This window comes from Massilia sp. UYP11 (assembly GCF_050434805.1).
Taxonomy (GTDB): Bacteria; Pseudomonadota; Gammaproteobacteria; order Burkholderiales; family Burkholderiaceae_D; genus Telluria.
Genome location: NZ_JBNDJE010000003.1, coordinates 56,752 through 113,726, shown reverse-complemented (window position 1 = coordinate 113,726; position 56,975 = coordinate 56,752). Strand labels below are relative to the sequence as shown.

The window sequence follows — 56,975 nt, the reverse complement described above, 5'->3', positions numbered from 1 at the left end:
AGGCGCCGGCCAGGACCGTGACGTTGCCGTGCAGGATGCCGACGTTCCATGCCGCGTAGCCGAAGCCCATGGCGGCGGATGCGAGCAGCAGGTGGATGACCGATTGCGTGTCGATGCGCATCGCTTCCCCGCCCATCAGCGCATATTTGGTCCACAGCGCCAGCGCGGTGAGCATGAAGAACAAGGTGACGCCATTGCTGCCGTTGGCGATCCTGGCGGTGACGGTGCAGTAGCCGGCCCAGATCAGGGCGCCGCTGAAGGCCAGGCCGTAGCTGAGCGGGTTGTCGCGCACATTGGTCGCGATCGCCCTGGGTTCGAGCCCGCCATCGCCGCCCAGCACCCAGCACACGCCGCCGATCGCCAGCGCCAGGCCGGGGGCGATCAGCCAGGTCGTCCTGTGGCCATTGAAGACGATGGCGAACACCATCGTGAAGGCCGGCCACAGGTAGTTCACCATGCCCACTTCGATGGCCTGGCGGTGGGTAGCGGCGTAGCCGATCGACAGCGCCAGGCACATCTCGTAGGCGACGAACAGCAGGCTCCCCCACGCCAGGTAAGCGCGCGGAAAGGCGCGCACCTTGCTCGGGCCGACCGTGAGCAACAGCAGGATCGAGGCAACCGTATAGATCAACGCCGCGCCGCCGGTCGCCCCGAAGCTGGCGCTGACGCTGCGGATTAGTCCGACGATCGAGCTCCACAACAGGATCGCGAGCAGGCCGATCAGTGTGGCCCGCGTGGTCTTGCTCGTATTGCGCATGCTCAGGTCATAGATGGCGGATCTCGGCCGGTGGCGTGGTCCAATTGTCGTTGCGTCCGTCGAGATGGCGCACCGGCGCCGCCAGCAGGTCGGCTACCGGCAGGTCGTCCAGGCTGGCGACGGTGACGGCCACGAAAGGACCCGAGCGCGGAGCGCTGCCGGTCGAGAACACATTGATGCCGCATTCGCCGCAAAAGTGGTGGCCGTCGCGTCGGGTATGGAAGCGGTATGTGCGCAGCGCCGCTTCGCCCTGCAGCAGGCGAAAGGCGGCTGGCGCGAGCTGCACGGCCCAGAAGCGCATCTTGACGCAGATCGAGCAGTTGCACTTGACGGTGCCGAGGGCCAGGTCGATGTCGGCCTCGTAGCGCACCGCGCCGCAGTGGCAGCTGCCGTGGAAGGTCGTCATGCCTGGCCGCGCGCCTGCCACGCGTCGCGGCCGATCTCGTACGCCAGCGTCTGGCGACCATGCCAGATTTCTTCGCCGCGGTATGCCATGCCGAGTTTTTCCATGATGCGCTGCGAGCGCAGGTTGGCCGGGTCGCAGATCGCGCACAGCAGTGGTGCGCGCAGCTTGTCGAAGGCGAAGCGCGCCATGCGCTCGGCCGCCTCGATCGCGTAGCCGCGCCCCCAGCGGTCGGGGCGCAGGCGCCAGCCGATTTCTTGCGGGTTGGCGGGGTCTTGCGCCAGGTGCTGGATGCAGCCGGCGCCGACCAGTTCACCCGTGTCCTGTTCGATGAAGCTCCACCACGAGTAGCCGATCGTTTCCCAGCGCGCCCGGACCCGCGCGATGACGGCGCGGGTCTCCTCGGGCGTCTCGGCCCGGCCAGTGATGAAGCGCATGACTTGCGGATCGCCGTTCAGCAGGCGCAGTCCCTCGTAGTGTGCGTCGCTCATCGGTTCGAAGCGCAGCCGCGCGCTGTGCAGGACCGTCATGCGATCGCGACCTCGTCGCAGAACTGCTCCAGCAGGCGCAGGCCTTCGGGCCAGTCGCCATGGCCCGAATCGGTATTCAGGTGGCCGGCGTCCCCGATCTCGACCAGGCGGCTGCCCCAGGCGCTGGCGAAGGCGATGGTTCGGTCAGGGCTGGCGAAGGGATCGTTGGCGCTGCCCACCACCACGCTGGGGAAGGGCAAGGGTTGCAGCGGGATCGGCGCCCAGCAATTGAGGTCGGCCGGATAGGACGGCGCTTCGACGTCGCTCGGCGCGACCAGGAAGGCGCCCGCCACCTTGAGCCGGGAGCCGGACAGCGCCCAGTGCGCGACCAGCATGCAGCCCAGGCTGTGCGCCACCAGGATCGGCGCGCCCTGGCAGTCGGCGATGGCGGCGTCGAGCTCGGCCACCCATTCATGGCAATGGGGATTGGTCCAGTCGCGGTGCGCGGCGCGGCGCCAGTGCGGGTTGCGTTCGTGCCAGAGCGATTGCCAGTGGCGCGGGCCGGAATTCCAGAGGCCGGGAAGGATCAGGACATCACACTTCATCTTGCTTCTCCTTGATAGGGGCAGCGGGCGCCGCGCCGGTGAAGGCCGGGCGGGCCGGGCGCCACGGCGCCGCCGCCAGGCGCGCGAGCAGGCGCCGGAACGCGTCCTTGCGCTGCTCGGTCAGCATGCCGAGGACGGCGGTCGCGACGGCGACGGCCAGGCCGAGCGCCAGCAGGTCCGTCATGCTGCCGGGGTCGTGCGGATACAGCGCGGGCCAGGCGATCAGCACCAGCGCGTGCGACAGGTAGAGCGTCAGGGTATACGAGGCCAGGCGCCGGATCGGCGGCGCCACGTGCAGCAGGGCCTTGAGGCGGGCGAAGCGCGCGCAGGCGAAATTCAGGCAGACGATCAGGCCGAACACGTAGTCGGCCAGGAAGCGGTCGGCGTTCCCCAGCGCGAAGGCTTGCCCGAGCCAGGAAGCGCGGCCGGCCGCGCGCAGGGTTTCCTCGACCCCGCCCGTCTCGTAGATCGCCAGCAGGGCCAGGCTGGCGATCCAGCCCAGGCGGGCCAGGGCGCATGGGAGCGCATGGCGCGCCTGCCAGTGGTAGAGCGCGACTCCGGCCAGCCAGACCGGCAGCAGCAGCCACAGTTTGACGCCCATGACGGCCAGCACCAGGCACAGGGCCGGCAGCCGCCACGGCCCGCGCACGTAGCAGGCCACGCCGAACAGCACGTAATACCAGACCTCGTAGTTGAGCGACCACCAGGGGCCGAGCCAGGGCGGCACTTCGGCCAGTGACCACAGGTCGCCCAGGAACAGCAGGTGGAACGGGATGTACAGCCAGGGCCTGGCCAGCTGGTAGTGCCGGTCCATGCCGGTCATCAGGTGGCCGTGCACCAGGCTGGCGCAGGCGAAGGCCAGCAACAGCACCGGCAGCGCCACCGAATAGATGCGGGCGGCGCGCGCCAGCGCGTATTCGCGCGCGCTGGGGCGGCGCTGCGCGGTGGTATGGGCGATCACGAAGCCCGACAGCACGAAGAAGGCCATCACGGCCTCGCGCCCGAACAGGGTCAGGAGGTCGGCGCCGGGGCCTTCCGCCAGGCCGAACTGGCGCACGTGCATCGCCACTACTGCCAGCGCCGCCAGGAAGCGGACCAGGTCGAGATAGACCGAGAACGGCTGGTCGAGTGGGGAGGGGGCGGCGCGCATGGTGTTTATATTAATGCAAAACGGGCCGATGGCGACGCCAGCCGGGCCGCCGCCGGCCGCCTGGAACGTCCTTTCACCAGCCGGGACGGATTTTTCAAAGCTCGGTGCGCAGCGCGAACAGCTCGGGGAACAGCACCACGTCCAGCATCCTGCGCAGGTAGCTCACGCCGGCGGTGCCGCCGGTTCCCGGCTTGAAGCCGATGATGCGTTCGACCGTACTGACGTGGCGGAAGCGCCAGAAGCGGAACGCCGTCTCCAGGTCGACCAGCTTCTCGGCCAGCTCGTACAGCGCCCAGTGGCGGGAGGTGTCGCCGTACACCTGCAGCCAGGCGGCCTTGACCGAGTCGTCGGCGCGGGTCGGGCCGGTCCAGTCGGCGGCGAGCCGCGCCGGGTCGATGGCAAAGCCGCTGCGCGAGAGCAGCATCACCGCCTCGTCGTAGATCGAGGGCAGGGCCAGTTCGCGCGCCAGCAGCGCGTGGGCCTCGGGCGACTGTTCGTGCACCGCCAGCAGCGCCGCGTTCTTGTTCCCGAGGATGAATTCCAGCTCGCGGTACTGGAATGACTGGAAGCCCGACGAGGCCCCCAGGTAGGGCCGGATCGCCGTGTATTCGGGCGGGGTCATGGTGGCCAGGACGTCCCAGGCGTGCACCAGCTGGTCCATGATGCGCGCCACCCGCGCCAGCATCTTGAAGGCGGGCGGCAGGTCGCCTTCGCGGATGTGGCGCCGCACCGCCTGCAGCTCGTGCAGCATCAGCTTGATCCACAGCTCGCTGGTCTGGTGCTGGACGATGAACAGCAGCTCGTTGTGGTTGGGCGAGCGCGGATGCTGGGCGTTCAGGATCTGGTCCAGGCCCAGGTAGTCGCCGTAGCTCATGGCTTGGCTGAAGTCCATCTTTGCGCCATGCCATTCGGCTGGCCGGTTCTCGTTCTGTTCCTTGTCCATGTCGGTGCCTCGTCAGGTAACGGCGCCGCGCGCGGCGGCCACGTCGTAGTCGTTGCGGTCCAGGATGTCCTTCAGGATCTCGACCGCATCCCAGACGTCCGCGTAACGCGTATACAGCGGCGTGAAGCCGAAGCGCATGATCCCGGGTTCGCGGTAGTCGCCGATCACGCCGCGCGCGATCAGGGCCGCCATCACCGCATAGCCGTGCGGGTGGGTGAAGCTGACATGGCTGCCGCGGCGCGCATGCTCGCGCGGCGTCACCAGGTCCAGCGGATGGCCGGCGCAGCGGCGCTCGACCAGCGCGATGAACAGGTCGGTGAGAAGCAGCGACTTGGCGCGCACCGCAGCCATGTCGGTCGCCTCGAAGATCTCGAGGCCGCACTCGACCAGCGCCAGCGAGACGATGGGTTGCGTGCCGCACAGCGCGCGGCAGATGCCGGCCGCGGGGGCGAAGGCGGGCGCCATCGCGAACGGGCTGGCGTGGCCCCACCAGCCCGACAGCGGGTGATCGAATCCTGCCTGGTGCTTTTGCGGCACCCAGATGAAGGCCGGGGCGCCCGGCCCGCCGTTCAGGTATTTGTAGGTGCAGCCGACGGCGAAGTCGGCGTCGGCGGCGCGCAGGTCGACCGGCACCGCGCCGGCCGAATGGGCCAGGTCCCAGACCGCCAGCGCCCCGGCCTCATGGGCCAGGCGGGTGAGGGCGGCCATGTCGTGCTGGTAGCCGGTGCGGTAGTTGACGTGGGTGAGCATCAGCACCGCGGCATCAAGATCGAGCGCGGCCGGGATCTCGTCCACGGAGTCGACCAGACGCACCCGGTAGCCGCGCTCGAGCCAGCGGGTCAGGCCTTCGGCCATATAGATATCGGTCGGGAAGTTGCTGCGTTCGGTGACGATGGTGCGGCGGTCGCTACCGCGGCGGTCGTTACCGCGGCGGTCGCCACCGCGGCGGCCTGCGGTCGCGCCATCGGACTGGATACGCAGCGCCGCTGCCAGCGCCTTGAACAGATTGAGCGAGGTAGTGTCGGTGACGGCCACTTCGCCGGGGCCGGCGCCGACCAGCGGGGCCAGGCGGTCGCCCAGGCGCTTGGGGCTGTCGAACCAGCCGGCCGTGTTCCAGCTCTTGATCAGGTCGGTTCCCCATTCGCGTGCCACCACGTCCTGGGCGCGGGCCAGGGCGGCGCGGGGGCGGGCGCCGAGCGAGTTGCCGTCCAGGTAGATGACGCCCTCGGGCAGGTCGAAGCGGCTGCGCAGCCCCGCCAGGGGGTCGAGCGCGTCAAGCGCCAGGCAGTCGGCGCGGGTGCTGGTGGGTGCGGTCATGCCGGTTCCATGTATATATAGGTAGTTGACGCAGGTGACGCCTCAAGAATGCGCGCAGGTCGGCAGTGTAGCAAGTTCCACTGGCAGTCGAAAGACGGGTGTTGTCATTAAGACATTTAGTGCGTAGGCAAAAAAAAGTTCAACTATTTTTGCAGCCGCCCTAAAGTTCCTGATGAGCCGTCCGATAACGAGTCAGAGAGACGGCAAGGCGTCGAAAAATATTCAAAAATATTTTCAGAAAACCCTAAAGTCCGCCTGAAGGCTGCCGTTAATGGATGAGTGAGGTGCATAAAAGCAACACTTGCACCCACAGCAAAACAGAAATTCCTGAGTTTCCGAGAGTAAATTCAGCAAAACCTGTAGTGAATTTGCGACAAGCCGGGTCTGACATAGACCCAAATCAAGGTGCTTCCCGGCGCCGCTTCACCCCGGTTTTTCGCGGGGTTTCATAGGGAGTCATGGGCGTTTGTCAGACAAACTCCTACGGCTTCATCTCGTCGTTCCCCTACCCAAAATACAGGTTTTATCCAATACCTGAAAAGTTTCCACACAGTCAGAATCTATCTCATCGGCAACACAAACAAGCGCCGAGACAACTAACGGAGAGAGAAGATGACGATGAACGACATGATGGCCGAGATTCGCGATGCAAACCTGAGCTACCTGATGCTGGCCCAGCAGATGATTCGTGCCGACAAAGTCACCGCCATCTTCCGCCTGGGCGTGTCGGCCGAGATCGCCGAGCTGATCGAAGGCATGAGCAATGCCCAGATCCTGAAGCTCGCCGGCGGCAACATGATGCTGGCCCGCTTCCGCTTCGACGACACCGCGATCCTGGGCATGCTGACCAGCCACACCAAGGAACGCAGCCTGGCGCAATCGCACGCCGCGATCCTGATGGCAGGCCAGCCGGCGGAAGAGATCGTATAATTCCTGCCAGCGGCCTTGCTGGGAGGCCGCATGCAACCAGGGCGGGAACAGTGCATGAGCAACGAATCATGAGCAACGAATGGTGAGTAAAAAGAGCGTCGTATCCGAAGCACAGGAAATCCAGCTCGCGATCGAACTGATCAACCTGGGCGCACGCCTGCAGTTGCTGGAGACCGAGGTCTCGCTGTCGCGCGAACGCTTGCTCAAGCTGTACAAGGAGCTCAAGGGTGTCTCTCCACCCAAGGGCATGCTCCCGTTCTCCACCGACTGGTTCCTGACCTGGCAACCGAACATCCATTCCTCGCTGTTCATGAACATCCACCAGTTCCTGGTGGAGCATGCCGGCGCTTCCGGCATCCATGCCGTCATGAAGGCCTATCAGCTCTACCTCGAACAGATGCCGCCGGCGCCGGGCGAAGAACCGCTGCTGTCGCTCACGCGCGCCTGGACCCTGGTGCGCTTCTTCCAGAGCGGCATGCTGCTGCTGGCCCCGTGCAGCCGCTGCCAGGGCAGGTTCATCGTCAACGCCCTCGACCTGAACGCCGACTACCTGTGCGGCCTGTGCCACATGCCTTCGCGCGCCGGCAAGACCCGCAAGGCCAGGGATGCCCGCGAAGCGGCCGAGCGCGCGGTCGCGGCCGCGGCCGATGACGTGGCGGATGATGCGGCCGAGGACAATTCCCCAGGCCGGGACAGCGCCTGATTTGGCGCGTCGCTCCTGCCTGCGCTTTCTGGGTTTTCCCGCGGTCCGGGCGCTCCTGATCCAGGCCGCCGCCTTTCCCCTCACGCTCGCCGTCGTCTACCTGCTCGCCAGCAATGGCCTGGATTTGTCGCATTGGCACGTCGCCCTGGTGCAGGGCGTGCTCGCCGCGCTGCTGTCCTGGTGGCGCGGCCTGGCCAGCTGGTGGCGCGCGATCCAGTTCGGCTTTGCGCCGGCAGTGCTGGGCGCCAGCGCGCTGGCGATCCCGCCGGCCGTCTTCCTCGCCGTCTTTTTGTTCCTGCTGCTGCTGTACTGGTCGACCTACCGCACCCAGGTGCCGTACTACCCGTCCGGACCCCGGGTGTGGGCGGCGGTCGCAGAGGTGCTGCCGCAAGGCCGGCCGCTGCGCGTGATCGATATCGGCAGCGGCGTCGGCGGGCTGGTGCTGGCGCTGCAGCGGCGCCGGCCGGAGTCGAGCATCGAGGGCATCGAGCTGGCGCCGCTGCCGTGGCTGGCCAGTCACCTGCGCGCGCTCGCCGCCCGTAGCCGCGCGCGCTTCATCTGCGGCGACTACGAGCAACTCCACCTGGGCCACTACGACGCAGTGTTCGCCTATCTGTCGCCTGCCGCGATGAGCGCGCTGTGGCGCAAGGCTGCGCGCGAGATGCGGCCCGGATCGACGCTTTTCAGTTACGAATTCGTCATCGAAGACCGGCCCCCCAGCCGCGTCGTCCATCCGGTCCCGGAAGGGCCGGCACTGTACATGTGGGACTTTTAGGCGACAAATGGTGAGTATGCGGGGTGGTTTTACTTGCCCATAGGCCATTCTCCAGCTAGAGTAGTTCCCTGAATAAACTTTTTCTGAAATTACCGGTTTTGGGTCCTCAAGGCGAGGTCGGAACGGGCTTTTCTGGAGCTAAATCCCTTGCTAGTGATTGTTGGTTACATCATCGTCTGCGCCTGCGTGTTTGGCGGGTTTGCGCTCGCCGGCGGCCACCTGGCGTCGCTATGGCAGCCAATCGAGCTCCTGATGATCGGCGGCGCCGCCTTTGGCGCGTTCTTTGTCGGCAATAACGGCAAGTCGATCAAGGCCACCATGAAGGCCTTCCCCAGTGTCTTCAAGGGTTCCAGGTACACCAAAGACATGTATATGGAGCTGATGGCACTGCAGTTCGACGTGCTGTCGAAGGTGCGCAAGGAGGGCCTGATGTCGATCGAGGGCGACATCGAGGCGCCCGAATCGTCGGCGTTGTTTTCCAGGTATCCGGCGGTGCTGGCCGACCATCACATCATCGAGTTCATGACCGACTACCTGCGCCTGATGGTGTCGGGGAACATGGATGCGATGCAGATCGAAAACCTGATGGACAACGAAATCGAGACCCACCACCACGAGGGCGCCGTGCCGGCCCACGTGATCGCCAAGATCGGCGACGGCCTGCCGGCCTTCGGCATCGTGGCGGCGGTGATGGGCGTGGTCCACACGATGGAATCGGTCGGCCTGCCGCCGGCCGAGCTGGGAATCCTGATCGCTAAGGCGCTGGTCGGCACCTTCCTGGGCATCCTGCTGGCCTATGCCTTCGTCAGCCCGCTGGCGAGCGTGCTGGAGCAGAAGCTGGAAGAATCGAGCAAGATGTTCCAGTGCGTGAAAGTCACGCTGCTGGCGAGCCTGAACGGCTATGCGCCGGCGCTGGCGGTCGAATTCGGCCGCAAGGTGCTGTACTCGACCGAGCGTCCGACGTTCGCCGAGCTCGAAGAGCACATCAAGAAGAAGAAGTAAGCCGCGATGACCGCATTCGACTCTACCCCAGGCTGCATCAAGCGAGGCGCGCATGGCTGACGACAGCGGGCGGCCGATCGTCGTCAAGCGCATCAAGAAGGTGGCCCGCGGCCACCATGGCGGCGCCTGGAAGATCGCCTACGCCGACTTCGTGACGGCGATGATGGCGTTCTTCTTGCTCATGTGGCTGCTGGGCTCGACCGCCAAGGGCGACCTGGTCGGCATTGCCGAGTACTTCAAGACGCCGCTGAAGGTGGCGATGGCGGGCGGTTCCGGCTCGGGCGACTCGTCGTCGGTGATCAAGGGCGGCGGCGAAGACCTGACCCGGACCCAGGGCCAGGTCAAGCGCGGCGACTCGGTCCCCGAGAACAAGACCTATGACCTGCAGGCGGCCAGGGCCGCGCTGGCGCGCGAGGAGAGCTTGCGCCTGCAGACGCTGAAGGCGCGCATCGAGTCGGCGATCGAGGTCAATCCGATGCTCAAGAAGTACCAGAACCAGCTGCTGCTCGACATCACCAGCGAAGGACTGCGCATCCAGATCGTGGACGAGAAGAACCGCCCGATGTTCGCGCTGGCCAAGGCCGAACTGCAGCCGTATACCAGGGAAATCCTGCACATCATCGGCATGGTGCTCAACGAGGTGCCGAACAAGATCGGCATCTCGGGCCATACCGATTCGACGCCGTACTACAGCGATGCCGGCTACAGCAACTGGGAATTGTCGGCCGACCGCGCCAACGCCTCGCGCCGCGAGATGGTGCTGGGCGGCCTGCAGGACGACAAGGTGCTGCGCGTGGTGGGCCTGGCCTCGGCCGCCCACCTCGATGCGAAGGACCCGTTCAATCCGGTCAACCGCCGCATCAGCATCATCGTCATGAACAAGCGCACCGAGGACGCGGTCCGGCGCGACGCGGCGACGCTGGACGTGCCGGCGGCGGATGCGGTGGGCGCGGCCAGCGCCACGCTGGAAGCGGTGAAGAAATAGGCCAGGGCAGGACTGGAGAGAGTGAAATGACAAGAAAAAAAATACTGGGATCGCATGTCAAGCGCCTGCTGTCGGGCGTGTCCATGCACGGGCGGCGCCACCTGACCGAGGTCGAGACCGACCTGCTGCAGACCGAACTGCTGCTGGAAGAGGCGATCGACAAGCTGACCGCCAGCTTCACGGCGGTGCACGCGGCGGTCGGCGCGCGCCAGGAAGCGATCGAGCGGCTGCTGGAGGGCGGTGCGCTATCGCTTGAAGATCGGTCTTTGCTGTCGTCGATGTCGTCCGACGTGGGCGCGCACGTGAACACGGCGATCACCAGCATGCAGTTCCAGGACATGACGGCGCAACTGATTGAACGTACACTGCGGCGCGTGGCGGGCCTGCGCGACTTCCTGGGCACGCTCAGCGAGCATGGCGCCGACATCGCACCCGAGACCGACGGCGACGAGATCGTCGAGCGGCTCGGCAAGGTCAGCATGGCGCTGGCGATCCAGTCGCTCGAACTGCGCAGCATGCTGCGCCGCTCGGTCGAACAGAAGCACCTGGAAAGCGGCGACGTCGAGCTGTTTTGAGCGCTGTTGGCGTATTAACGAATCATTCAACTGGCGTGAAGCCGGATACAAAATAGCAGGAGCAAAAAATGGCAAAAACGATTCTCGCGGTCGACGATTCCAGTTCGCTGCGCCAGATGGTGGCGTTCAGCCTGAAGGCGGCTGGCTACAACGTGGTCGAGGCGGTGGACGGCCAGGATGGCCTGGACAAGGCCAAGCTGCAGAACGTCGACCTGGTGCTGACCGACCAGAACATGCCGAAGATGGACGGCCTGCAACTGATCAAGACCTTGCGCACCCTGCCGGGCTACGCCAAGACCCCGATCCTGATGCTCACCACCGAATCGTCGGACGAGATGAAGAACAAGGGCCGCGCCGCCGGCGCCAATGGCTGGCTGGTCAAGCCCTTCGATCCGCAGCGCCTGATCGAGGTGGTCAAAAAAGTGATCGGCTGACGCCATGCGCGACGCCCTGACCATGCTTTCACCCGAGCGGACGGCAACATGACCATCGACATCAGCCAGTTTTACCAGGTCTTTTTCGACGAGGCAGAAGAACTGCTCGCCGAAATGGAACGCCTGCTGCTGGGGGTCGACGTCGCCGCGCCCGATGCGGAAGACCTGAACGCGATCTTCCGCACCGCCCACTCGGTCAAGGGCGGCGCATCGACCTTCGGCCTGACCGATATGTGCGACGTCACCCACGTGCTGGAGTCGCTGCTGGACCGCATCCGCAAGGGCGAGATGGCGCTGACCTCGAACCACGTGGACGCCTTCCTGGCAGCCAAGGACGGGCTCAAGATGCAGCTCGACGGCCACCGCCACGGGGCCGCGGTCGACAACGAGGCCATCGCCAACGTGCGCATGGCCCTGCACGACCTGGCCGAGGGCCTGGTGCCGGCCGCGCCGGTGGTGGCGCCGTCCTACCTGACGGCCAAGCCGCGCGCCGAGCACCAGATCGAAGGCGCGCACCGCTACAAGATCGAGCTGCCGCAGGTGGCCCAGCGCGACATCAACGCGCTGGTCGACGAACTCGGGCTGATGGGCCGCGTCTCGGTGGCGCCGCTCGAGGGCGGGCGCACGGCGCTGATCATCACCACCCACGAGAGCCTGGACGACATCATCGCGATCTGCTCCTTCGTGCTCGAGCCGAGCGACCTGAAGATCTTCGAGGCGCCGGCGCTCACGCCGGCGCAGCGCGCGATCGAGGCGGCCGAGCGCAAGCGCATCGAAGATGCGCAGGGCTACGGCTTCTTCGGCCCCGACGACGACGTCGGCCCGGCCGGCGGCGAGCCGTCGGAGGACGATCTCGGCTACGGTTTCTTCCAGCCGATCGAACAGATCCGCGCCGCCGCAGGCATCGTGGCCGCCGCGCCGGAACCGGCGCCCAGCCTGCCGGCCCAGGCCTCCAGCCAGGCGCTCAGCGTGGTCGAGCACCTGGCCGAACTGAGCGCCGAGAAGAAGGCGGCCAAGAAGGACGCCCAGTCCGAATCGTCGTCGATCCGGGTCTCGGTGGAAAAGGTCGACCAGCTGATCAACCTGATCGGCGAGCTGGTGATCACCAACGCCATGCTCGAGCAGCGCAGCACCGTGCTCGACCCGATCCTGCACGAACGCCTGCTGTCGTCGGTGAGCCAGCTGGGCCGCAACACGCGCGAGCTGCAGGAAGCCGTGATGTCGATCCGCATGATGCCGATGGACTTCGTGTTCTCGCGCTTTCCGCGCATGGTGCGCGACCTGGCCAGTAAGCTCGGCAAGAAGGTCGACTTCATCACCCACGGCGCGGCCACCGAGCTGGACAAGGGCCTGATCGAGCGCATCGTCGATCCGCTGACCCACCTGGTGCGCAACTCGATCGACCACGGCATCGAAATGCCGGCCGCGCGCGTCGCCGCCGGCAAATCGGAAGCCGGGCGCCTGTTCCTGTCGGCCGGCCACCAGGGCGGCCACATCGTGATCGAAGTGGCGGACGACGGCGGCGGGCTGAATCGCGAGAGGATCCTGGCCAAGGCGGCCGCGAACGGCCTGGCGGTCTCCGAGACGATGAGCGACCCGGAAGTCTGGCAGCTGATCTTCGCGCCCGGCTTCTCGACCGCCGAAGTGGTCACCGACGTCTCCGGCCGCGGGGTCGGCATGGACGTCGTCAAGCGCAACATCACCGCCATGGGCGGCACGGTCGACATCCGTTCGGCGGCCGGTTTCGGCACCACGATCTCGATCTCGCTGCCCTTGACCCTGGCGATCCTGGACGGCATGTCGATCAGGAGCGGCGACGAAATCTACATCCTGCCGCTGTCCTTCGTGGTCGAGTCGCTGCAGCCGGCGCCCGAAGACGTGCGCGAGATCGCCGGGCGCGGGCGCGTGCTGAAGGTGCGCGGCGAATACCTGCCCCTGATCCCGCTGCACCAGATGTTCGACATCGCGCCGCGCCACCGCGAGCCGAGCGACGGCATCGTCGTCATCCTCGAGACCGAGGGCAAGAAGGCGGCGCTGTTCGTGGACGAGCTGGTGGGCCAGCAGCAGGTGGTGGTCAAGAACCTGGAAGCGAATTACCGCAAGGTGGCCGGCATTTCCGGCGCAACCATCATGGGCGACGGCGGCGTCGCCCTGATCCTCGACGTGGCGGCGCTGGTGCGTTCATCGCGTCAGCTGGCCGACGATCCCGTCGTTCCATCAATTTTTACTCAATAAGAAGGAAACCCATGTCCAACCTGGCAAACACCACCTCGGCTGACGGGACCGCGAACGACGGCGCCGGCAACGAATTCCTGGCCTTCACACTCGGCTCCGAGGAATACGGCATCGACATCCTGAAGGTGCAGGAAATCCGCGGCTACGAAGCGGTGACCCGCATCGCCAACGCACCCGAATTCATCAAGGGCGTGATCAACCTGCGTGGCATCATCATCCCGGTGGTCGACATGCGCATCAAGTTCAACCTGGGCACCCCGGTGTACGACCAGTTCACCGTCGTGATCATCCTGAACATCGGCGGGCGCATCATGGGCATGGTGGTCGACAGCGTGTCCGACGTGACCACCCTGACCGCCGACCAGATCAAGCCGGCGCCGGAGATGGGCACCGCCTTCAACTCCGACTACATGATCGGCCTGGGCACGGTCGACGAGCGCATGCTGATCCTGGTCGACATCGACAAGCTGATGTCCTCGGGCGAGATGGGCCTGATCGACAAGCTGGCCGCCTGAGAAAGCAGCTGCGACGGCGGCGGCATGCAGCATCCACATCGGACCGCGTCAATCGTGGCGCGGACCACATCAGCATTCAGAAGGCAGGACACGTGCCGCAGCAGAAAACAGAGACGGTCAAGGAATTCGACTTCACGCGCCGTGACTTCGAACGGGTACGCGCGCTGATTCACCAGCGCGCCGGCATTTCGCTGGCCGACAGCAAGCAGGAAATGGTTTACAGCCGCCTGGCGCGGCGCCTGCGCGCGACCGGCATCCAGTCGTTCGCGACCTACCTGGACGACCTGGAAGCGGGCCGCATGGACCGCGAGTGGGAATCGTTCACCAATGCGCTCACGACCAACCTGACCTCGTTCTTCCGCGAGGCCCATCACTTTCCGCTCCTGCTCGAGCACCTGGTCGCGGCGCGCAAGAAGGACACCCGTCCGCTCACGATCTGGTGCTCGGCGGCGTCGACCGGCGAAGAGCCGTACTCGATCGCGATGACGGCCTGCGAGGCCTTCAACAGCTTGACCCCGCCGGTGCAGATCGTCGCCACCGACATCGACACCAACGTGCTGTCCACCGCCGCCAATGGCGTGTACCCGATGGAACGGCTCGACAAGATGGCGCCGGAGCGCCTGCGCCGCTTCTTCTTGAAGGGCAAGGGCGCCCACGAGGGCATGGCGCGCGTGCGCCCCGAGCTGCGCAACCTCGTCACCTTCAAGCAGCTCAATCTGCTGGCCGACGGCTGGCCGCTGGAAGGGCAGTTCGACGCCATCTTTTGCCGCAACGTGATGATTTATTTCGACAAGCCGACCCAGCGCACCATCCTGGGCCGCTTCGTGCCGCTGATGAAGCCGAATGCGCTGCTGTTCGCGGGCCACTCCGAGAACTTCCTGTACGTGTCGGATGCGCTGCGCCTGCGCGGCAAGACGGTGTACGAACTCGATGGACGCAGTGCCTAAAGGCGTGAGACGACCATGAACAGCCAGTTCGCCACCAATCTCTATCACGACCGCACCTTCAACGTCGACGCGGCCAAGATTCTCCCGGGCGAGTATTTCTATACCGGCAAGGACATGCTGATCGCCACCGTGCTCGGCTCCTGCGTCTCGGCCTGCATCCGCGACCGCCTGACCGGCCTGGGCGGCATGAACCATTTCATGCTGCCCGACGGCGGGGCCGACGCCGGCAACAACCCGGTCTCGGCCTCGATGCGCTACGGCTCGTTCGCGATGGAGATCCTGATCAACGACCTGCTCAAGGCCGGCGCCAGACGCGAACACCTGGAGGCGAAGGTGTTCGGCGGCGGCGCCGTGCTGCGCGGCTTTACCGCGATGAACGTCGGCGAGCGCAACGCCGCCTTCGTGATGCAGTTCCTGAAAACCGAACGCATCCCGGTGCTGGCCGAAGACCTGAACGACATCTATCCGCGCAAGGTGTTCTTCTTCCCGCGCACGGGCAAGGTGCTGGTCAAGAAACTGATGCAAACCCACAACGAGACGCTGGCGAAGCGCGAGCTCGACTACGCCAAGCGACTCAAGGTCGAACCCGTCGGCGGCGCCATCGACCTGTTCTGACCCGCATGTTTACCTGTATCGACCTGAAAGGGAAAGCCATGAAGACCAAGGTGCTGATTGTCGACGACTCCGCGCTGATCCGCAGCGTGATGAGCGAGATCGTCAATTCCCAGCCCGACCTCGAAGTGGTCGCCACCGCGCCCGATCCGCTGGTCGCACGCGATCTGATAAAAAAACACAATCCAGACGTATTGACCCTCGACGTCGAGATGCCCAAGATGGATGGCCTCGACTTCCTGGAAAAGCTGATGCGCCTGCGGCCGATGCCGGTGCTGATGGTGTCCTCGCTGACCGAGCGCGGCTCGGAAATCACGATGCGCGCGCTCGAACTGGGCGCGGTCGACTTCGTGACCAAGCCGAAGATCTCGATCCAGACCGGCATGCGCGAGTATGCCGACATGATCGCCGACAAGATCCGCGCCGCCGCGCGCGCGCGCATCGCGCCGCGTTCGCGCACGCCGCAGGCAGCCAGCGCGCCGCTGTCGGCCTTGCGCAGTCCGCTAATTTCTTCGGAGAAACTGATCATCATCGGGGCCTCGACCGGCGGCACCGAAGCGATCCGTGAATTCCTGATGCAGATGCCATCCGACTGTCCGGGCATCCTGATCGCCCAGCACATGCCGGAGGGCTTCACCAGTTCCTTCGCCAAGCGCCTCGATTCGCTGTGCAAGATCAGCGTGGTCGAGTCGAGCGGCAACGAGCGGGTGCTGCCCGGCCACGCCTACATCGCGCCGGGCCACTCGCACCTGCTCCTGACCCGTTCCGGCGCCAACTACATGACCCGCATCGAGCAGTCGCCGCCGGTCAATCGCCACCGTCCCTCGGTCGACGTGCTGTTCCGCTCGGCCGCGCAGGCGGCCGGCAAGAATGCCGTTGGTGTTATCCTGACCGGCATGGGCAAGGACGGCGCGGCCGGCATGCTCGAGATGCGCGAGGCCGGCGCCCACAACTTCGCGCAGGACGAAGCCAGCTGCGTCGTGTTCGGCATGCCGCGCGAAGCGATCGCCCTGGGCGCCGCCCACGACGTCGGCCCCTTGCAGGCCTTGCCGCGCATGGTGCTCGAGCATCTGGCGGCGCAGGGCAGCCGGGCGTTGCGTGTTTGATCCGAATTAGTGATGAAGACCTGCTTTAGGGGCTATTTTATCGCCGTGAGGCAACAAAAATGCTATTCTTGAGCCTGTTATTGAGCCCATCAGGGCAGCTCACCCAACAAACCACAGTATAAGATTCAAACGGAGTTATTCATGGCTGATCCAAAGATGCGTTTCCTGGTTGTTGACGATTTCTCGACGATGCGCCGCATCGTCCGGAATCTGTTGAAAGAACTGGGTTATGCCAACGTCGACGAGGCAGAGGACGGCGTGATGGCGCTGGCCAAGCTGCGCAGCGAATCGTTTGACTTCGTGGTGTCGGACTGGAACATGCCGAACATGGACGGACTGACCATGCTGCAAAACATCCGCGCCGATCCCGCGCTGGCCAAGCTGCCGGTGCTGATGGTGACCGCGGAAGCGAAGAAAGAGAACATCATCGCCGCCGCACAGGCAGGCGCCAGCGGCTACGTGGTCAAGCCGTTCACGGCCGCGACCCTCGACGAGAAGCTGAACAAGATCTTCGAGAAACTGGATAAAGCCGGAGCCTGAGATGGGTGAGATGAACTCGGTGATCGACGCCGGGGCCGCCTCGAACGAAGAGGTGCTGAGCCGGATCGGCCACATGACCCGCGCGCTGCACGAAAGCCTGCGCGGGCTCGGACTGGACAAGTTGATCGAAAAGGCGGCGAGCGACATCCCCGATGCGCGCGACCGCCTGGACTACGTGGCGCGGCTGTCGGAACAGGCGGCCAAGAAGGTGCTGGACGCGACCGACGCGGCAGGTCCCCTGCAGGACGCGATCGAGACCCGCGCGGTCGAGTTGTCGGGCGGCTGGCAGGCGTTGCTGGACAATGGCGCGAGCGAGGCCGAATGGCGCGCGATGGCCCAGCGCACGGTCGCCAGCATGAACGAGTCGGCGGCCGGCGCGGTCGCCACGCGCGCCGAGCTGATGAACATCATGATGGCCCAGGACTTCCAGGACCTGACCGGCCAGGTGATCGGCCGCATCACCGGCATCGCGCAAAACCTCGAGAAGCAGCTGGTGCAGGTGCTGATCGATTTCGCGCCGAGCGAGATCAAGCGCGAGCTGGACAACGGCCTGCTGAACGGTCCGCAGATCAAGCCGACCGGCGCCGACGTCGTGGCCAACCAGGGCCAGGTCGACGATCTGCTCGACAGCCTCGGGTTCTGAGCCGGCGCCGCGCATTTGCCGGCCACTCTACTTACGCGCCTCCATGCATCACACCAACTTCATCGTCCGCGAGCCGCTGCTCGACCCCAGGCAGCGCGTGCTCGGCTATGAACTGTCGTGGCAGCAGCACGACGGACGCATTCCCACCGACCAGGACCTGGAAGGGCTGGTCGGTTTCGTCGCCGAGCACGTCAACCACCAGGACCATGGCTGGCTGCTGCGCGACAAGATCCTGTTCCTCGACGCGGTGCCGGGCATGCTGTCGCTCGATGCCCTGCACGCGCTGCCGCCGGAACGCACCGTCCTCACCTTCGACATCCGCCAGCTGGCCGACCTCGACGTGCGCTCGGCCGTGCAGGCCGTGCGCGCCGGCGGCGTCGGCATCGCGATCCGCGGCTGCGACCTCAACCTGCTGGGGCGCAACCTGTCGCCTTACGCGTCCTATCTCGAGGTGCGCTTCAGCGGCGCCGACGTGGCCGAGCAGGCCCGCAGCTATGCCGCGGCCAAGCATTCGGCGCTGCGCATGGTGGGGCGGCCGGTGGGCACCTGGGCCGACTTCGACGCCTGCGCCGCGCTCGGCCTGGACGCGTTCGTCGGCAAGCTGCACCTGACGCCGCGACCGGGCAACCCGGTCAAGGGCATGAACCCGACCCAGAGCGTGATCCTGCAGCTGATGCAGCTGGTGCAGACCAACGCCGACCTGCCCAAGCTCGAAAGCGTGCTGAAACGCGATCCGGCCCTGACCTACAAGCTGCTGCGCTACATCAATACCGCGGGCTTCGGCGCCGGGCGCGACGTGCAGTCGCTGCGCCAGGCGATCTCGCTGCTGGGCTATGCGCCGCTGTACCGCTGGCTGGTGCTGCTGCTGGCCACGGCCAGTGCGAGCGGCTATTCGCCGGTGCTGATGGAGACCGCCGTGGTGCGCGGGCGCCTGGCCGAGTTGCTGGGGCAAAAGTATCTGGGCAAGGGCGAGGCCGAGAACCTGTTCGTGGCCGGCATGTTTTCGCTGCTCGACCGGCTGCTGGGCCTGAGCATGCAGCAGGTGCTCGAGACCATCCAGTTGCCCGACGGGGTGGTGCAGGCGCTGACCGGGCGCGAAGGGCCGTATGGGCCCTACCTGGCGCTGGCCGAAGCCTGCGAGCTCAACTCGAACCTGGTGGCGTCGCTGGCCCATGGACTCGCGATCACGCCGTCCGAAGTCAACCAGGCCCACCTGTCGGCGCTGGCCTGGGCGCAGAGCGTCGCGGTCGAGGCCTGACCTTCTCCTTATACGGCCCGGCTGGATAGCCGGCGCCGCCCCCCGCAGCCGTACTGCCCATGTTCCCGCGCCGGCATGGGACCTTGGTCTGATTGCGTCCCGGCCGCAGCAGCGGACAATCGACGCTGCGAAGGATCACGCGGCACGCTCACTGGTCTCCCGAGCACCTGGCGAGCGCCTCCCTGGCGAGCGTCCCCCTGGCACAGCTTCCTCCCCTTTGAGGTTCGTTCATGGACACTAAGCACCTTGCACGGAGCCATGAGATCGGCACCAAGATCAGTCTCATCCATCAGCAGCGCATGAAGACCGCGCTGGCGCAGTTCAGCCAGCGGGCCGGCGCGGCGATCGGCGAGGCGACGGGCGCCAGGGAACCGGACGGGCGCGCGGGCTGGATGGCCGGGCTCAACCCCTGGTCGTACCAGCATTATGCGGTCGATGCCTTCCAGCGTTCGATGCTGTTCTGGGATACCTTGCGCCAGCGCGGCGACAACTTCCTCGAGCGCGCGGCGAAAGGATCGGCGCCGGTCCTGCATTTCGACTACGAAACCATCCTCGACGGGCGCGGCTTCGCGCGGCCGGTCAACTATGCGCTGCTGCGCATCATTCCGCCGGCCGGCGTCACGACCGACCCCGCGAAGCGCCCCTATCTCATCATCGATCCGCGCGCCGGCCATGGCCCCGGCATCGGCGGCTTCAAGGACGACTCGCAGGCGGGCGTGGCGATGCGCGCCGGCCATCCGGTGTACTTCGTCAGCTTCTTCCGCGACCCCGAACCCGGGCAGACGCTGCTGGACGTGTGCAGCGCCGAGGGGCAGTTCGTGAAACACGTGCGCGCGCTGCATCCGGCCAGCGAGAAACCGGCCATCATCGGCAACTGCCAGGGGGGCTGGGCGGCGATGATGCTGGCCGCCTCGAGCCCCGACGATACCGGACCGATCCTCATCAACGGGGCGCCGATGTCGTATGTGAGCGGCGCCTGGAACGAGGGCGAGGGCGACAATCCGATGCGCTATGCCGGCGGGATGCTCGGCGGCACCTGGCTGTCGTCGTTCGTCGCCGACCTCGGCAACGGCATCTTCGATGGCGCCCACCTGGTACAGAACTTCGAGAACCTGAACCCGGCCAATTCGCTGTGGGACAAGTATTACAAGGTATACCGGCTGGCCGACACCGAGCCGGCGCGCTACCTGGACTTCGAGCGCTGGTGGGGAACCTATTACCTGCTGAACCGCGAAGAGATCGAATTCATCACCCGCAACCTGTTCGTCGGCAACAAGCTATGGTCCGGCGACGTCAAGGGCAACACCGGCCAGGCTTTCGACCTGCGCGCCATCGAAATGCCGATCATCCTGTTCGCGTCGATGGGGGACAATATCACGCCGCCGGAGCAGGCCTTCAACTGGGTGGCCGACATCTATGGCAGCACCGAGGAAATCAAGTCGCGCGGCCAGGTGATCGTGGGCCTGCTGCACCAGAACATCGGCCATCTCGGCATTTTCGTTTCCGGCAAGGTGGCGAAGAAGGAATATACGCAGCTGGTGTCGGTGCTCAATGAAGTCGAGATCCTGCCGCCGGGCCTGTATGGCATGCAGATCACCGAAGTCGACGGCGCCGGCGCCGACGGCAAACCGCAGTACGAGGTCACCTTCCACGAACGCCGGCTCGAAGACGTCAGCACCCAGGTCAATCGCTTCAACCGCGTCGACGAGCAGCCGTTCGAGGCGGTGGCGGCGCTGTCCGACTTCAACCAGCGTGGCTATGAACTGTTCGTGCAGCCATGGGTGAAGGCCATGTCCAACGACATGAGCGCGCGCCTGCTGCGTGTCTTCCATCCCTTGCGCGTGCAGAACTGGGCGCTGTCGAGCCGCAATCCCTGGATGGCGTGGCTCGAACCGGCGGCGCGGGCCGTCCGCGAGCATCGCCAGCCGCTGGACGAGCGCGATCCGTGGCGGCGCCTGGAAAACGCCGGCGCCGAGCTGGTCAGTGCGTCGCTGGACCTGTATCGGGCCACGCGCGACGCCGCCACCGAAGCGGGCTTCTTCAGCATCTACGCGACCATGTATTCGCTCTACCTGGCCGAGCGCAAACCGGCGCAGCCGGTCCAGGAAACGCTGGACGCGCGCGCGTTGCCCTTCGTCCAGGAGGCGCTGGACTCGATTGCCGAGGGCGGCTATGCCGAGGCCTTCGCCCGCCTGGCAAGCCTGCGCTCCCAGCAGGGCGCGCTGTTGCCGCTGTCGCGCCTGGTCAAGCGCAAGGAACTGGCGCAGGCCTACGCCGACTACCTGCCGGACGTGCCGCTCGACCAGTGGCGGCGCCTGCGCGGCGAGCAGGAAATCATTACCCGGTACGAGCCCGAAAAGGCGATCACCACGCTGCCGACCCTGTTGCGCGATCGGCGCGACCGCGAGCGGCTCCTGACCCTGGTCAAGGCGTTGATGGCCGACGAGCGCGTGCAGGCGACGCCGCCGACCGGCGCCCAGCTGGCGATGGTGGAGCGGCTGCACACGCTGCTCAGTGGCGAACATGAAGGCCAGGCCGAGCAGCGGCCGGCCCTGCGGCCGGTCCCGCCAGTGCCCGACTTGCCGACCTCACCGCGCCTGCATTGAAAGGACCCGACATGGAACCGAAGCACGAGAAATACCAGCGGCTGATCGACTATTGCAAGGACCTGCCGCCGCTGCCGACCGCCGTCGTCCACCCCTGCGACGCCAGCTCGCTCACCGGCGCGCTGGAAGCCGCGCGGATCGGCCTGATCGCGCCGGTCCTGGTCGGTCCGCGCGCACGGATCGAGGCCGTGGCGCAACAGGTGGAGCGAGAGCACGGCCTGCGGATCGGCGACGTGCCGATCGTCGAAGCGGCCTACAGCCACGCGGCGGCGGCGACGGCCGTCGCGCTGGTACGCGAGGGCAAGGCCGAGGCCTTGATGAAGGGCAGCCTGCATACCGACGAGCTGATGGGGGCGGTGGTCAAGCGCGAGACCGGCTTGCGTACCGCGCGCCGCGTCAGCCACTGTTTCGTCATGGACGTGCCCGGATATCCCGATGCGCTGGTCATCAGCGACGCCGCCGTGAACATCGCGCCGACCCTCGAAGAAAAGATGGACATCCTGCAGAACGCCATCGACCTCGCGCACGCCCTGCAGTTCAAGGAAGTGCGGGTGGCGGTGCTGTCGGCGATGGAAACGGTCAATCCGAAAGTGCCTTCCACGGTGGAGGCCGCCGCACTGTGCAAGATGGTCGACCGCCATCAGATCACCGGCGCCCTGGTCGACGGCCCGCTGGCGCTGGACAACGCGATCGACCCGGACGCGGCCAGGATCAAGAAGATCGATTCGCCCGTAGCCGGGCGCGCCAACGTGCTGCTGGTGCCCGATCTCGAGGCCGGCAACATGCTGGCCAAGAGCCTGTCCTTCCTCGCCGGCGCCGACGCGGCCGGCATCGTCCTCGGCGCGCGGGTGCCGATCATCCTCACCAGCCGCGCCGATTCGATGGTCACCCGGCTGGCCTCGTGCGCGGTGGCCACCCTGGTGGCCAAGGCGCGCCGCGAGAGCGGCCAGCCGGTGAGGTGACGCCATGGCCGACCTCATTCTGGTACTTAACGCCGGCTCGTCGAGCATCAAGTTCCGCGCCTTCGACGCCCGCCCGGCCGAACCCGAGCTCGTCTTCCAGGGCCAGGTCGAGGGGCTGTACGACGCGGCCAGGTTCAGCGCGAAGGACGCCGGCGGCGCCGTGATCGGCGAGCGGCGCTGGGAACCGGACGCCGCGCCCGGACACCAGGGCGCGACCGACTACATCGGCGACTTCCTGCGCAGCCACCGCGAAGACCACCGCCTGGTGGCGGTCGGCCACCGCGTCGTGCATGGCGGCGTGCAGTTCAGCGAAGCGGCGCTCGTCACCCCGGCCGTGATCGAGGCGCTCGACCGCTTGACGCCGCTGGCGCCGCTGCACCAGCCGCACAACCTGGCGCCGATCCGCACCCTGGCGCAGGCGCGACCGAGCCTGCCGCAAGTGGCTTGTTTCGACACCGCCTTCCACCGCGCCCAGCCCGAGGTGGCGCAGGCGTACGCGCTGCCGGACAGCATTACCAGGCTGGGGGTGCGGCGCTACGGCTTTCATGGCCTGTCGTACGAATACATCGCGTCGGTGCTGCCGGCGTACTCGCAGCAGGGCGCCGAAGGCGCCACCCTGGTGGCGCACCTGGGCAATGGCTCGAGCCTGTGCGCGCTGGTGGGCGGCAAGAGCGTGGCCAGCACGATGGGCTTCACCGCCGTCGACGGCCTGCCGATGGGCACCCGCTGCGGCAACCTGGACCCGGGCGTGGTGCTGTTCCTGATGGACCACCTCAAGATGGATGCGCGCGCCATCGAACGCCTGATCTACAAGCAGTCGGGCCTGCTCGGCGTGTCGGGCATCTCGAGCGATATGCGCACCTTGCTCGCCAGCGACGATGCGCGGGCGCGCTTCGCGGTCGACCTGTTCCTCTACCGCATCGGCCGCGAACTCGGCTCGCTGGCGGCCGCCATGGAAGGCATCGACGCGCTGGTGTTCACCGCCGGCATCGGCGAGCATTCGGCGCTGATCCGCGAACGGGCCTGCCGCGCGGCGCGCTGGCTCGGGGTCGAACTCGACCCGGCCGCCAACGCGGCCGGCGGGCCGTGCATCAGCACGGCAGGCAGCAAGGTCTCGGCCTGGGTGATTCCGACCGACGAAGAGCTGATGATCGCGCGCCATACGCGCGCCGTGGTCGCCGGGGCGGCCAGGGGAGCGGCGGCATGAAGACGGTCAGCCTGGAGCGCGCGGTCGCCATGATCCCGGATGGGGCCAGCCTCATGATCGGCGGCTTCATGGGCGTGGGCACGCCGGAACGGGTGGTCGACGAACTGGCGCGCCAGGGCAAGCGCGACCTGACCGTGATCGCGAACGACACCGCCACCCCCGGCCGCGGCATCGGCAAGCTGGTCACGGCCGGGTCCGTGCGCAAGGCGATCGTCAGCCATATCGGGCTCAACCCGGAAACCCAGCGCAAGATGATTGCCGGCGAGCTGCAGGTCGAGCTGGTGCCGCAGGGCACCCTGATCGAGCGCCTGCGCGCCGCCGGCTACGGGCTGGGCGGCGTCCTGACCCCGACCGGCGTCGGCACCGCGGTCGAAGAGGGCAAGCGCAAGATCGAAGTCGACGGCGCACCCTACCTGCTGGAGACGGCGCTCGGGGCCGATTTCGCCCTGGTCGAAGCCTTTCTGGCCGATTACGAGGGCAACCTGGTCTACGCGCTGACCGCCCGCAATTTCAATCCCGTGATCGCGATGGCGGCCGGGACCGTGATCGTCGATGCCGCCCATATCGTTCCGGTGGGGATGATTTCTCCCGACCATGTGGTGACGCCGGCGGTGCTGGTCGATTACCTCGTGGCCCACGCGTGAATGAGGAGGTAACTCGAGCCATGGACGCCCCAACCCTGATCGCCAGACGCATTGCCCAGGAATTGCGCCCGGGGATGCTGGCGAACCTCGGCGTCGGCATACCGACCCTGGTCGCCAACTACGTCCCGCGCGACATGCACATCTACTTCCAGTCCGAGAACGGCCTGGTCGGCACCGGGCCGATCCCGCAGGAAGGCCTGGCGCAGGCCTATCTCACCGATGCCGCCGGCCAGCCGGTCACGGCCTTGCCCGGGGCGGCGACCTTCGACAGCGCGGTCTCTTTCGGCCTGATCCGGGGCGGCCACCTCGATCTCACGGTGCTGGGCGGCCTGGAGGTGGACCAGGAAGGCTTGCTGGCCAACTGGATGATTCCCGGGAAGATGGTGCCCGGCATGGGCGGCGCGATGGACCTCGTCACCGGCGCCCGGCGCGTCATCGTCGCCATGCAGCATACCGCCAGGGGCAAGCCGAAGATCGTGCGGAAATGCACGTTGCCGCTGACGTCCACGCGCGCGATCGACCTCCTGGTGACCGAACTGGCGGTCATCGGCTTCGACGGCGGACGCGCCACCCTGCTGGAAACCGCGCCCGGCGTCGGGGTGGACGCGGTGCTGGCCGCCACCGAGGCCGAGCTGACGGTGCCGAGCCGGGTGCCGCAGATGCAAATCGATGGCCTCAACCCAACCGAAGGAGCTTCGTCATGACCGATGAACGCCACCGCCCGGTATTGTCGGGCAAGAAGGCCCTGGTCTCCGGGATCGCCAACGAGCATTCCATCGCTTACGGATGCGCCAAGGCATTCCGCGAGCTGGGCGCGGAACTCGCCATCACCTATGCCGGCGAGAAGACCAGGACCTATGTCGAACCGCTCGCGCGCGAGCTCGGCGCGCCGATCTTCATGCCGCTCGACGTCACCCGGCTCGAGGACATCGAGGCGGTGTTCGGCGAGATCGAGCGGCAATGGGGGCGGCTCGACCTGTTCGTGCACTCGATCGCCTGGGCCCCGAAGGAAGACCTGCAGGGCGGGCTGCTCGACAGCAGCGCCGCGGGCTTTGGCCAGGCGATGGACATCTCCTGCCATTCCTTCGTGCGCATGGCGCGCCAGGCGGCCCGCCTGATGACGGACGGCGGCACCATGTTCACGATGAGCTACTACGGCGCCAACAAGGTGGTCCCCAACTACAACCTGATGGGGCCGGTAAAGGCGGCGCTGGAAGCGTGCGCGCGCTACCTCGCCTATGAACTCGGGCCCAGGCATATCCGGGTGCATGCCATGTCGCCGGGGCCGCTCAAGACGCGCGCGGGCTCTGGCCTGAAGGACTTCGACCTGCTGCTCGCGCAGGCGGCCGAACGCGCGCCGCTCGGCGAGCTGGTCGACATCATGGACGTCGGCTTCGCCTGCGCGTTCCTGGCCACGCCGTATGCCAGGCGGCTGTCCGGCGAGACCATCTACGTCGATGGCGGCGTGCACATCATGGCGTGAAAGGAACTGCCATGGCTGACTTGGTGATGGGAAACGTGGAGGCGGGCACCAGCGACGAGGACATCAAGGCCTTCCTGGTCAAGTATGGATTTCCGCCGTTCGACGCGATCGAGCACCTGCCCGGGGACGGCACGCGGCCCGCGGTGCTGCTGACGTTCAGGGACGCGCCGCCCGAAGCGCTGCGCAGCCTGCTGCCGCGCGTCCAGGACATGTTCTGGAAGACCGGAAAATTCACGTGCATATCGTCAACGAACGCTATAGCTAGCGCGCTAACGGGGACCGGAGATGGGCTTGCTCGACAGGATCAGGCGCGGGGGCGACAGCGCCACGGCGCCGGCGGCGCAGGAGAGGGAGGGCGTCGACGCGGCGATCGAGCGCGTGCTGGCGCTGCACCCGCAGCTGGGCCTGGCGCGCCGCAGTCGCACGCGTCTCGCGCCCGCGGTGGCGACCTCGTTCGCCTACGTGCGCGCGCTGGTCGACGCAGTGCCCGCGGCGCGCGAGGCCAGCGCCGCCGCCTGGGATGGCGATCCGTATATTCACGCCTGGTTCGCCGGGCCCGACGAGGTCGCGTCGCGGATCAGCCGCTCGGCCGAGCTGCGCGCCTTTTTTGCCGACCACGGGGACGCGCCGGAAGCCTATGCGGTGCTGGGGATGGACATGGCCGAACGCCACGTCCTGGGCGCCAGGATGGAGGGCGAGACGATGCGCCGCGACGTGCCGCAGACCACGGTGAGCTTCAACGACCACCAGGTCAGGATGTGCGCCGGCGATGAAGCCCAGCTCAGGATGGACATCGTGCGGCGGCTGCTGGACGAGCTGGCGCTGGCAGGCCTGGCGCGCGGCGCCGCGGACAAGTCGCGCCGCGCCGCGCTCGAACGTGAGCGCGCGTTGCTCAAGGTGCGGCTGCAATTGCTCGAACGCCAGGGCAAGGGTATCCGCGCCGTGATCGGCGGCGACGTCGCGAGCGACCCCGGCGAACTGGCGCGGCTCGAAGAGCAGGTCGAGGAGAACGCGCGCGAGCTGTCCGGCCTGGGATTGCGCGAAGACGCGCTGGAGCGCGAACTCGAGCAGGTGCGCGCGGTGTTCGTCCAGCCCGGACGGCATCTGTCGGTGTCGACCCGGCGCCTGGCCCTGGACCGGATGAACGTCGTGATCGAGCCTGGTGGCGCCGGGCGCGACGCGGCCCCGGACGGGAGGCCAGGGATGCCGGCGGGCCCGCCGGCGGGCGCCGACCTGGAGTTGCGGATCGCGCGCCTGCCGACCCTGCCGCCGCGGGTGCGCGCATTCTCGCTGGTGCGCTTCGCGCGAACCAGCCTGCTGCCGGAAAAAAGCGTGTTCGAGGAAGCAGAGCAGTTGCTATCGTCGGGACTCTGGTCTTGACGCCGGTTCACCTGACAAGTTGTGAGGAGCATATATCATGGCTGGGGGCAAGGAAATACGCGACAAGATCAAGAGCGTGGAAAGCACCAGGAAGATCACCAAGGCGATGGAGATGGTCGCCACCTCCAAGATGCGCAAGGCGCAGGAGCGGATGCGCGCCGCGCGTCCCTATGTGCGCAAGCTGCGCAACATCACGGGGCACCTGGCCGAAGCGAGCCCCGAATACAGCCATCCCTTCCTGCTCACGCACAGCGAGGGCAAGCGGGTCGGGTTCATCGTGGTCACGACCGACAAGGGCCTGTGCGGCGCCATGAACACCAACATCCTGCGCATCGTGACGCACGCCATGCGCGAATACGAGGAAGCCGGCGTCGGCAGCGACCTGGTCGTCATCGGCAGCCGGGGCCTGTCGTTCATGAACCGCATCGGCGCCCGGGTGGTCGCGCATGCCGTGCAGCTGGGCGACACCCCGCACCTCGAACGGCTGCTGGGCCCGACCAAAGTGCTGCTCGACGCCTACCAGAACGCCGACATCGACGCCATCCACCTGTGCTACACCAAGTTCATCAATTCGATGAGCCAGCAGGCCGTCATCGAGCAGCTGGTGCCGCTGGTGCCGGAGAACGTGCGGGCCGAACGGGGCACGCATGGCTGGTACTACCTGTACGAGCCCGATCCGGTGCAGGTGATCGACGACTTGCTGATACGGTATGTCGAGGCCCTGATCTACCAGGCGGTCGCCGAAAGTTTCGCGTCCGAGAATTCGGCGCGCAGGATGGCGATGAAGGCGGCAAGCGACAACGCGGCCAGCATCATCGACGACCTCAAGCTGGTCTACAACAAGTCCCGCCAGGCGGCGATCACGAAGGAACTGTCCGAGATCGTCTCCGGCGCGGCGGCGGTCTGAGGCTGGCGGATACAGCGGGGACATCATGGCAACGCCACCTACGATCCATGTCAGCGTCGTCTCGGCCGAAGAGGGCGTGTTCGAAGGCGAGGCAGAGTTCGTCGCGCTGCCCGGCGAAAGCGGCGAGCTCGGCATCTATCCGATGCACACGCCCCTGATGACCCGGATCCGGCCGGGCGCCGTGCGCATCAAGGTGCCGGGGCAGGAGGAGGAAGAACTGGTGTTCGTCGCCGGCGGCATCCTCGAAGTGCAGCCTGACGAAGTGACGGTGCTCGCCGACACCGCCATCCGCGGACGCGACCTGGACGAAGCCAGCGCGAATGAAGCGCGCAGGCAGGCCGAGGAAGCGCTGCGCAACCGGGACACGAAGATCGATTACGCCAAGGCGCAGTCGGAACTGGCGATCGCCATTGCGCAACTCCAGGCCTTGGCGCGGCAAAAGAAACGGCGCGGATGACGCCGTCCCATTGCGACTTTTTTTGACAGGCACAGTCATGCAGGACGATCCGGCGGACAGGCCGGCGTTGCCGGCCCTGGCCCGGTTGCGCGACGGCCGCACGGTGTTGTTGCGCGAGATCCGGGCGCAGGACGAAGACGGGCTGCGCGCCGCCTTCGATCGGCTGTCGGCGGATTCGCGCTACGCGCGCTTCATGATGCCGCTGCGCGAGCCGTCGCCCGCCATGCTGGCGGCGGCGACGCGCCCGGATCCACGCCATGACCTGGCGCTGGTCGCCGTCAGCGGTGACGGCGGCCCGGACCAGCACATCGTCGCGGGCGCGCGCTTCGTGGGCGCGGCCGGCAGCGACAGCTGCGAGTTCGCCGTCGCCGTCGTCGACGACTGGCAGTCACTGGGCCTGGCGCGCCGCCTGCTGGAAAGTCTGATCGCCGTGGCCAGGACGCGCGGATTGCGCCGCATGGAGGGTTTTGTGCTTGCCGCTAACACCCCGATGCGGCGGCTCGCCAGGCGCCTCGGCTTCGCCGACAGGGGGTGCGATGACGACGCCACGCTGCGGGTGGTCAGCCTGGACCTGGCCGGCGCCGGGGCCGGAGCAGGGGCGTGGCCGACTTAAGCCGGTCAGGACGCCGCGCTGCGGCGCTCGGGGCGGCCGGTGGTCAGGAAGCGCTCCAGCGTCTGCTGCATCTGCATCGAGATGCCGGCAAAGCTGCAGCCGACCTGCACCTGCTCGCCGAGCAGGAAGGTGCGGAACGGGCGCATCAGGCGCACTTCCAGGTCGGCCGTGACGACCAGCGCCGGCCCCAGTTCCAGCCGCACGCCGCTCAGTTTCTTGCCGACGTGCAGGCCGAAACACTGTTCGGGCGAGGCGCGCATGCCGACCCCGCCCTGGGAAAAATCGTAGAGGGGTAGTTCGACCTGGCGGCCCGACAGGTTGAAGCTGGCGGTATAGTTGGCGCCGACCGGCGTCTCCACCCTGCGTGCGGAACGCCGGTTCAGCACCAGGCAGTGTTCGGGGAAGGTCGCCGGCACCAGGTGCGGCTGGCCGGGCAAGCTCACCCAGTCGCTGTCGAGCTCGAATTGCAGCTTGGCGTTGCCGCCGATCGCGCTGACGAAGGTGGCGTGGCGGGTAGCCGGCAATTCACTGCCAGTAAAATCCACCACGAAATGTGGCAACTCCGGATCGACCGACTCGATCCGCACCAGGATCGGTTCCTGGACGCCGGAATAGACGGTCAGCGGATCACCGCTGAGCGCCAGGGCGGTCAAGGCTTCACCGATGTCGAAAGGATCCGACATCTGGTGCGGCTCGGCGTTGCCGGGGATGCGGCTCAAGAGGTCGGACGATTTGGGCGGGCCCTTGCGGGCAATGGCGACGGCATCAAGGACGTTCACGGCGGGTTCCTGGACGTGATTGTGGAATGCTGCTGCACACAAGTATAACGCGCTTCGCAACCGTGTTGCAAACCGGAAATCACTGGTGCAGCATTAGTATCGATCAAACTTCCAGGTTATCGATCAGGCGGGTCGTGCCCAGCTTGGCCGCCGCCAGCACCACCAGCGGCTCGCCGCGCTCGAGGTCGGCCGCGCCGGGCGCTTGCAGGTCGATGCGCTTGCGTACCGAGATATAGTCCGGTTGCCAGCCGCGCCCGGCCAGGGCGGCCATCGCGCGCGCTTCGACGGCTTCGATGTCGCGCTCGCCGCCGCGGATGGCGTCGGCCACCGCGTTCAGGTGCTGGTACAGCGCCGGAGCTTCGGCGCGCTCGCTGCCGGACAGGTAGCCGTTGCGCGAGGACAGGGCCAGGCCGTCCTCGGCGCGGAAGGTCTCGGCGCCGATGATCTCGGTCGGCAGGGCGAACTGGCGCGCCATGTTCCGCACGATCATCAATTGCTGGTAATCCTTCTTGCCGAACACGGCCACGCGCGGCTGCACGCACGAGAACAGCTTGGTCACGACGGTGCACACGCCCTCGAAGAAGCCGGGGCGGAACTCGCCTTCGAGCGTATTGCCCAGGCCTTCCGGTGGACGCACGCGGTATTCCTGCGGCTCGGGATACAGATCCTTCTCGGTCGGCGCGAACAGCACGTAAACGCCTTCTTTTTCCAGCTTGGCCACGTCTTCCTGGAAGGTGCGCGGGTATTTGTCGAAATCTTCGTTGGGGCCGAACTGCAGGCGGTTGACGAAGATCGAGGCGACCACCGGGTCGCCATGGCGGCGCGCCAGGCGCATCAGCGACAGGTGGCCTTCGTGCAGGTTGCCCATTGTCGGCACGAAGGCCGTGCGCAGTTGGCCGCGCAGCTGGTCGCGCAATTCGTCAATGGAAGAAATGATTTTCATGGGTGAGCGGATGAGAATGAAGCGGCATCAAGCCGGCGAATAGGCGAGGCGCACGTAGATCGGCGCAAAAGGCTCGGCCTGGGTAATTTCGATCAGTGTTTCTTTCGCCAGTTCGAGCATGGCGACGAAATGGACGACCACGATCGGGACGGTGTGCTGCCCGGAAAACAGGTCGCCGAACTCGACGAAGCGTTGCGACTGCAGGGTGCGCAGGATGGCCGACATGTGCTCGCGTACCGACAGTTCCTGGCGCCCGATCCGGTGGTGCTGGGTCAGCTTGGCGCGGCGCAGCACGTCGAGCCAGGCGCGCTGCAAGTCCCAGGGATCGACGTCGGGGAGGGGCGGGGCCAGGCCCTGTTCGACGAACAGCTGGGGCCGGACAAAGTCGCGGCCTTCTTGCGGCACATTGCCAAGCGCTACCGCAGCGGACTTGATCTGCTCGTAGTCCAGCAGGCGGCGCACCAGCTCGGCGCGCGGGTCGCCGACATCCTCGACCAGGTCGTCCTGGCGCTTGGGCAGCAGCATGCGAGACTTGATCTCGATCAGCATCGCAGCCATCAACAGGTATTCCGCCGCCAACTCGAGGTTGCTCTTGCGGATCTGCTCCACGTAGACCAGGTATTGCAGGGTCACCTGCGCCATCGGGATGTCGAGGATGTTGAAGTTCTGCTTGCGGATCAGGTACAGCAGCAGGTCGAGCGGACCTTCGAAGGCGTCGAGGAAGATCTCGAGCGCGTCGGGCGGGATGTACAGGTCGTTCGGCAGGCGCGTCAGCGGTTCGCCGTACAGGCGGGCGATCGCGGCGTCTTCCGGCAGGGGCGGCGCGGCAGGCGGGGACTCCACGGCGGCTTGCAGAGGGATATCCTCTCCCCCGGCTTGCGGCATCATGCGCGCGCCTCCGTCCTCAGACCTTGGTCTGGTATGGGTAGGCCTGCTGGCGCAGGCGCGATTCCTGGGTGCGGGCCTGCTCGTCGAGCGAGACCGGCTCCTTGTCCCACAGCAGGGCGCGGCCGGCGACCTGGCCCGCGTCCAGGTGCGGATTCTGCTTCTTGAGCTCCGAGATGAACTTGGTGTGCTCGGATTCGTACATCACGTGTTTTTTCGAGAAGATCATGGTTCGCTTAAGATAAAGGACGGCTGGTTGCCGGCGACGGGCAGATTCTTCTGCCGCCCGCCGCCGGCGTCAAGTCTTACTTGTGCAACGCGTTCAGCTGGCGGGCGATGATGTCGTGGTTGAGCCACAGTACCGGCGCGATTTTTTCCGACGCGCCATGGAACATCAACGGGCCGGCGCCTTCCAGCACCAGGCTCGACAGGTGATCGGTGATCAGCGCCTTCTTGTCCTTGTGCAGGGCGGTGATGGCTTCCGAGGTGCCGATCATCACCTCGGCCAGCGCCGGGGTGTTGTCCATCGGCCAGGCTTCGAAGTTGCGGAAGGTGGCGCTGGTCGCATCGTTATTGTACCCCTCGATGGTGTCGAGCAACTGCTGGAGCGAGGTGCCTTCGCCCAGCAGTTCCTCGCAGATGCGCCACTGCTCGTCGGCCCAGGCGCCGCCGCCCTCGCGCTTGAGCGCGCGCAGCAGCGGGAACAGCGACAGCTCGACGCCGACGAAGATGTCGGACGAGTTGGTGCGGATTTCCGGGCAGTTGAACACGGTCGCCAGCGTGCCGTTCTTCCAGGCCGCTTCGGCGATCGATTCCAGGCGCATCTTGGCGTAGCCCTGGGTGTAGTTGGTGTAGGTCTGCCACTGGTATGCGTCCTGGATGAGGATCTCGGTGCCGTGGTAGCCATAGGCGGTGTAGCGCACTTCGCCGCCGGATTGCTCGACGCGTGCGCGGATCGGTGCCGACGCGTCGATCAGGTACTTGAGCGTGTTGGCCGAGACTTCGTCGAAGTTCATCAGGATCAGCTTGCCCAGGTCGCTGTCGAGCAGGGCGCGCGACGACATGAAGCGTTCGCCGCGGCCCTTGTAGATGCGGTTGGCGATGGCCAGGAAGGCCTTGATCTTCGGGATGCCGCCGGCCATCGTGTGGGCGAAGAAGACATTGGCGCCTTGCGGCACCAGCTTGTCGATCTCGCCCATGACGGTCGCTGCCGCGCTGGTGAAGCGCGCCACGCCTGCCGCGCGGCAGCGCTCGATGCGTTCCCAGTCCAGCTTTTCTTCCTGCCAGTTCTTCAGGGTGATGCCGGACAGCATTTCGGTCGGGTTCTGTTCGCCTTCCGGGGCGTCCATGTCGAAGCCGGCCATCAACGGCACGTTGATGATGCGCCCGCCCAGTTTCTCTTCCGCTTCGGCCAGCTCTTCGTCGTTCAGGGCGCGCAGGGCGCCGCTGTCGTCGCGGCGGCCCACGGTAATGCCGACGATGGTCATGCCGGCGGCGCGCGCCTGGTCGATCAGGCCGTTCACATAGCCGCGGCCGAACAGTTCGCCGAACAGGACGAAGACGTCGCCCTTGCGGAACACATTGGCTTCAGGGATATGGCGGAGAGGAGTCAAATCGGTCATATTATTAGCTGCCTATCAAAAGAGTTTGTAGGGGCGTTTTGTCATTGATAAAACGTGGCATTGTACACACCCGCTACACCCTCGGGAATGCCTCCCCGAGGGTTGCATGAGGGCGCTCTACCGCCGGCAGCGCCGGCGCCAGGACACGCCCCTGCCTTGCGAATTCAACGGATACGCATGCCCGGCGTCGCGCCAGGCATCGGGTCGAGCAGGTACAGGCCCGGATTCTGCTTTTCGTCGGCTGCCGAGGCGCACAGGACCATGCCTTCGGAGACGCCGAACTTCATCTTGCGCGGCGCCAGGTTGGCGACCAGCACGGTCAGCTTGCCGATCAGGTCTTCCGGCTGGTGGGCAGACTTGATGCCCGAGAACACATTGCGGTGACGGCCTTCGCCGACGTCCAGGGTCAGGCGCAGCAGCTTGCTCGAGCCGTCGACGTGTTCGCAGTTGACGATTTTCGCCACGCGCAGGTCGATCCTGGTGAAGTCGTCGATCGAGATTTCCGGCGCCAGGGCTTCGATGTCGCTGTCGCCGGCCGAAGCGGACTGCGGCGCTGGCGCTGCCTCGGCCTTCGGCGCCGGCGCGGCGATTGCGGGCGCGGCCGCCGGCGCGGCGGCCGGCTTGTCGAACAGGTTCTCGACCATCTTGGCGTCGACGCGCTGCATCAGGTGGTTGTAGGTGCCGATGGTGCGGCCGAGCATGGATTCATAGACGGCGGCGCCATGGGTGTCGGCCCAGCTCAGTTCGGTGTCGCCCAGGAATTCGGTCACGCGCGCCGCCACGTTCGGCAGCACCGGCGCCAGCATGATGGTCAGCTGGCGGAACAGGATGAGCGCGGTGGTACACACGTCGTGCAATTCGCCGGTCTTGCTCTCGTCCTTGGCCAGCAGCCATGGCTTGTGTTCGTCGACATACTGGTTGATGACGTCGGCGATTTCCATGATCTCGCGCAAGGCGCGGCCATATTCGCGCGCTTCAAAAGCGGCGGCGATGCTGGTCTGGCGCTCGGCGCCGTCCGCCATCAGCGCCTTGCAGATGGTGTCGCGGGCGGTCTGCGACAGGCTGTCGGCCAGCTTGCCGTCGAAGCGCTTGGCGATGAAGCCGGCGCAGCGGCTGGCGATATTGACGTACTTGCCGATCAGGTCGCTGTTCACGCGGGCCACGAAGTCGTCGCCATTGAAGTCCAGGTCCTCGACCCTGGCGTTGAGCTTGAAGGCCAGGTAGTAGCGCAGCCATTCCGGGTTCATGCCCAGCTCCAGGTAGCGCAGCGGCGAGATGCCGGTGCCGCGCGACTTGGACATCTTTTCGTTGTTCACGGTCAGGTGGCCGTGCACCGCGACCTTCAGCTTGTCGATGATCGGGTGGCCCGAGAAATTCAGCATGGCCGGCCAGAACAGCAGGTGGAACGAGACGATATCCTTGCCGATGAAGTGCAGCTGCTCGGCTTGCGGGTCGTGCAGGAAGGCGTCGAAGTCCTTGCCCTGTTTTTCGAAGTAATTTTTCAGGCTGGCCAGGTAGCCGACCGGCGCGTCCAGCCACACGTAGAAGAATTTACCCGGCGCATCCGGAATCGGGATGCCGAAGTAGGGCGCGTCGCGCGAGATGTCCCAGTCGGCCAGCTTCTCGCCTTCTTCGCCCAGCCATTCCGAGACCTTGTTGACCATCTCGGGCTGCAGGCGGCCCGGGGTGTTCAGCCATTCTTTCAGGAAGGTGAAGCAGCGTGGATCGGACAGTTTGAAGAAATATTGCTCCGAGGGCTTCAAGACCGGGGTCGAGCCGGTGAACACCGAGAACGGGTTGATCAGTTCGGTCGGCTGGTAGGCGGCGCCGCACACTTCGCAGTTGTCGCCATACTGGTCCTTGGCGTGGCAGACCGGGCATTCGCCCTTGATGTTGCGGTCGGCCAGGAACATGCCCTTGGCAGTGTCGTAGAAGCGGTCGACGGTCTTGGTGACGATCAGGCCGGCCTCGACCAGCTTGCGGTAGATGCCCTGCGACAGTTCGACGTTTTCCGGCGAATCGGTCGAATACCAGTTGTCGAAGGCGATATGAAAGCCGTCCAGGTATTGCGCGCGGCCGGCGGCGATCTTGGCCACGAATTCCTGCGGCGTGATGCCTTCTTTCTCGGCCGCGATCATGATCGGCGTGCCGTGGGTATCGTCGGCGCAGACGAAATGCACCTCGCGCGGCTGGCCGCCCTGCTGGTTACCCTCGCGCTGCATTCGCTGGAAGCGGACCCAGATGTCGGCCTGGATGTACTCCATCATGTGGCCGATATGGAAGGCAGCGTTGGCGTAGGGCAGTGCGGTGGTGACGAACAGCTTGCGGGTCATGGTGTCGAAACGCTCGGGTTATGAATGAAAAGAAGCATTTTACCAGTGGATGGCCCTGCGCGCTCAGGGGGTATTGGCCAACTTTCGGCCCTCCGGACCAGCCAGTGGCCCATTTTGCGCTACACTTCGCCCCAATATCATCCGGAGAGCACCATGAGCATCACTGAGAACGACATCAAGACCGCTTTGTCGGAAGTCATCGATCCTAACACCCAAAAAGATTTTGTCTCGACCAAGTCGATCAAGAACATCAAGATCGACGGCGCGCAAGTGTCGTTCGAGCTGGAGCTGGGCTACCCAGCCGCCAGCCAGGTCGAAATGCTGCGCGGCATGGCGGCGGCGGCCGTGCTGGAACTGCCCGGCGTCGAAGGCGTGGCCATTCGCGCCTACAGCAAGATCGTGTCGCACACCGTGCAGCGCGGCATGAAGATCATGCCGAACGTCAAGAACATCATCGCCGTCGCCTCGGGCAAGGGCGGTGTTGGCAAATCGACCACGGCCGTCAACCTGGCCCTGGCCCTGGCCGCCGAAGGCGCCAGTGTCGGCATGCTCGACGCCGACATCTACGGGCCGTCGCAGCCGATGATGCTGGGCGTGTCGGGCCGTCCGGTCAGTCACGACAACAAGAGCATGGAGCCACTCGAGAACCACGGCATCCAGGTGGCCTCGGTGGGCTTCATGATCGATCCGGATGAGCCGATGGTGTGGCGCGGCCCGATGGCCAGCGGCGCCCTGCAGCAGCTGCTCGAGCAAACCAACTGGCGCGACCTCGATTACCTGATCGTCGACATGCCGCCAGGCACCGGCGACATCCAGCTGACCCTGTCGCAGAAAGTGCCGGTCACCGGCGCCGTGATCGTCACCACGCCGCAAGACATCGCGCTGCTCGACGCGCGCAAGGGCCTCAAGATGTTCGAGAAGGTCGGCATCCCGATCCTGGGCGTGGTCGAGAACATGAGCACCCACACCTGCTCCAACTGCGGCCACACCGAAGCGATCTTCGGCCATGGCGGCGGCGAGAAGATGTGCGCCGACTTCGGCATCGATTTCCTGGGCGCGCTGCCGCTGACGATGGCGATCCGCGAACAGGCCGACGCCGGCCGTCCGACCGTGGTCGCCGATCCGGACGGGGCGGTGTCCGCCGTCTACAAGCAGATCGCGCGCAAGGTCGCGATCAAGATCGCCGAAAAGGCGAAGGACATGAGCAGCAAGTTCCCGAGCATCGTCGTCAAGAACGACTGATCCAGGGCGGGGCCCGCGCCCCGCGCCGTTCCCTCCCGCTGACGCGCGCCCGCACCTGTTGCTGGCGCGCGTCATTCGTTTCGCATCCCGAAAACTGGCCTGATCGGCGAGCATTTTCCTGATAACTATCTGTTTGAAAATAAAGTCGTTAGGAAATTCCCTACCTAAACTCTGACCTTGGGCGACCAGGGCACACGTGTGCAAAACGGGTATTGGGAATGACATGGACGACGACAGCACACAGCGGTGGAGCGGGCGCTACCTGGGTATCGCGCACCGCTTCATCCCGGCCGCGCTGCAGCAGGATGCGGCCCAGGCGGCCCGCGCCGGCAACGTGGTGAATGCGGCGGTGATGGCCGGCACCGCCGGGCCGCTGTACGCGCTCACCTATTGGCTGCTGGGCCTGGAGACGGCCGCGCTCGAGATCCTGCTGTGCTGCCTGGTGATGCTGTCGGCGCCGCCGGTGCTGCGCCTGACCGGCAGCGTGGTGGCGGCGCGCGAAGTGTTCCTGTGCGCGCTGTTCTTCAATTTCAGCTGGCTCAGCTGGCACCTGGGCGGCATCGTCTCGCCCACCGTCAGCTGGCTGATCACGGGGCCGGTGGTCGCCATGTTCCTGGGCGGAAAGCAATGCGCCGGCTTCTGGCTGGCCATGAGCTGCGCCAGCGCCACCCTGATCTACCTGCTGGAGGCGACCGGCGTGGCCCAGCCGCTGACGCCGCAGGCCGACATGCCGCTGCTGCACCTGGTGTGCGACCTGGGCCTGTACGTGGTGGTGCTGGTCTTCGTGCTGCTGTTCGAGCTGACCAAGAACGACGGCTTTGCGCGCCTGCGCCGGGCGCTGGCCACGATCAACGAGCTGGCGACCCGCGACGAGCTGACCGGCATCCATAACCGCCGCTTCCTGCTCGACCTGGTGGAAAAGGAAAAGGAGCGTGTCGACCGCAACGGCGGCGAGTTCTGCCTGTGCCTGTTCGACATCGACTTCTTCAAGCGCATCAACGACGCTTATGGTCACGCGGCCGGCGACACCGTGCTGCGCGCCTTCGCGCGGACGGTGCAGGACCAGCTGCGCGCGCTCGACGCCTTCGGCCGCTATGGCGGCGAAGAGTTCCTCCTGATGCTGCCCGAGACGCCGGCGGCGAGCGCGCTCGCGCTGGCCGAACGGGTGCGCGGCGCGGTCGAGGGCCTGCGCTGCCTCGACGCCGGACGCACGATCACCCTGACGGTCTCGATCGGCGTGGCCGAATACCGGCTGGGCGAGAAGGTGGCGCACACCATCGTGCGCGCCGACCAGGCCCTGTACCTGGCCAAGTCGGGCGGCCGCAACCGGGTGCTGTGCCACGGCGAGGATGGTCCGGCCGAAGTGGCGAAAATCCTGGCCGCGCCGGTGTCCGCATCCGGCGCGCACCTGCGCGCGCCGCTGGACGGCGCCGAGGTCTTCCCGCGCGGCGACGCCGGGCACGACCAGCTGACGGGCCTGCTGAGCCGGCGCCTGCTGCGCGACCGCCTGCGCCATGCGATGGACCGCGCGCGCCGCAACGGCCGCGTGGTGGCGCTGCTGCTGCTGAACATCAACCGCTTCAAGGAAGTCAACGACGCCCTCGGCTACGAGGCCGGCGATATCCTGCTGCACGGGGTCGGCGGCGCGATCCGGCGCTGCCTGCGCGATTGCGACACGGTGGCGCGCTGGGGCGGCGACGAATTCGTGGCGCTGCTGGAAGACCTGGGCAGCCAGGCCGACGCCCAGCTGGTGGCCGACAAGATCCTCGACCGCTTCACGGCGCCGTTGCCGGTGGCCGGACGCGATTGCACCGTGACGCTGGCGGTCGGGATCGCGCTCTATCCGGCGCCGGACTGCGACGCCGACGCGCTGCTCAAGCGCGCCGACGTCGCCATGCGCAGCGCCAAGGGCTGGGGCCAGAACGTCGTGCGCTTCTATGAGGGCAATGCCGGCGGCGCCGGCGCGCCGTCGGCGCCGCGCAGCGAGCGCCTGGCCCTGAAGAACGGTTTGCGCGACGCCCTGGCGCGGGGCCAGCTGTTCATCGAATACCAGCCGCAGGTCGAACTGGGCGAGCGGCGCGTGATCGGGGTCGAGGCGCTGCTGCGCTGGGAACATCCGGTGTACGGCCGGATCGACCCGGGCCGCTTCATCCCGCTGGCCGAGGAGACCGGGATGATCGTCCCGATCGGCGAGTGGGTGCTGCGTTGCGCCTGCCTGCAGAACCGCGCCTGGCGCGCCGCCGGCCTGCCGGAGATAAAAACCGCGGTCAACCTGTCGGCGCGCCAGTTGCGCGAGCCGGGCCTGGCCGGGCGCATGCTGGCCATCGTGGCCGAGACCGGGATGCCGCCCGCCTGTCTCGACCTCGAGATCACCGAAGGCATCCTGATCGAGGACCTGGCGGCCAATTGCGTCGTGTTGAGCCAGTTGCGGCGCGCCGGCGTGCTGGTCTCGATCGACGACTTCGGCACCGGCTATTCGAGCCTGAACTACCTGTGCGAGCTGCCGGTGGACATCCTCAAGATGGATGGCCTGTTCGTGCGCCGCCTGGGCGCCGCCAGCGGCCGCGCGCGCGCCTACGCCGTCGCCGACAGCGTCGTGGCGATGGCGCACCGCCTGGGCCTTTCCGTGATCGCCGAGTCGGTCGAGACAGCCGAGCAGCTGGGCGACCTGTGCGCGATGGGCGTCGACGCCGCCCAGGGTTACCTGTTCGACCGGCCGCTGGCGCCCGAGCTGGTGGCGGCGCTGCTGGGGCGCCAGCAGCGCGAGTGCGCCGAAGTCACGCTCCCGCCAACCCGCATTCTTGAATCCGTAGCTGGAGGACGCCGTGCAGAATGAACCGATTCCCTTTGACCCCATGCGTGATCCGGCGGTCCTCGGCGCTTCCGGCGCCCTGGACGGCAGCGTCGCGGAATATGCCCAGCCGCGTGGGCCGGACCTGCTGCGCCGCGGCGGCGCGCTCGACGCCTGGGTGCAGCTGCGCGCCCGCCACGGCGTGTGGCCCTACGGCAGGGTGCTGGAGGGCCCGCCCGGTCCGCTGGCGAGCGTGGCCGCCGACGGGGCGCCGCCGGTGCGCGGCATCAATTTCGCGTCCCAGGACTACCTGTCGCTGGCCGCCCACCCGGCGGTGCACGAGGCGGCGCAGCGCGCGCTGCACGACGCCGGGCCGCACAGCGCCGGTTCGGCCGTCTTGCTGGGCAATACCCGCCATTCCCAGGCGCTGGAAAGCGCGCTCGGCGAGCTGCTGGGCCTGGACCAGCTGGTGCTGTTCCCGACCGGCTGGGCGGCGGCCTTCGGCGCGATCACGGCCCTGGTGCACGCGTTCGACCATGTGGTGATCGACGCCCTGGCCCACGCCTCGCTGAGGCAGGGTGCGGCCTGCGCCACCCGCAACGTGCTGGTGTACCGCCATCTCGACTGCGACCACGTGCGCGAGCTGCTGGCGCGCATCCGCGCGCTGGACGCGGCGGGCGGCATCCTGGTGGTGACCGAAGGCCTGTTCAGCATGGACGCGGACAGCCCCGACCTGCCGTTGCTGCAGCACCTGTGCCGCGAATACAACGCGACCCTGCTGGTCGACGTGGCGCACGACCTGGGCGCGCTGGGGCCGGGCGGCGGCGGGGTGGTGGCCAGCCAGCGCATGCAGGGACGGATCGACATCGTGATGGGCAGCTTTTCCAAGACCTTCGCCACCAACGGCGGCTTCGTCGCCTGCGCCAGCCAGGGAGCGCGGCGCCAGCTGCAGCTGTACGCCGGGCCGCACATGTTTTCGAACGCCCTGTCGCCGATGCAGGCGGCGGTGGCGTTGGCAAGCCTGCGCGTCGCCGTCTCGAGCGAGGGCGACGCGCTGCGCGCCGACCTGCTGCGCAACGCGGTCGAGCTGCGCGCGCTCTTGGCCTGTTCTGGCCTCCATTGCCTGGGCGAGCCCTCGCCGATCGTGCCGGTCTGGACCGGCCTCGAGTCGGCCGCGCGCGTGGCCGGCATGCTGCTGGCGCGCAATTCGGTGTTCGTCAACCCGGTCGAGTTTCCCGGCGTGCCGCTCGGCGCGGCGCGGCTGCGTCTGCAGCTGATGGCCCATCACACGCCGGCCCAGTTGCGGCGCGGGGCCAGCCTGGTGGCCGACGCCTGCGTCCGCGCCGGGGCCGGCGCCTTCGTCGACAAGTCGCCGCGCCAGACCTACCGGGAGCGCTGCCATGGCTGAGGGCGAGCCGCTGCAGGCGGCGTTGGTCCTGCGCCAGCTGGAGCGCCACGCGCGCACCGCGCCCGAACGCATCGCCTTCACCTTCCTGCGCGAGGACGGGCGCGAGGAATCCCTCAGCAATGGCGAGCTGGCCGCGCGCGTCGATGCGCTGGCCGGCCTGCTGGCGCAAGAGGCCGCGCCGGGCGAACGGGCATTGCTCCTGTATCCACCCGGCCTGGCGTTCGTGACCGCCTTCTTCGCCTGCCTGCGCGCCGGCCTGGTGGCGGTGCCGGCCCAGCTGCCGCGCCGCCACGAAGGCGAGCGGCGCCTGCGCGCGTTGCTGCTCGACGCCGATCCGGCGCTGGCGCTGGCCATGCACGACGCGGCGCCCGGCCTGGCTTTCGTGATGGATGGCGGGCGCACGCGCCTGCTGTGCGTCGACGGGACGCAAGGCGTTGCGGCGCCGCCGTCGGCCCGCTTGCCTGCGCAGTGGCCACTGCAGTTGCCGCCGATTCCGCCCGAAGCGCTGGCCTTCATCCAGTACACCTCGGGCTCCACCATGGCGCCGCGCGGCGTCGAGGTCGGGCATGCCAGCCTGGCGGCCAACGTCGAAATGATCCGCGCCGCCTTCGGCTTCGACGCCGACAGCGTGATGGTGAGCTGGCTGCCGCCATTTCACGACATGGGCCTGGTGGGCAGCATCGTCACGCCGGTCAGCGTGGGCTTTCGCTCGGTCCTGATGGCGCCCGCGACGTTCCTGCGCCAGCCGCTGCGCTGGCTGGAGGCAATCCACGCCTACCGCGCCACCTGCGCCGGCGCGCCCGATTTCGCCTGGGACTTGTGCGCGCGCCGCGCCACGCTTGACGACAAGGCCCGGCTCGACCTGTCGTGCCTGACGGTGGCCTACAACGGCGCAGAGCCGGTGCGCGCGGCCACCGTGCGTCGCCTGTTCGCGGCCTTCGCCGAGTGCGGTCTGCGTCCGGGCGCGATGTTTCCCTGCTACGGCCTGGCCGAGCACACCTTGCTGGCGGCGGGCGGTCCGCGCGGGCGGACGCCGCGCACCTTCGCGCTCAGCCAGTCGCGGCTCGAGGCGGGCCAGGTGCGCGAGGCCGACCGCGACGACCGCGACGACCCCGATGCGCGCGAGCTGGTGAGCTGCGGCCCGCCGGCGCCGGGCGTGGAGCTGCTGGTGGTCGATCCGGACAGCTGCCGCCCGGCGGGCCCTGGCCGGGTCGGCGAGATCTGGCTAACCGGCGCGGCGGTGGCGCGCGGCTACCGCAACGCGCCCTCGGTGGCGCAAGCCGCTTTCGAGGCCCGGCTGGCGGACGGCGCCGGCCCCTGGCTGCGCACCGGCGACCTCGGCTTCGTGCGCGACGGCGAGCTGTACATCACCGGGCGCTTGAAAGACCTGGTGATCGTCAATGGCCGCAACATCTATCCGCAAGACGTCGAGATGCTGGTGGAAGAGGTGGCCGGCTTCCTGGAGCCGAACCGCTGTGCGGTGTTCGGCGTCGACGATGGCGGCCAGGAGCGGCTGGCGATCGTGCTGGAAGCCGACCGCCGCCTGCTGCGCATCGCCCGCCGTGGGCGCGGCGACGCCGCCAGCCTGGCCCAGATCGAGGCGCTGGTCGGGCGCATCCGCAGCGCCGTGGCCAGCCGCTTCGGCACCACGGTCGACCTGCTGGTGCTGGTGCGGCCCGGATCCTTCCCGCGCACCAGCAGCGGCAAGGTGCAGCGCGCGCTGTGCCGCGCGCTGGCCGCGCGCGATGAACTGGACGTGGTGTACGCCGCGCGGTATCCAGAGCGCGAGCAGTATCCGCGCCGCCGCAGCGCTGATGGGGGCGGCCCGGACGCGGCCGGGCAAAGCCGGCGCACGGCGGACGAGATGCGGCACTGGCTGCGGCGCTGGGCGCCGCGCCGGCTCGACTCGCGCCTGATGGACGAGCGCCGCACGATGCCGCCGCACGTCCTGCTCGACCTGGGCAATCACGGCTTTCTCGGCATGCAGGCGCCGGTTGCCCTGGGCGGCAAGGCGCTGGCGACCGGCGACCTGCTGCGCCTGATGGAGCAGCTGGCCGCGATCGACCTGACCCTGGCGACGGCGGTCGGGGTGCACAACGGCCTGGGCTTGCGGCCCGTCCTGCGCTTCGCGCCCGAGCGCCTGCGCGCGGCAGTGGCCCCGCACCTGGCCGGCGGGCGCCAGCTGGCCGCGTTCGCGCTGACCGAGCCGGCGGCGGGCGCCAATCCGCTGGCGATGCGCACCCGCGCCCAGCGCTGCCCAGGGGGCTGGCGCCTGAAGGGTGACAAGCACCTGATCGGCCTGGCCAACTGGGCCGGCTGGATCACGGTGGTGGCGCGTGCGCTGGACGAACAGGGGATGGCGCTGGGAACGGTGGCGCTGCTGCTGCCGGACGACGCGCCTGGCCTGTTCCATGAAGCCGAGGCGCTGACCATGGGCATGCGCGCCATGGTCCAGAACGCGCTGCGTTTCGACGACGTGTTCGTGCCCGACAGCCACGTGCTGGGCCAGCCGGGCGCCGGGATGGAGGTGGCGCGCGACGCGATGGCCTTCGCCCGGCTCGGCATCGGCGCGCTGTGCCTGGGCGGCATGAAGCGCTGCGCCCAGCTGATGCTGCGCTATGCCAGCCGGCGCGACGTGGCGGGCGGGCGCCTGCTCGAGCATCCGGTGACGCTGGCGCGCCTGGAGGACCTGACCGGCGCGATCGGCGCGCTCGAGGCGCTGGTGCGCGCGCTCGGCGCTTACGACGATCAAGGCCGTGGCCAGCGCGGCCTGCCGCAGGAAGCCTGCATGGCCTGCAAGTGCGTGGCCTCGGAGCTGCTGTGGGAGGCGGCCGACATGCTGATGCAGCTGCTCGGCGGGCGCGGTTACCTGGAGCCGAACCTGGCGCCGCTCCTGATGCGCGACGCGCGCGTGATGCGCATCCTGGAAGGGCCGACCGAGGCCCTGTACGTGCACCTGGGCGCCGGCGCGCTCGACGGCGGTTGCCTGGCGTTCGCCGCCGACGTGCTGGACGCGCCCGGAGGACAGGAGGTCGTGCTGCAGACGCGCGCGGCGCTGCTGAAGGCGGGGGCGGCCTGCCCGAGCCATGCGGCCGGCGAACTGTGCGCCTGGACCCTGCTGGTGACGGCCTGCGGCGACGGCCCGTCCGCCCCCTGGGCGCGGCGCCGCTGGTCGGCGTTGCTGGCGCAGCTGCGGCAGCCCGGCGCGCAGGCGGCGCCTGCGGCCGTGGCGGCGCGCATCGCCGCCTATGCCGACGCGATCGGCACGCCGGACCAGGCGGAGGCGGGGGAAGATCGCGCGCGCGATCCGCTGCTGGAACCCGACCGGGCATCCGGCGCCAGGGAGGCGGCCGTGCCGGCGCCGGCGCCGGCACGGTTGGCGGCGCCGGCGCCGGACGGCCCGGACGACACCCGGGAGCTGGTGCGGCGCTGCCTGCTGTACGGGCTCGATGGCGGCATCGAGACGCTGGACGACGACCAGCCGTTCGCCGAGGTGGGACTGGATTCGCTGTCGGCGATGCCGGTGGCCCTGGAGCTCGAGCGCCAGACCGGGATGACGATCAACGCCGAGCTGTTGTATGAGTACCAGACGGTGGCGCAGCTGGCCGCCTATCTCGATGCGCGCAGGGCGGCCGGGGCGGCGCAGGAAGGGGCAGCGCAGGCAGGGGCGGCGGGCGGCTGACGGATGCGGCCGGGGGCAGGGCGGCGGGGTAAAATACGCTCTTTTACCTGATTGCTTTCCGCCATGACCGTTCGCACCCGATTCGCTCCCAGCCCGACCGGCTACCTCCACCTGGGCGGCGCCCGCACCGCGCTGTATTCCTGGGCCTATGCCCGCCACTTCGGCGGCACCTTCATCCTGCGCATCGAGGACACCGACCTCGAACGGTCGACGCCGGAAGCGGTGCAGGCGATCCTGGACGGCATGAAGTGGCTGGGCCTGGAGCACGACGAGGGTCCGTTCTACCAGATGCAGCGCATGGACCGCTATCGCGAGGTGGTCAAGGGCATGCTGGACGCCGGCACCGCCTATCTGTGCTACTGCTCGCCGGAAGAAGTCGAAGCGATGCGCGAGCGCATGCGCGCGGCCGGCGAAAAACCGCGCTACGACGGCACCTGGCGGCCGGAACCGGGCAAGACCCTGCCCGCCGTGCCGGAAGGCGTCAAGCCGGTGGTGCGTTTCAAGAATCCGCTGGACGGCGAAGTGACCTGGGTCGACGTGGTCAAGGGCCCGATCACGATCGCCAACAAGGAACTGGACGACCTGGTCATCGCGCGTCCCGACGGCACCCCGACCTATAACTTCTGCGTCGCGGTCGACGACTGGGACATGAAGATCACCCACGTGCTGCGCGGCGACGACCACGTGAACAACACCCCGCGCCAGATCAACATCCTGCGCGCGCTCGGCGCCGAGCTGCCGCAATACGGCCACCTGCCGATGATCCTGGGCGCCGACGGCCAGAAGCTGTCCAAGCGCCACGGCGCGGTGAGCGTGATGGAATACCCGGAGCAGGGCTATCTGCCGGAAGCGATGCTGAACTACCTGGCGCGCCTCGGCTGGAGCCACGGCGACGACGAGATCTTCTCGATGCAGCAGTTCACCGAGTGGTTCAACCTGGAACACCTGACCGCGTCGGCGGCCCAGTTCAACCCCGAAAAGCTGGGCTGGCTGAACAACCACTATATCAAGCAGACCGACAACGAGCGCCTGGCGCAGCTGGCGCGGCCGAAGCTGGAGCGCGACGGCGCGCGCTTCGACGGCGCCCCGGCGCTGCCCACCGTGCTGGGCCTGATGAAGGAGCGCGTCAACACGATCAACGAGCTGGCCGATGCGGCGATGCTTTTCTACCGCGATCCGCAGCCCGATCCCGAATTGCTGGCCCTGCACCTGACCGACGCCGTGCGCGCCGCGCTGGCCACCTTCGCCGAGCGCTCTGCCACCGTCGAATGGAACAAGGCGGCGCTCGCGGCGATGCTGAAGGAAGTGCTGGCCGCCCACAGCCTCAAGATGCCGCAGCTGGCCATGCCGCTGCGCCTGCTGTTGACGGGCCAGCTGCAGACGCCGGCGATCGATGCGGTGCTGGAGCTGTTCGGTCGTGACGTCGTGCTGGCGCGCGTGCGCAAGGGCCTGTAAGGAGGGGCTGTAACACGCGGCGGCGAGGAGGAGCAGTAAGAACGCGCCGGGGCGGCGCGTCGTGCCGCCGGGGTGGCGACCGTCCACGGCGCCGCTGGCCGGTGATCTTGCTGCCAGCCATTCCTTGGCGGGCAGGCAAGACCCGCCGACCCGACGCCAGGCAAGACCCTGGATGGCGTCGATCATACATGCTGGAAACGGACGCTAAAAACGGACTTTGCGAAATGCAAGGTCGTCCTATATAATGCTCGCACTTCAGCGCTGCGGGGGTATAGCTCAGCTGGGAGAGCGCTTGCATGGCATGCAAGAGGTCAGCGGTTCGATCCCGCTTACCTCCACCAACTCTGAAGTGGCAGCAAGGTCGTAGAGCAGTAAAGGCAGTATCGGTTGTTCCCGGTCCCTATCGTCTAGAGGCCTAGGACATCACCCTTTCACGGTGAGTACCGGGGTTCGAATCCCCGTGGGGACGCCAGGCAACTGGCAAGAATGACCGGACGAACGCAGCGCAAGCGGCACTAGTCGAAGCAGTAACAGTGTAGTAAGATGTTGTTTTCCCGTAGGGGGTATAGCTCAGCTGGGAGAGCGCTTGCATGGCATGCAAGAGGTCAGCGGTTCGATCCCGCTTACCTCCACCACGATGGAAAACAGCAGCAGGCAGTATCGGAAGTTACTAGGGTCCCTATCGTCTAGAGGCCTAGGACATCACCCTTTCACGGTGAGTACCGGGGTTCGAATCCCCGTGGGGACGCCAAGAATTTGGCAGTGCGCCGCGCCAGCGGCGGCGCATGGCAAGGTAGTCGGTAGTTTAAGTTTCGTGCAGTTTTAGGTCCCCATCGTCTAGAGGCCTAGGACATCACCCTTTCACGGTGAGTACCGGGGTTCGAATCCCCGTGGGGACGCCAGTTTAAAACCGGGGCAGACCAACGCGCATGCGCGTCGCAGGTGCTCCGGTTTTTCCATTGTGCCGGCGAAAGTGCGCCTGCATGGGCGGCGCGGTAGTAGCGTAGCAGCACAGTTTTAGGTCCCCATCGTCTAGAGGCCTAGGACATCACCCTTTCACGGTGAGTACCGGGGTTCGAATCCCCGTGGGGACGCCAGACAATAAGCCGGAGCCGGCCGCGAAAGCGGGGCTCCGGTTTTTTGTTTGTGCCCATTTTTTCGTTCCCTTTTTTTGTGCCGTTTTGCGTCCTTTTGTGCCCTCTAACTGCGGCCGTCGGGACGCCGTCCCAAGGGGACGCCGGCCCGACGGCCGTGATCTGCCATGCGGCGTCACCACCCCGCCGGCCGCACACCCCCGAATGGATAGTGCATCGCTCCGGCCTGGCCCGCGCCACCGGCGCCGGACGGTCCCACGCCCAGGCGTGCGCCATTGCCCGGCGCCGCCGCGAACATTCCGGCAGGAATGCCGAAGCCCACGGCCGCGCCTTGCCACGCCATGCCCGGCTGCGCCACAGGCAGGCCCAGCGCCACCAGGGCGTCCGGCAAACCATAACCGATCCTGGTCGGATCGCTGAGGGTGACCGGGCGGGCGCTCATCCGCAAGACCTGGAACAGACGCTCGACCCGTTCCGGCGAGCGCGGCAGCGACATGGACTGGAACTCGGGACGGTGCGCCAGTATCAGGGCCGCAAGGCCGGTGACATGGGGCGCCGCCATCGAGGTGCCGTCCCAGGCCGCAAAGTTATTGGGGGGAACCGACGACACCACGGCCACGCCCGGCGCGCAGACGTCGACCTGCGGCCCGAAGCAGCTGAACTTGGCCGTAAAGTAACCCTGCATGTCGCTGTCCGGACCGATGGTTTCGGCATGGTAGCTGTCGGGAGGGAACTCGCCGATCTTGCCGATCGCCGCCACCGCCAGCACATGCGGCGACGACGCCGGGTACTGGACGGCCGAGGACGAGTTGCCGGCCGCGGCGATGCAGGCGACCCCGGCCTGCTTGGCGCGCACGATTTGCCGCTCCAGCGCCTCGGACGGGGACCCGCCACCCAGGCTCAGGTTGACGACGTCGATCCCCTGTTCGATGCAGTATTCGAGCGCATCGATCAGCTGACTGACCTGGCCGCCGGGGAACAGCTTGCAGACGTGGATTTCCGCCTCGGGCGCGAACCCGCGTATGCCCCAGGCCAGATCGGCGGCGGCGATCACGCCGGCACAGTGCGAGCCGTGCCCGAGCGTATCGACGTTCCAGGTGGAGCGGTCGACTTTTTTGTTGATGACGTCGAAGCCGGCATGGATCTGGCTGAGGTTGCCGTGCGTGGTGGCGGCGCCGGAATCGATGACGGCGATCTTGACACCGCGGCCCCGGAATTGCTGGGGCACCTGGTCGAGGCGCATGGCGCGGGCGCCCCAGCCCATGGCGGGTTGCTGTGGCATGCCCTGCAGGGCGGGCCAGTCGGCCAGCGGGCGCAGCATGACGACGTTCGGGTCCTCCAGGCTCAGGTCGGGGTCGCGTTGGTAGAAGCTCCAGTAATCGGTGCGCGGCTTGACGTACAGGCCGCTGATCGTGTGCGTGTCTTCGCCATACAGGCACAGCCGCGCGACCCCGTCGGTGCCGGTCACGGCGGAACTCGGCAGCGCACCGCCGAACAGCGACACCTCGACGTCGGGCAGCGGCGCGCCGTCCTTGCCGACCACGGCCAGCAGCAGCTCGGCCTGCGGTCCCCGGTAGGGCGTCAGCGAACTGACGAGGTCGGGGCGGCGCAGCATGGGGTCGAGCAGTTCCAGGTGCTGGTCGCGCTCGACCAGCAGCTGGCCCTGGCCGCGCTGCAGCAGCTCGCCCGCCTTCTGATCGGTCATGCGCGCCACCACCACGCCGTCGGCCGGTTCGCCCATGGCCGCCTGGCCGAAGCCGGCCAGCGCCATGCCGCCGCGGGTGGCGATGGTGTCGACCACGTCGATGTCGGGCATGGCGTGCAGGGCCTGCTCGACGGCCGACAGGCCCAGCGGCGCCACCCAGCTGCTGGCGCCGAAGGCGCCGGTGAGGGCCGCGCGTGGCGCGACCAGGTATTTCTTCTTGCGCTCGACGACCGGACGGCCGCGCGCGATGGCCGTGGCGCCATCGATGGCGCCCGCCGCGGATGCGGTGCGCTTGGCGCCCGGGCTGTCAGGCGTTGGATTGGGCGTCTCCTGGGCTTCGCCGGCGGCGCTTTTCGTAGGTTTTGGCATGGGATGTCCTTTGCCCGGGGCCGCTCAGTCGGAAAGCGAGAGCGGCTGGTCCGGTTCGATCGTTAACTGGTGAAGAGTCTGTCGCCGCAGCCGCTCGGCGGTCGGCGCATCGGTCTCGACGACCGCCGTGTGCGGCGGACCGGAAGAGGGCCCGATGATGTCGACCAATTGCACGCCTGGTTCGGCGCCGAGGGTCGCGAGAAACGCGCTGAGTGCATTGTCATCGTTGGCGGCGCGCACAATGTAGCGGCCGAGCGTGGGGGGCAGGGGTGCCGGCATGGCGGGGCTCCTGAGCGCCGGCCGGCTGCTGGCGGATACCCGCGGCAGGCCGGCGCAAGATCGTTAGGCAAAAAGCGTTAGGCAATATGCGTTAGACAATAAGCGTCAAGCGCTGCGCGTCAAGCGGTCGAACCGTTCAATGCACGGTTTGTTGGCCGCCGTACGGCATCTGCTGGCCACCATAGGGCATTTGCTGGCCGAACTGCTGGCCGCCATAAGGCATTTGCTGGCCGCCGAACTGCTGGCCCGGCTGTTGTTGGCCGAACTGCGGTTGGCCGAACTGCGGTTGGCCGAACTGCTGCTGCCCGAACTGCGGTTGGCCGAACTGCTGCTGCCCGAACTGCGGCTGCCCGAACTGCTGCTGGCCGACCTGCTGCTGGCTGTAGGGATCCGCCGAGAGCGGCACATAGCGGCCCAGTTGGCTGGCGACGTTGCCGATCGCGGCGCCCAGGCCCTGGTTGCCGAGCTGCTCGCCGATGAAACTGCCGACCGGGCGGGCATACTGGGTGATGGCGTTGCTGAGCCAGCCTTGCGGGGCGATCTGGCCGCCTTGCTGGGCGATTTGCTGTTGCAGCATCGCTTGCTGCTGCTGGACTTGTTGCAGCGTCTGTTGCAGGTGCTGTTGCAGCATCTGCAGTTGCTGCAACTGGGCCAGCGGCATCGACCCCTGCTGGCCTTGTTGCTGGCCCTGGGCGTCGGCCCCGAACGGCACAAAGCGCCCGAAGCTGGAGCCTTCGCTGATGATGTTCCCCAGGGTGCGGTTGCCGGTCAGGTTGCCGATGAGGGCGCCGGCCGGCTTGCCGATCGTGCTGATCAGGTTGCCGAAGAAGCCGCCTTGCGGGGCCAGTTGGCCTTGCTGCTGGGGTTGCTGTTGCATCTGCTGCTGCATCTGTTGCATCTGCTGAATCTGCTGCAATTGCTGGAGCTGCTGCAATTGCTGCAGCTCTTGCAGTTGTTGCGGATCGAGTTGCTGCGCGCCGAGGCCGCCCGACGGATCGGCCGAGAACGGCGAAAAGCGACCCAGGAAGCCGCCAGCCGTTTCGCCGATGCGGCCGCCCAGGCCCGCGTTGTTGAACAGACCGCCGATGCCGCGGCCGATCAGGCCACCCAGCGGCGCGCCGAACATGCTGCCCAGCGATTGCGGCCCAAACTGTTGTGGTCCGTATGGTTGGCCATAGCCTGCTTGCTGATACTCGTTCATGCTAACTCCTCCAGGTAGTCGGCCGTATCGCGGCAGGCAGGAAGCGGTTGGCGCCTGCCGCGGTCGGCCGTGTTCACATTGTTCGCGCCTGTGCAAGACCGATGGCGCGAGGCGAAGGGCAGGAAGGGCTGCCATCGAGGCCGCCTTCCCTGCAGGTAGGCGTTCGACAGGGCATCGATTGCGAAGTTTGTGCCTCCTTGCGGTCGAGGCATACTTCGATTTTGGTCATTGCGATAACGCAGACGCGTGCCAGAAAGGCCTTTGTGTCGTCGAGCATTGCACTGTGCACGAGGATATGTTTCGTCGGATGGCGTTAGAATGGCGGCCCCTGCCACCGCCGCCTGACCGGCCCACTCGCTACCCATGTTCCAGAACTCTTCCGCGCCGTCGCTGGCCATCTTTTGCAAGGTCGTCGATAACTATGGCGACATCGGGATCTGCTGGCGCCTGGCGCGCCAGTTGCGCCACGAGCACGGGGCCGCGGTCACGCTGTGGGTGGACGACCTGGCGAGCTTTCGCCGCATCTGTCCGGACGTCGATCCGGGCGCCGCGGCGCAGGCGGTGCAGGGCGTCGCCGTGCGCCATTGGCGCGGCCAGGACGGCGTGCATGGCGCCGGCGACATTCCCGAGGTCGTCATCGAGTTCTTCGGCTGCGAGCTGCCGCCGTCCTGGATCGAGGCGATGGCGGCGCGCACGCCGCGTCCGGTATGGATCAACTACGAAGGCTTGACGGCCGAGGAGTGGGTCGAGGGCTGCCACCGGCTGCCGTCGATGCATCCGCGGCTGAAGCTGACCAAGCACTTCTATTTCCCCGGCTTTAACGAGCGCACCGGCGGCCTGCTGTACGAAGCCGGCCTGGACGCGCGCCGCCGCGCCTTCCAGCAGGATCCGGCCCGGGCCGCCGCCTTCCTGGCGCGCTTTAACGTGGCGCCGGAGCAGGCGGCCATGCGCAAGGTGTCGCTGTTCTGCTATCCCGAGGCGCCGGTGGATGCCTTGTTCGCTTTGTGGCGCCAGGCGGCGCAGCCGACCCTGTGCCTGGTGCCCGAGGGCGTGGCGCGCGAGCGGGTCGAGGCCTTCCTGGGCGGCCCGGCGGTGGCCGGTGCGAGCGCCACCAGCGGCAGCTTGAGCGTGAGGGTGCTGCCCTTCGTGCCGCAGGACGACTACGACCTGCTGCTGTGGTCCTGCGACCTGAACTTCGTGCGCGGCGAGGATTCCTGGGTGCGCGCCCAATGGGCGGGGCGCCCCTTCGTCTGGCACATCTACCCGCAGGACGAGCAGCTGCACCACAAGAAGCTGCGCGCCTTCTTGCAGGCGTATGCGCCGGCGTTGCCGGCGCTGGACGCCTTCATGCTCGGCTGGAACGGAGCGCGCGAGGTCGGCGACTGGACGGCGGCCTGGGCGGCGCTGGAAGCCGAGCTGCCGCGCATCGCGCAGCAGGCCGACGCCTGGCGCGAGCAGGTTACCGCCCATGGCGATTTGGCGACGAAGCTGCTCGATTTCGCGCGCGAGCTGGAGCAGGCACAGGAAAACCGAGTATAATGCCCGGTTAGTTTCTAACGGATTCCGACGATCAAACGCAGGTTCCGAGGCGCTCGGTCACCCAGCCCGCGATGATTTAATGCAACTATCTTTTTACGTAAAACACCTATGAAACCCGCAAAAGAAATTCGTGTTGGCAACATCATCATGGTTGATGAAAAGCCGTTCATCGTGCTGCGTTCCGACGTCAACGGCTCGAGCCGCACCGGCTTCACCTACAAGTGGAAGATGAAGAATCTTCTGACCAACGCGCCGCTGGAAAACGTGTTCCGCGGCGACGACAAGTTCGACGTGGTCGTGCTGGACAAGAAGCCGGTCACCTACTCGTACTTCGCCGACCCGCTGTACGTCTTCATGGACGAAGAGTACAACCAGTACGAAATCGAAGAAGAGAACCTGGGCGACGCGCTGCACTACCTGAAAGACGGTATGGAATGCGAAGCCGTGTTCTACGACGGCAAGGCCATCTCGGTCGAACTGCCGACCATCATCGCGCGCCAGATCGTGTACTCGGAGCCGGCCGTCAAGGGCAACACCTCGGGCAACGTCCTGAAGGAAGCCAAGCTGGAAAACGCGATCGAAGCCCACCAGCACACCATCATGGTGCCGCTGTTCGTGAGCCAGGACGACACGATCGAGATCGACACCCGTACCAATGAATACAAGAAAGTCGTGCGTAACTGAGCACTGGCTTTCCAATGAAAAACGCTGCCTCGGCAGCGTTTTTTTTCGTCCCGTTTTGTTCGTCCCTCGTCATGCGCGGGAATGCGCGGGAGTCGGCGGCGTCGCTGCCGACTCCCGCCCGCACCTGGATTCCTTAGCGCCGCAGCTGCGACAGGTCCCGCACCGCGCCCCGATCGGCCGAGGTGGTCAGCGCCGCATACGCCTGCAGCGCCTGCGACACATACCGTTCGCGCCCGACCGGCTGCCACGCGTCCTGGCCGCGCGCTTCCATCGCCGCGCGCCGGTGCGCCAGTTCCTCGCTGCTCACGCGCAGGTTGATCGTGCGCGCCGGGATGTCGATGTCGATCAGGTCGCCTTCTTCCACCAGCCCGATGGCGCCGCCTTCCGCCGCTTCCGGCGACGCGTGGCCGATCACCAGGCCCGACGAGCCGCCCGAGAAGCGTCCGTCGGTGAACAGGGCGCAGGCCTTGCCCAGGCCCTTCGACTTGATGTACGAGGTCGGGTACAGCATCTCCTGCATGCCCGGCCCGCCTTTCGGGCCTTCGTAGCGGATGATGACCACGTCGCCCGCATGCACGGTGTCGCCCAGGATCGCTTCCACCGCCGCGTCCTGGCTCTCGAACACGCGCGCCTTGCCGGAGAACTTCAGGATGCTCTCGTCCACGCCGGCGGTCTTGACGATGCAGCCCTTCTCGGCGATGTTTCCGTACAGGACCGCCAGGCCGCCATCCTGCGAGTAGGCGTGCTCGCGGTCGCGGATGCAGCCGCTGGTCCGGTCCAGGTCGTTCTGTTCGTAGCGTTCCGATTGCGAGAACGCGACCTGGGTCGGCACGCCGCCCGGCGCCGCGCGGAACCAGCGGTGCACGTCGGCGTCGTCGCTGACTTTGACGTCGTACTTCTCGATCGCCGCGCCGATGCTGGGGCTGTGCACGGTCGGCAGCGAGGTGTCGAGCAGGCCCGCGCGCGCCAGTTCGCCCAGGATCGCGGGGATGCCGCCGGCGCGATGCACGTCCTCGATGTGGAATTTATCGGTCATCGGCGCCACCTTGCACAGGCAGGGCACCAGGCGCGAGATGCGGTCGATGTCGGCCATCGTGAAATCGACCTGCGCCTCGTGCGCGGCGGCCAGCAGGTGCAGCACGGTATTGGTCGAGCCGCCCATCGAGACGTCGAGCGCCATCGCGTTCTCGAACGCGGCCTTGGTGGCGATCGAGCGCGGCAGCACTGAGTAGTCGTCGCCTTCGTAGTGGCGCTTGGCCGCGTCGACGATCAGGCGTCCGGCGCGCAGGAACAGTTCCTTGCGGTCGGCGTGGGTGGCGACGATGGTGCCGTTGCCCGGCAACGACAGGCCGAGCGCCTCGGTGAGGCAGTTCATCGAGTTGGCGGTGAACATGCCGGAACACGAGCCGCAGGTCGGGCAGGCCGAGCGTTCCACTTCCGCCACGTCGGCGTCGGACACGCTGGCGTCTCCGGCCTTGATCATGGCGTCGATCAGGTCGAGCTTGATCACCTTGCGCTCGTTATTGACCACCTTGACGACCTTGCCGGCCTCCATCGGGCCGCCCGAGACGAATACGGTCGGGATGTTCAGGCGCATCGCGGCCATCAGCATGCCGGGCGTGATCTTGTCGCAGTTCGAGATGCACACCATGGCGTCGGCGCAGTGGGCATTGACCATGTACTCGACCGAGTCGGCGATCAGGTCGCGCGAGGGCAGCGAATACAGCATGCCGCCATGGCCCATGGCGATGCCGTCGTCGACCGCGATGGTGTTGAATTCCTTGGCCACGCCGCCGGCCGCTTCGATCTCGCGCGCGACCAGCTGGCCCAGGTCTTTCAGGTGCACGTGGCCGGGCACGAACTGGGTGAACGAATTGACGACGGCGATGATCGGTTTCTCGAAGTCGCCGTCCTTCATGCCGGTGGCGCGCCACAGTGCGCGGGCTCCGGCCATGTTGCGGCCCTGGGTGGTGGTGCGTGAACGGTAAGTCGGCATGGGATGCTCCTGCAGGATATGAGAATGCGTGAAAACAATGATGGTGTCAGGGTGAAGGCTGGGACTGGATTTGTCCAATATATGATCATCTCGGCTGTAAGTGGTTCTGCGTATCACACAACGGCTGCTGTGAGCGCCATCGTGCTGCTATGCTATTGCTTTGTGATACATGGAGTGGTGCCACATGGAGCGCAGGGATTTTGTACGACTGGGTCTGGCGGCCGGCGCTGCCGCGGGAACGTCCGGCCTGGCGCTGGCGGCGCCCGCGCAGACGCCGGCAAGCGCGACGTTCATGCCCGACGCGATGCTCGAGGCCGGCGTCCAGCGCCAGCAGCAGGCCATGCGCGCCGGCAAGCTGACGGCGCATGGCCTGGCCACGCGTTACCTGGCCCGCATCGAGGCCGTCGACCGCGCCGGCCCGCGCCTGCGTTCGGTGATCGAGCTGAACCCCGACGCGCTCGGCATCGCCCGCGAGCGCGACCGCGAGCGCAAGGCCGGCAAGCTGCGCGGCCCGCTGCACGGCATCCCGGTGCTCCTGAAGGACAATATCGCCACCGGCGACAAGATGTGCACCACCGCCGGGTCGCTGGCACTGGACGGCGTGCGCGCCGCGCGCGACGCCCACCTGGTCGCGCGGCTGCGCTCCGCCGGCGCCGTCATCCTCGGCAAGACCAATCTGTCGGAATGGGCGAACATGCGCTCGGTGCGCTCGACCAGCGGCTGGAGCGCGCGCGGCGGCCAGACCCGCAACCCGTATGCGCTCGATCGCAACACCAGCGGTTCGAGTTCCGGCTCGGCGGCGGCCATGGCGGCCAGCCTGGCCACGCTGGCGGTCGGCACCGAGACCGACGGCTCGATCGTCTCGCCCAGCGCCAGCTGCGGCATCGTCGGCATCAAGCCGACCCTGGGCCTGGTCAGCCGCGCAGGCATCATCCCGATCGCGCACTCGCAGGACACGGCCGGCCCGATGACGCGCAGCGTGGCCGACGCCGCCTTCCTGCTGGGGGCGCTGGCCGGTTCCGATCCGCAGGACGGCGCGACCGCCAGGGCGCCGCGCGTGAACTATGCGAGCTTCCTGCGCAAGGACGGCCTGCGCGGCAAGCGCCTGGGCGTGGCGCGCGACTTCTTCGGCGCCAACGACGGCGTCAACGCGCTGATCGGGAAAGAGCTGGACCTGCTCAGGGAGCAGGGCGCGATCCTGGAAGACGTCACGATCCCCAACAGCGACAAGTATGGCCAGACCGAGCTGATCGTGCTGCTGCACGAATTCCGGCCCGACCTCGAGGCCTGGCTGGCGGCCTATGCGCCGCACGCGCCGGTCAAGACCATGGCCGACATCATCGACTTCAACCTGCGCAACGCAAGGCGCGAGATGCCGTACTTCGGCCAGGAGCACCTGATCGCGGCCCAGTCGAAGGGCGGCCTGGAAGCGCGCGACTACGTGAAGGCGCTGGCCAACAACCGGCGCTATGCGCGCGACAAGGGACTGGAGCAGGTGCTGCGCGACCGCAAGCTCGACGCCCTGGTGGCGCCGACCGGCGGACCGGCCTGGCTGACCGATTACGTCAATGGCGACCATTACGGCAGCAGCTTTTCGTCGCCGGCGGCGGTGGCCGGCTACCCGCACGTCACGGTGCCGGCCGGCCTGCTGCATGGGCTGCCGGTCGGCCTGTCTTTCGTGGGCAAGGCCTGGAGCGAGCCGGCGCTGATCGCCATGGCCTATGCCTACGAACAGGCGGGCCGGCGCCGGCGCGCGCCGACCTACGCCGCCCACATCAGGGTCTAGCCAGCGTCGCCGCCTGCC

At 67.2% G+C, this 56,975-nt stretch carries 51 protein-coding genes and 6 tRNA genes (2 of these 57 only partly in view); 39 read left to right on the top strand and 18 right to left on the bottom strand.

From position 1 onward, the window contains the following. The 7 genes from yddG to kynU all read right to left on the bottom strand — a co-directional run. Window positions 1-757, bottom strand: the 5' portion of a protein-coding gene (gene yddG / locus ABIB38_RS07175) for an aromatic amino acid DMT transporter YddG (protein ID WP_429203001.1). Its footprint begins 143 nt before the window's first position; only the first 757 of its 900 coding nucleotides appear in the window; its start codon is at window positions 755-757; its stop codon lies off the left edge, out of view. Between the two features lie 7 nt (window positions 758-764). Next, window positions 765-1,163, bottom strand: coding sequence for a GFA family protein (locus tag ABIB38_RS07170; protein WP_429203000.1), 399 nt, complete (start codon window positions 1,161-1,163; stop codon window positions 765-767). After that, window positions 1,160-1,690 (bottom strand): GNAT family N-acetyltransferase, encoded by a 531-nt coding sequence (locus tag ABIB38_RS07165; protein ID WP_429202998.1) that lies wholly within the window; start codon window positions 1,688-1,690, stop codon window positions 1,160-1,162. Before ABIB38_RS07165 ends, ABIB38_RS07170 begins: the two co-directional genes overlap by 4 nt. Beyond that, a complete protein-coding gene (locus tag ABIB38_RS07160; protein ID WP_429202996.1) occupies window positions 1,687-2,235 on the bottom strand; it encodes an RBBP9/YdeN family alpha/beta hydrolase in 549 nt (182 codons plus the stop codon). The genes ABIB38_RS07165 and ABIB38_RS07160 overlap by 4 nt, the downstream gene beginning before the upstream one ends. Then, window positions 2,225-3,385, bottom strand: coding sequence for an acyltransferase family protein (locus ABIB38_RS07155; protein ID WP_429202994.1), 1,161 nt, complete (start codon window positions 3,383-3,385; stop codon window positions 2,225-2,227). The genes ABIB38_RS07160 and ABIB38_RS07155 overlap by 11 nt, the downstream gene beginning before the upstream one ends. A gap of 94 nt (window positions 3,386-3,479) precedes the next feature. After that, complete coding sequence (gene kynA / locus ABIB38_RS07150) at window positions 3,480-4,328, bottom strand: tryptophan 2,3-dioxygenase (protein WP_429202993.1); 849 nt, start codon at window positions 4,326-4,328, stop codon at window positions 3,480-3,482. Window positions 4,329-4,340: 12 nt separating this feature from the next. Then, entirely contained in the window at window positions 4,341-5,645 is a 1,305-nt protein-coding gene (kynU, locus tag ABIB38_RS07145; RefSeq protein ID WP_429202991.1) for a kynureninase, read from the bottom strand. 612 nt (window positions 5,646-6,257) lie between these two features. Here kynU and flhD point away from each other — a divergent pair. The 25 genes from flhD to ABIB38_RS07020 all read left to right on the top strand — a co-directional run bounded on the left by flhD (window position 6,258) and on the right by ABIB38_RS07020 (window position 29,164). Continuing rightward, entirely contained in the window at window positions 6,258-6,575 is a 318-nt protein-coding gene (gene flhD / locus ABIB38_RS07140) for a flagellar transcriptional regulator FlhD (RefSeq protein WP_429202989.1), read from the top strand. Between the two features lie 82 nt (window positions 6,576-6,657). Next, complete coding sequence (gene flhC, locus ABIB38_RS07135; protein ID WP_429203378.1) at window positions 6,658-7,278, top strand: flagellar transcriptional regulator FlhC; 621 nt, start codon at window positions 6,658-6,660, stop codon at window positions 7,276-7,278. After that, a complete protein-coding gene (locus tag ABIB38_RS07130) occupies window positions 7,238-8,053 on the top strand; it encodes a methyltransferase domain-containing protein (RefSeq protein WP_429202987.1) in 816 nt (271 codons plus the stop codon). The genes flhC and ABIB38_RS07130 overlap by 41 nt, the downstream gene beginning before the upstream one ends. 147 nt (window positions 8,054-8,200) lie before the next feature. Further along, window positions 8,201-9,055 carry a flagellar motor stator protein MotA gene (gene motA / locus ABIB38_RS07125; RefSeq protein ID WP_429202986.1) on the top strand — a complete coding sequence of 285 codons (855 nt, stop codon included), beginning with the start codon at window positions 8,201-8,203 and terminating at the stop codon, window positions 9,053-9,055. Window positions 9,056-9,107: 52 nt separating this feature from the next. Continuing rightward, window positions 9,108-10,040: a flagellar motor protein MotB gene (gene motB / locus ABIB38_RS07120; RefSeq protein ID WP_429202984.1), complete on the top strand. Its 933-nt coding sequence runs from the start codon at window positions 9,108-9,110 to the stop codon at window positions 10,038-10,040. Window positions 10,041-10,066: 26 nt separating this feature from the next. After that, the gene (locus tag ABIB38_RS07115; protein ID WP_429202982.1) at window positions 10,067-10,615 is read left to right on the top strand and encodes a chemotaxis protein; all 549 of its coding nucleotides are present in this window, start codon (window positions 10,067-10,069) and stop codon (window positions 10,613-10,615) included. 68 nt (window positions 10,616-10,683) lie between these two features. Further along, a complete protein-coding gene (locus ABIB38_RS07110; protein WP_005666664.1) occupies window positions 10,684-11,049 on the top strand; it encodes a response regulator in 366 nt (121 codons plus the stop codon). A 48-nt stretch (window positions 11,050-11,097) separates the two neighbouring features. Beyond that, complete coding sequence (gene cheA, locus ABIB38_RS07105; RefSeq protein WP_429202981.1) at window positions 11,098-13,284, top strand: chemotaxis protein CheA; 2,187 nt, start codon at window positions 11,098-11,100, stop codon at window positions 13,282-13,284. Window positions 13,285-13,295: 11 nt separating this feature from the next. Further along, window positions 13,296-13,799 carry a chemotaxis protein CheW gene (locus tag ABIB38_RS07100; RefSeq protein WP_005666668.1) on the top strand — a complete coding sequence of 168 codons (504 nt, stop codon included), beginning with the start codon at window positions 13,296-13,298 and terminating at the stop codon, window positions 13,797-13,799. A gap of 92 nt (window positions 13,800-13,891) precedes the next feature. Beyond that, window positions 13,892-14,746, top strand: a complete 855-nt coding sequence (locus tag ABIB38_RS07095; protein ID WP_429202980.1) for a CheR family methyltransferase — start codon at window positions 13,892-13,894, stop codon at window positions 14,744-14,746. A gap of 15 nt (window positions 14,747-14,761) precedes the next feature. Next, the gene (cheD, locus tag ABIB38_RS07090) at window positions 14,762-15,361 is read left to right on the top strand and encodes a chemoreceptor glutamine deamidase CheD (RefSeq protein WP_429202979.1); all 600 of its coding nucleotides are present in this window, start codon (window positions 14,762-14,764) and stop codon (window positions 15,359-15,361) included. Window positions 15,362-15,399: 38 nt separating this feature from the next. Next, the gene (locus tag ABIB38_RS07085) at window positions 15,400-16,464 is read left to right on the top strand and encodes a protein-glutamate methylesterase/protein-glutamine glutaminase (RefSeq protein ID WP_429202978.1); all 1,065 of its coding nucleotides are present in this window, start codon (window positions 15,400-15,402) and stop codon (window positions 16,462-16,464) included. 141 nt (window positions 16,465-16,605) lie between these two features. After that, complete coding sequence (gene cheY / locus ABIB38_RS07080; RefSeq protein WP_005666673.1) at window positions 16,606-17,004, top strand: chemotaxis response regulator CheY; 399 nt, start codon at window positions 16,606-16,608, stop codon at window positions 17,002-17,004. A 1-nt stretch (window position 17,005) separates the two neighbouring features. Continuing rightward, on the top strand, window positions 17,006-17,647 hold the full coding sequence (gene cheZ, locus ABIB38_RS07075; protein WP_429202977.1) for a protein phosphatase CheZ: 642 nt from the start codon (window positions 17,006-17,008) through the stop codon (window positions 17,645-17,647). 43 nt (window positions 17,648-17,690) lie between these two features. Continuing rightward, window positions 17,691-18,905, top strand: coding sequence for an EAL and HDOD domain-containing protein (locus tag ABIB38_RS07070; RefSeq protein WP_429202976.1), 1,215 nt, complete (start codon window positions 17,691-17,693; stop codon window positions 18,903-18,905). A 230-nt stretch (window positions 18,906-19,135) separates the two neighbouring features. Then, window positions 19,136-21,511, top strand: a complete 2,376-nt coding sequence (locus ABIB38_RS07065; protein WP_429202975.1) for a DUF3141 domain-containing protein — start codon at window positions 19,136-19,138, stop codon at window positions 21,509-21,511. Between the two features lie 11 nt (window positions 21,512-21,522). Next, complete coding sequence (locus ABIB38_RS07060) at window positions 21,523-22,473, top strand: phosphate acetyltransferase (protein ID WP_429202974.1); 951 nt, start codon at window positions 21,523-21,525, stop codon at window positions 22,471-22,473. Between the two features lie 4 nt (window positions 22,474-22,477). Beyond that, window positions 22,478-23,680: an acetate/propionate family kinase gene (locus tag ABIB38_RS07055; protein WP_429202973.1), complete on the top strand. Its 1,203-nt coding sequence runs from the start codon at window positions 22,478-22,480 to the stop codon at window positions 23,678-23,680. Continuing rightward, a complete protein-coding gene (locus ABIB38_RS07050) occupies window positions 23,677-24,324 on the top strand; it encodes a CoA transferase subunit A (protein WP_429202971.1) in 648 nt (215 codons plus the stop codon). Before ABIB38_RS07055 ends, ABIB38_RS07050 begins: the two co-directional genes overlap by 4 nt. Window positions 24,325-24,344: 20 nt before the next feature. Continuing rightward, window positions 24,345-25,028, top strand: a complete 684-nt coding sequence (locus ABIB38_RS07045; RefSeq protein ID WP_429202969.1) for a 3-oxoacid CoA-transferase subunit B — start codon at window positions 24,345-24,347, stop codon at window positions 25,026-25,028. After that, window positions 25,025-25,807 (top strand): enoyl-ACP reductase FabI, encoded by a 783-nt coding sequence (fabI, locus tag ABIB38_RS07040; RefSeq protein WP_429202967.1) that lies wholly within the window; start codon window positions 25,025-25,027, stop codon window positions 25,805-25,807. Before ABIB38_RS07045 ends, fabI begins: the two co-directional genes overlap by 4 nt. 291 nt (window positions 25,808-26,098) lie before the next feature. Next, entirely contained in the window at window positions 26,099-27,187 is a 1,089-nt protein-coding gene (locus ABIB38_RS07035; protein WP_429202966.1) for a hypothetical protein, read from the top strand. A 37-nt stretch (window positions 27,188-27,224) separates the two neighbouring features. After that, a complete protein-coding gene (atpG, locus tag ABIB38_RS07030) occupies window positions 27,225-28,094 on the top strand; it encodes a F0F1 ATP synthase subunit gamma (RefSeq protein ID WP_429202964.1) in 870 nt (289 codons plus the stop codon). A 25-nt stretch (window positions 28,095-28,119) separates the two neighbouring features. Next, entirely contained in the window at window positions 28,120-28,551 is a 432-nt protein-coding gene (locus tag ABIB38_RS07025; protein ID WP_429202962.1) for a F0F1 ATP synthase subunit epsilon, read from the top strand. A gap of 22 nt (window positions 28,552-28,573) precedes the next feature. Then, window positions 28,574-29,164 (top strand): N-acetyltransferase family protein, encoded by a 591-nt coding sequence (locus ABIB38_RS07020; RefSeq protein ID WP_429202960.1) that lies wholly within the window; start codon window positions 28,574-28,576, stop codon window positions 29,162-29,164. A gap of 5 nt (window positions 29,165-29,169) precedes the next feature. Here the strand turns inward: ABIB38_RS07020 and ABIB38_RS07015 are convergent, their stop codons facing one another. From ABIB38_RS07015 to metG, 6 genes are all read right to left on the bottom strand, one after another. After that, complete coding sequence (locus ABIB38_RS07015) at window positions 29,170-29,943, bottom strand: flagellar brake protein (protein WP_429202958.1); 774 nt, start codon at window positions 29,941-29,943, stop codon at window positions 29,170-29,172. A gap of 103 nt (window positions 29,944-30,046) precedes the next feature. Continuing rightward, on the bottom strand, window positions 30,047-30,886 hold the full coding sequence (gene panC / locus ABIB38_RS07010) for a pantoate--beta-alanine ligase (RefSeq protein ID WP_429202956.1): 840 nt from the start codon (window positions 30,884-30,886) through the stop codon (window positions 30,047-30,049). A 27-nt stretch (window positions 30,887-30,913) separates the two neighbouring features. Then, the gene (locus tag ABIB38_RS07005; protein ID WP_429202954.1) at window positions 30,914-31,774 is read right to left on the bottom strand and encodes a segregation and condensation protein A; all 861 of its coding nucleotides are present in this window, start codon (window positions 31,772-31,774) and stop codon (window positions 30,914-30,916) included. Between the two features lie 16 nt (window positions 31,775-31,790). Continuing rightward, window positions 31,791-32,000, bottom strand: a complete 210-nt coding sequence (locus tag ABIB38_RS07000; protein WP_429202952.1) for a DUF3460 family protein — start codon at window positions 31,998-32,000, stop codon at window positions 31,791-31,793. A 76-nt stretch (window positions 32,001-32,076) separates the two neighbouring features. Then, complete coding sequence (locus ABIB38_RS06995) at window positions 32,077-33,393, bottom strand: enoyl ACP reductase FabMG family protein (RefSeq protein ID WP_429202951.1); 1,317 nt, start codon at window positions 33,391-33,393, stop codon at window positions 32,077-32,079. 164 nt (window positions 33,394-33,557) lie between these two features. Beyond that, window positions 33,558-35,726 (bottom strand): methionine--tRNA ligase, encoded by a 2,169-nt coding sequence (gene metG / locus ABIB38_RS06990; RefSeq protein WP_429202949.1) that lies wholly within the window; start codon window positions 35,724-35,726, stop codon window positions 33,558-33,560. A 153-nt stretch (window positions 35,727-35,879) separates the two neighbouring features. On the opposite strand from metG, the gene apbC reads away from it, so the two are divergent. From apbC to ABIB38_RS06935, 11 genes are all read left to right on the top strand, one after another. Continuing rightward, on the top strand, window positions 35,880-36,968 hold the full coding sequence (gene apbC / locus ABIB38_RS06985) for an iron-sulfur cluster carrier protein ApbC (protein ID WP_429202947.1): 1,089 nt from the start codon (window positions 35,880-35,882) through the stop codon (window positions 36,966-36,968). Between the two features lie 223 nt (window positions 36,969-37,191). Next, a complete protein-coding gene (locus ABIB38_RS06980; protein WP_429202945.1) occupies window positions 37,192-39,804 on the top strand; it encodes a putative bifunctional diguanylate cyclase/phosphodiesterase in 2,613 nt (870 codons plus the stop codon). Next, window positions 39,794-41,167 (top strand): aminotransferase class I/II-fold pyridoxal phosphate-dependent enzyme, encoded by a 1,374-nt coding sequence (locus ABIB38_RS06975; RefSeq protein ID WP_429202943.1) that lies wholly within the window; start codon window positions 39,794-39,796, stop codon window positions 41,165-41,167. The genes ABIB38_RS06980 and ABIB38_RS06975 overlap by 11 nt, the downstream gene beginning before the upstream one ends. Beyond that, window positions 41,160-44,849 (top strand): AMP-binding protein, encoded by a 3,690-nt coding sequence (locus ABIB38_RS06970; RefSeq protein ID WP_429202941.1) that lies wholly within the window; start codon window positions 41,160-41,162, stop codon window positions 44,847-44,849. The genes ABIB38_RS06975 and ABIB38_RS06970 overlap by 8 nt, the downstream gene beginning before the upstream one ends. Window positions 44,850-44,912: 63 nt before the next feature. After that, entirely contained in the window at window positions 44,913-46,304 is a 1,392-nt protein-coding gene (gene gltX / locus ABIB38_RS06965) for a glutamate--tRNA ligase (protein ID WP_429202940.1), read from the top strand. A gap of 265 nt (window positions 46,305-46,569) precedes the next feature. Then, window positions 46,570-46,645: transfer RNA gene (locus tag ABIB38_RS06960), tRNA-Ala, on the top strand. Between the two features lie 55 nt (window positions 46,646-46,700). Next, window positions 46,701-46,776, top strand: a tRNA-Glu gene (locus tag ABIB38_RS06955). Window positions 46,777-46,863: 87 nt separating this feature from the next. Next, window positions 46,864-46,939: transfer RNA gene (locus tag ABIB38_RS06950), tRNA-Ala, on the top strand. A gap of 40 nt (window positions 46,940-46,979) precedes the next feature. Further along, window positions 46,980-47,055 (top strand) — tRNA-Glu (locus ABIB38_RS06945). Between the two features lie 75 nt (window positions 47,056-47,130). Beyond that, window positions 47,131-47,206 (top strand) — tRNA-Glu (locus ABIB38_RS06940). Between the two features lie 119 nt (window positions 47,207-47,325). Then, window positions 47,326-47,401: transfer RNA gene (locus tag ABIB38_RS06935), tRNA-Glu, on the top strand. 172 nt (window positions 47,402-47,573) lie between these two features. On the opposite strand, the gene ABIB38_RS06930 is transcribed toward ABIB38_RS06935, so the two are convergent. The 3 genes from ABIB38_RS06930 to ABIB38_RS06920 form a co-directional block, all read right to left on the bottom strand. Continuing rightward, window positions 47,574-49,472 (bottom strand): S8 family serine peptidase, encoded by a 1,899-nt coding sequence (locus ABIB38_RS06930; protein ID WP_429202938.1) that lies wholly within the window; start codon window positions 49,470-49,472, stop codon window positions 47,574-47,576. Window positions 49,473-49,496: 24 nt separating this feature from the next. Beyond that, window positions 49,497-49,751, bottom strand: a complete 255-nt coding sequence (locus tag ABIB38_RS06925) for a hypothetical protein (RefSeq protein ID WP_429202936.1) — start codon at window positions 49,749-49,751, stop codon at window positions 49,497-49,499. A gap of 136 nt (window positions 49,752-49,887) precedes the next feature. Then, a complete protein-coding gene (locus ABIB38_RS06920; protein WP_429202934.1) occupies window positions 49,888-50,952 on the bottom strand; it encodes a hypothetical protein in 1,065 nt (354 codons plus the stop codon). A gap of 363 nt (window positions 50,953-51,315) precedes the next feature. Here ABIB38_RS06920 and earP point away from each other — a divergent pair, with 363 nt between their 5' ends. Next, window positions 51,316-52,491 carry an elongation factor P maturation arginine rhamnosyltransferase EarP gene (earP, locus tag ABIB38_RS06915; protein ID WP_429202932.1) on the top strand — a complete coding sequence of 392 codons (1,176 nt, stop codon included), beginning with the start codon at window positions 51,316-51,318 and terminating at the stop codon, window positions 52,489-52,491. A gap of 108 nt (window positions 52,492-52,599) precedes the next feature. Next, window positions 52,600-53,175: an elongation factor P gene (locus tag ABIB38_RS06910; protein ID WP_005666727.1), complete on the top strand. Its 576-nt coding sequence runs from the start codon at window positions 52,600-52,602 to the stop codon at window positions 53,173-53,175. 133 nt (window positions 53,176-53,308) lie between these two features. Here the strand turns inward: ABIB38_RS06910 and ilvD are convergent, their stop codons facing one another. Next, on the bottom strand, window positions 53,309-55,171 hold the full coding sequence (gene ilvD / locus ABIB38_RS06905; RefSeq protein WP_429202930.1) for a dihydroxy-acid dehydratase: 1,863 nt from the start codon (window positions 55,169-55,171) through the stop codon (window positions 53,309-53,311). Between the two features lie 184 nt (window positions 55,172-55,355). On the opposite strand from ilvD, the gene ABIB38_RS06900 reads away from it, so the two are divergent. Further along, a complete protein-coding gene (locus tag ABIB38_RS06900; RefSeq protein WP_429202929.1) occupies window positions 55,356-56,957 on the top strand; it encodes an amidase in 1,602 nt (533 codons plus the stop codon). Here the strand turns inward: ABIB38_RS06900 and ABIB38_RS06895 are convergent. Beyond that, window positions 56,947-56,975 carry the final stretch of a TssQ family T6SS-associated lipoprotein gene (locus ABIB38_RS06895; protein WP_429202927.1) on the bottom strand. The gene runs 463 nt beyond the window's last position, so only the last 29 of its 492 coding nucleotides appear in the window; its start codon lies off the right edge, out of view; its stop codon occupies window positions 56,947-56,949. The two genes, ABIB38_RS06900 and ABIB38_RS06895, sit on opposite strands and share 11 nt — an antisense overlap.

Excerpts from the sequence above, each read along its gene's own strand:
- ABIB38_RS06920 (WP_429202934.1), bottom strand. The coding sequence starts at position 50,952 with ATGAACGAGTATCAGCAAGCAGGCTATGGCCAACCATACGGACCACAA.
- ABIB38_RS07130 (WP_429202987.1), top strand. The coding sequence starts at position 7,238 with ATGCGGCCGAGGACAATTCCCCAGGCCGGGACAGCGCCTGATTTGGCG.
- ABIB38_RS07100 (WP_005666668.1), top strand. The coding sequence starts at position 13,296 with ATGTCCAACCTGGCAAACACCACCTCGGCTGACGGGACCGCGAACGAC.
- ABIB38_RS06910 (WP_005666727.1), top strand. The coding sequence starts at position 52,600 with ATGAAACCCGCAAAAGAAATTCGTGTTGGCAACATCATCATGGTTGAT.
- cheD (WP_429202979.1), top strand. The coding sequence starts at position 14,762 with ATGAACAGCCAGTTCGCCACCAATCTCTATCACGACCGCACCTTCAAC.
- gltX (WP_429202940.1), top strand. The coding sequence starts at position 44,913 with ATGACCGTTCGCACCCGATTCGCTCCCAGCCCGACCGGCTACCTCCAC.
- flhD (WP_429202989.1), top strand. The coding sequence starts at position 6,258 with ATGACGATGAACGACATGATGGCCGAGATTCGCGATGCAAACCTGAGC.
- ABIB38_RS07115 (WP_429202982.1), top strand. The coding sequence starts at position 10,067 with ATGACAAGAAAAAAAATACTGGGATCGCATGTCAAGCGCCTGCTGTCG.
- ABIB38_RS06995 (WP_429202951.1), bottom strand. The coding sequence starts at position 33,393 with ATGACCGATTTGACTCCTCTCCGCCATATCCCTGAAGCCAATGTGTTC.
- ABIB38_RS07000 (WP_429202952.1), bottom strand. The coding sequence starts at position 32,000 with ATGATCTTCTCGAAAAAACACGTGATGTACGAATCCGAGCACACCAAG.
- cheY (WP_005666673.1), top strand. The coding sequence starts at position 16,606 with ATGGCTGATCCAAAGATGCGTTTCCTGGTTGTTGACGATTTCTCGACG.
- ABIB38_RS07025 (WP_429202962.1), top strand. The coding sequence starts at position 28,120 with ATGGCAACGCCACCTACGATCCATGTCAGCGTCGTCTCGGCCGAAGAG.
- ABIB38_RS07110 (WP_005666664.1), top strand. The coding sequence starts at position 10,684 with ATGGCAAAAACGATTCTCGCGGTCGACGATTCCAGTTCGCTGCGCCAG.
- cheA (WP_429202981.1), top strand. The coding sequence starts at position 11,098 with ATGACCATCGACATCAGCCAGTTTTACCAGGTCTTTTTCGACGAGGCA.
- ABIB38_RS07160 (WP_429202996.1), bottom strand. The coding sequence starts at position 2,235 with ATGAAGTGTGATGTCCTGATCCTTCCCGGCCTCTGGAATTCCGGCCCG.
- ABIB38_RS06980 (WP_429202945.1), top strand. The coding sequence starts at position 37,192 with ATGGACGACGACAGCACACAGCGGTGGAGCGGGCGCTACCTGGGTATC.
- metG (WP_429202949.1), bottom strand. The coding sequence starts at position 35,726 with ATGACCCGCAAGCTGTTCGTCACCACCGCACTGCCCTACGCCAACGCT.
- ABIB38_RS07060 (WP_429202974.1), top strand. The coding sequence starts at position 21,523 with ATGGAACCGAAGCACGAGAAATACCAGCGGCTGATCGACTATTGCAAG.
- atpG (WP_429202964.1), top strand. The coding sequence starts at position 27,225 with ATGGCTGGGGGCAAGGAAATACGCGACAAGATCAAGAGCGTGGAAAGC.
- ABIB38_RS06925 (WP_429202936.1), bottom strand. The coding sequence starts at position 49,751 with ATGCCGGCACCCCTGCCCCCCACGCTCGGCCGCTACATTGTGCGCGCC.
- cheZ (WP_429202977.1), top strand. The coding sequence starts at position 17,006 with ATGGGTGAGATGAACTCGGTGATCGACGCCGGGGCCGCCTCGAACGAA.
- ilvD (WP_429202930.1), bottom strand. The coding sequence starts at position 55,171 with ATGCCGACTTACCGTTCACGCACCACCACCCAGGGCCGCAACATGGCC.
- fabI (WP_429202967.1), top strand. The coding sequence starts at position 25,025 with ATGACCGATGAACGCCACCGCCCGGTATTGTCGGGCAAGAAGGCCCTG.
- ABIB38_RS07085 (WP_429202978.1), top strand. The coding sequence starts at position 15,400 with ATGAAGACCAAGGTGCTGATTGTCGACGACTCCGCGCTGATCCGCAGC.
- motB (WP_429202984.1), top strand. The coding sequence starts at position 9,108 with ATGGCTGACGACAGCGGGCGGCCGATCGTCGTCAAGCGCATCAAGAAG.
- ABIB38_RS06900 (WP_429202929.1), top strand. The coding sequence starts at position 55,356 with ATGGAGCGCAGGGATTTTGTACGACTGGGTCTGGCGGCCGGCGCTGCC.
- ABIB38_RS07065 (WP_429202975.1), top strand. The coding sequence starts at position 19,136 with ATGGACACTAAGCACCTTGCACGGAGCCATGAGATCGGCACCAAGATC.
- ABIB38_RS07055 (WP_429202973.1), top strand. The coding sequence starts at position 22,478 with ATGGCCGACCTCATTCTGGTACTTAACGCCGGCTCGTCGAGCATCAAG.
- panC (WP_429202956.1), bottom strand. The coding sequence starts at position 30,886 with ATGAAAATCATTTCTTCCATTGACGAATTGCGCGACCAGCTGCGCGGC.
- ABIB38_RS07050 (WP_429202971.1), top strand. The coding sequence starts at position 23,677 with ATGAAGACGGTCAGCCTGGAGCGCGCGGTCGCCATGATCCCGGATGGG.
- ABIB38_RS07045 (WP_429202969.1), top strand. The coding sequence starts at position 24,345 with ATGGACGCCCCAACCCTGATCGCCAGACGCATTGCCCAGGAATTGCGC.
- ABIB38_RS07155 (WP_429202994.1), bottom strand. The coding sequence starts at position 3,385 with ATGCGCGCCGCCCCCTCCCCACTCGACCAGCCGTTCTCGGTCTATCTC.
- ABIB38_RS07170 (WP_429203000.1), bottom strand. The coding sequence starts at position 1,163 with ATGACGACCTTCCACGGCAGCTGCCACTGCGGCGCGGTGCGCTACGAG.
- apbC (WP_429202947.1), top strand. The coding sequence starts at position 35,880 with ATGAGCATCACTGAGAACGACATCAAGACCGCTTTGTCGGAAGTCATC.
- ABIB38_RS06970 (WP_429202941.1), top strand. The coding sequence starts at position 41,160 with ATGGCTGAGGGCGAGCCGCTGCAGGCGGCGTTGGTCCTGCGCCAGCTG.
- kynA (WP_429202993.1), bottom strand. The coding sequence starts at position 4,328 with ATGGACAAGGAACAGAACGAGAACCGGCCAGCCGAATGGCATGGCGCA.
- ABIB38_RS07005 (WP_429202954.1), bottom strand. The coding sequence starts at position 31,774 with ATGATGCCGCAAGCCGGGGGAGAGGATATCCCTCTGCAAGCCGCCGTG.
- kynU (WP_429202991.1), bottom strand. The coding sequence starts at position 5,645 with ATGACCGCACCCACCAGCACCCGCGCCGACTGCCTGGCGCTTGACGCG.
- ABIB38_RS07165 (WP_429202998.1), bottom strand. The coding sequence starts at position 1,690 with ATGACGGTCCTGCACAGCGCGCGGCTGCGCTTCGAACCGATGAGCGAC.
- earP (WP_429202932.1), top strand. The coding sequence starts at position 51,316 with ATGTTCCAGAACTCTTCCGCGCCGTCGCTGGCCATCTTTTGCAAGGTC.
- ABIB38_RS06930 (WP_429202938.1), bottom strand. The coding sequence starts at position 49,472 with ATGCCAAAACCTACGAAAAGCGCCGCCGGCGAAGCCCAGGAGACGCCC.
- ABIB38_RS07070 (WP_429202976.1), top strand. The coding sequence starts at position 17,691 with ATGCATCACACCAACTTCATCGTCCGCGAGCCGCTGCTCGACCCCAGG.